Consider the following 57,671-nt stretch of genomic DNA (forward strand, 5'->3'; position numbering starts at 1 on the left):
CCATCATCAGCGTGAACCAGTGCCGGTGCCGACAACGCGCCACAAATCGCCGCCGCGATAAGCGACCGACGAGCGGGAATATTCGTCATGGAGATCTCCTGTGTATACTGCTTTATTGTTGGTTTGCGCAGAGCGCTCGCTTGCTCTCTTTTATTATTCAGGCAAGTTAGCCAGAGATAGTCTCAACGGCGAGCGTTTACGAGTATAGTCCATTCGGCTTAGCAGAGATCAGACGACGAGAACATGTCCAACACAAGCGACTTCTTCCCCCCAGGCCCCTTACAGAACCCCCATGTGCAGTCGATACTGGCCTCTGCGGGTCCGCGCAAACTGAAGCTGATGGCACGCAGTCGGGAGCTGTCACGAGTCAGTAAATCCGTCATTCTTGATTGCGGCCACGGCACCCAATTGCTCGGCGAATATTGCCGTCAGGAAAACCAGCGCAGCCGGGGGCTGGTTACCCTGATCCACGGCTGGGAAGGCAGCTCCCGTTCAACGTACTTGCTCTCAGCCGCCTCCGCGTTTTACCGGGCGGGCTACGATGTATTCCGCCTGAACCTGCGAGATCATGGCCCCAGTCACCACCTCAACCGCGGCCTGTTCAATTCGACGCTGCTGGACGAAGTGCTGGGCGCCCTGCGCAGTATTCAAAGCAACTATCCTCACGACTGGCAGTTTCTGGCCGGGTTTTCTCTCGGAGGCAATTTCTCGCTGCGCATCGCGGCCAGAGCCAAAGAAGCCGGCATCCGCTTGAACCAGACCATTGCGGTCTGCCCGGTCGTCAATCCGATAAACACCATGGAAGCGCTGGAACAGGGCTGGTGGGTATACGAGCAGTACTTTGTAAGAAAGTGGAAGCGCTCTCTGCGACGCAAGCTGGAGCTTTACCCCGAGCTGGATTTTGGCGAGCGACTGGCTGGCATGCGCAAACTGCGCGACTTCAACAACTACTTTGTGCCAAACCACACCCCCTTCGACGAGCCCGAGGACTATTTCCGGGCCTATGCGCTCAGCCGGGACGTTCTCAGCACGCTGAGCAGCCCGGCCCATATCGTCGCCGCACAAGACGATCCAATGATCCTAGCCGAAGACTTTGAAACCCTGCGCGGCATCGACCAGCTAAGTATGGAAACGCCCCGCTACGGCGGCCATTGTGGCTTCGTCAAAAACTACCAACTGGACAGCTGGATCGACGAACGCCTGCTCGAGCTGGTTGAATTAAGCCGCCGTCAAGCCACTGCGCCCGCAACCAGTGCAGCGCGATTCGCCGATAAGGACTGATCAGCGATCGCTCAGGGCCTCGGCTATCGCCAGCACGCGCAAGGCATCTTCAACATGCAGCGCCTCAACCAGGCGCCCGTCTACCAGCACCACACCTTTACCGTCGGCCTCGGCCTGTTGCCAGGCATCGCGCACTTTTTCTGCCCGGGCAATTTGTTCAGCACTGGGCGAGAACGCCTGATTGGCGGCGGCCAACTGCTTGGGATGGATCAGGGTTTTACCGTCGAATCCCAGCTCAACGCCTTGCGCGCAGGCCAACTCCAGTCCTTCGGCATCGTCCAGGTCGAGATGAACACCATCCAGTACATCCAGGCCATGCGCTCTGGCGGCCAGCACACAAAGCCCCAAGGACGTGATCATACCCAATCGTGACGGGGTATGAGGAACACGCAAGTCTTTCGCCAGATCAGACGTTCCCAGTACAATCGCCGCCATGCGTGGATCGGCACCCGCCACCTCGTCAATCGACAAAATGCCTCGCGGCGTTTCCGCCATCGTCCACAATTTGAGTGCGGCGGGTGCCTCGTGCTGCTTGAGCAACTGCGCCACCGCACGCACCTCAGCGGCGGATTCTACTTTCGGCAAACACAGCGCCGCGATAGGCGCCTGAGCAAAAGCCGCAATGTCGTCACGCCCCCAAGGGGTATCAAAGCCGTTCACGCGAACTACCAGCTCGCGATAGCCGTAGCCGCCCTCGTTCACCGCCGCCAGCACCTGCTCACGCGCCACCGCTTTCTGCGACGGGGCCACGGCATCTTCCAAGTCGAGAATCAGTACATCCGCATCCAGTCCACGCGCTTTTTCCAAGGCGCGGGTATTGGCACCGGGCATGTACAACACTGAACGTCGAGGAGTAAAAGCCATGTCTGTGCTCCGCAGGAAAAAGGTAGCAGTCTAGCACAACACTGCCGCCCCGATTTGGCAGGGCGCGTCGACGCAGGCCGATGCCTGACCGCAATTTGAATGACGGAATCGCGGCCGCACAATTGCGAATCATTTTCAATTAGAGATAGAATGGCGACCCTTGTTGACCGTCTACAGGCCTTGTTGAGGAGCCGTCATGATCAAACGCTTGCTGAGCGCACTGCTGTCCTGCTCTCTGTTGCTGCCCACCGTTACCCTCGCAGCGCCCAACGCCCCCGACAAGAAAGCCATTGTGGCGCACTACAGTGACATGGCCTACGCGATATACAGCGATGCAGCCACCGCTGCCGAGACGCTGAAACAACGTGTCGACGCCCTGCTCTCCGCCCCGTCTGCGACCACTCTGAAGGCCGCTCGCGATGCCTGGCTGGCCGCTCGAGTGCCGTATCAACAGAGCGAAGTGTTCCGATTCGGCAATGCCATTGTCGATGACTGGGAAGGCAAGGTGAACAACTGGCCCCTGGACGAAGGACTGATCGACTATGTGGCTGACGACTACGTATACGCGCTGGGCAATATCGCCGCCGAACTGAATATCATTGCCAACCCGAGCATTGATCTCGGTGGCGCACACATTGACGCGACCCGCATCACCCCCGAACTGCTGGAAGAACTGAACGAGCTCGGTGGCAACGCTGCGAATGTCACCAGCGGCTATCACGCTGTGGAGTTTCTGCTGTGGGGCCAGGACCTGAACGGCCATAAACCCGGCGCAGGCCAGCGTCCCTACACGGACTATGTCAGCGGCGAGGGCTGCACTCACGGCCACTGCGATCGCCGCGCTGATTTCCTGCGAGCCGCCACACAATTGCTCGCCAGCGACCTGCATGACATGGCCGCGCAGTGGGCGCCCGGTAAGGACAACTACCGCAAAGAACTGCTGGCTCTGCCCGCCGAACGCGGCATAGCCCGGATTTTCTACGGTATGGGCTCACTGAGTCTCGGCGAACTGGGCGGCGAGCGCATCAAGGTCGCACTGGAGGCAAACTCCACGGAAGACGAGCACGACTGCTTCAGTGACAACACACACAACTCCCACTATTACGACGGACTGGGTATTCGCAATGTCTATCTGGGCGAATACCAGCGACTGGACGGCAGCAAACTGACGGGGCCTTCACTGCACGATGCCGTGGCGGCTGCCAATGCCGATGCAGACACCAAGATGCGCGGCGCACTGGACCACACCATGGCGGAGCTGAGTAAACTGAAAGCCCTCGCCGAAGGCGCTCAACAGCAGCCCTTCGACGTATTGATTGCCCCCGGCAACGAACAGGGACGCAAACTGCTGGTCAGCATTCTTGAGGCGCTCAGTCAGCAGACTCGACTCCTGGAAGATGCCGCCGCCAGCCTCGACATCAATCCCAACGCGATCTAATTGATGCGGCGCCCTGCGCTTGTTGCCCTGCTGCTGGCGGCATTGTGCAGTGCCCTGCAGGCGTCTGAGCGCTCGGCGGACCCGCAACTGCTCCGCCCCGGCTCATCACTGACGAATGAACAACGCCTGGACTGGGCCGTCGGGCGCAGCTTCACCCATAAACCCTGGGTATCCGCCCCCGCCACCACAACGGCGCGCGACGGGCTTGGCCCTTGGTTCAACGCCAATAGCTGCCTTGCCTGTCATCCGGGCAATGGCCAGGGGCAGCTTCCCGAAAACGGCCCTGGACTGGTTCTCCGCCTGCCCATCGACAGCCCATTGGGCAGCCAACTGCAAGACCGTGCACTGCCGGGTTTTTCAGCAGAGGGACGCATTCATTGGCAAGAAACGCTGAACGGGGCGTTGCGCGCTCGACGCTACACGGTTCTTGATCAACCCACATTGGCGGTGTCAGCAAGACTGGCCCCGGAACTGCGCGGCGTCGCGGCACTGGACCAAGTCCGCGATGCCGATATTGTGGCGTGGGCAGATCCCGACGACCTCAATGGTGATGGCATCTCAGGTCGCCCCGCCTTGCTGCCCGCTAACGAGGAATCGGGAAAAGCGCGACAGCTTGGCCGTTTTGGCTGGAAGGCGGCGCAGCCAAGTCTGGCCGAACAGATTGCTCAGGCCTTTGCAGAAGATATGGGCATCGATTCCTCTCTGCGCCACAGTCGCCGCTGCGACGATCCGTCGCTGCCGCCCCTCCAGCAGCAGCGTTGCCAACGTGCATCGGGCGCCGCGCCGGGAGAGGACGTGGAAATCAGTGAGAAACTTTTCAATGCTGTACTGCTCTACTTCCGGGGGCTGAGCATACCGACGGCAACAGCGACGCCGCACCCGGCTGGCAAGCGACTGCTCCATGCGCTGGACTGCGCCGCCTGCCACCGGCCCTCTCTGCCACTCGGCGACGACGCCATTCAGCCTTACAGCGATTTGCTGTTGCACGATATGGGCGAGGGCCTGGCCGATACTGTTGCCGAAGGTGGCGCCGAAGGGCATGAATGGCGAACGGCGCCGCTATGGGGGCTTGGCTTTCGCAGCCGTGACCCAGACAATACACGATTACTGCACGATGGCCGCGCAGGCACTATCCACGAAGCCATTCTATGGCACGGCGGCGAAGCCACAGCCAGTGTCCAGCGCTACCGCCAATTGTCAGCGCAAGACCTTAACGATCTCATCCGCTTTTTACAGGAGCTGTAAATGTACCAGACTGCGACAACGCGTTTTTTCTCTGGTCGATTCATCAACGGACTCGCCGTGACGGCCATAGCCAGCACACTCGCAGCCTGTAGCCCTGCACCTGAAGAACGGCTGCTGGAAAGCACGGCCAACGCCAGCCTGCTTCCCGCGTATATGGGGTTTGCCGATACGGCAACCCAGCTCGCCTCGGCCACGCAGCGTTTTTGCGAGGCACCGAGTGAAGAGACGCTGGACGCCAGCCGGGAACTCTGGCGCAACAGTGCCGTGGCGTGGTCAGGTTTGCAGGTCAAGCACTTCGGCCCGGTCACCGTGGATAATGTCAGCTGGAAAATCCAGTTCTGGCCCGATCGTAAAAATCTGGTTGCCCGAAAAATGGAAGCGTTTCTGCAGAACGGTGAAGCCATCACCACGCAGAGTATTGCCGATGCCAGCGTCGTGATTCAGGGCTTGAATGCGCTGGAGTATCTGCTTTTTGATGAAAAAGCCGGACAACTGGCAAGGTATCAGCAAGATGATCATCGCCGTTGTGACGCTCTGCAAGCCATCGCAGCACACCAGCAGAATGTCAGCCGGGCATTGTATGAGAGCTGGCTGCCGGACCATGGGGATTACCTGAAAACCTTCACCCACCCCGGCAAAGATAATATCAGCTTCCCCGACACCCAACTGGCCGTCGCCACCTTGATAGAAAGTCTGGTGGAAGGCGCCGAGCTGGTCGGCCGTGACAAGCTGTCGCGCCCTATGGGCAGTGACCGCAAACCGGCAATCCCCCAACCCTACATGCTCGAATGGTGGCGGAGCGGATTCTCCGCCCAGAGTATTCTCAGCAGTTTGAATGCCATGCAGCGGCTTTTCCTCGCCGACAAACTATACGGGCTGGACGACTACCTCCGCGACCAGGGTCAAACTGCCTTGGCGGATGAAATCAGTGCCGCCTTTGAGCGCTGCATTGCCGCTGCACAGAATCTGGATGGCAGCCTGTTCGAGCAACTCAGCAGCGGTGCCGACACCCGCAAGGAACAGGCACTGCTCAGTGAAGTACAAGCCCTCCTTCTGCTGCTGAAAGACGAACTGCCCGCCGCATTAAATATCACTTTGAGCTTCAACGGCGCCGACGGAGACTGAGATGAAACGACGCGAGGTACTGCTTTCATCTCTTGCGTTGCCCCTCGGGGCCGCGCTGTTGTGGCAGGGGCGTGGCATCATTTCACCGAATTCAGACGGCCGTGCTTACACGCCACTATGCAGCGCTGCCTACGATGGCCATGGCGGCTGCCAGTTTGGCGCGACCCAATCCGGCAAACTCGCGTTTAGTCTGAGCAGCCATGAACGCGGACACGACAGCTGTGTTCACCCCGCGCGTAAGGAAGCCCTGTTCTTTGCTCGCCGCCCCGGTACCCATGTGTATATCACCGACCTGCACAGTGGAGAGCTTAAACAAACGATTCAGGCCCAAGATGGCTTTCACTTCTACGGGCATGGCTGCCTCGGAGCCGATGACCGCACGCTCTACACTACCGAAAATCACGTAGCTGGAGACGGCCGTGGCGCCATTGGTTGTTACGACAGCCATGACGGCTACCGCTATCTCGGCCATATCGACTGCGGCGGTATCGGCCCCCATGAGTTGGCATTGATGCCCGATGGTGAACACCTGGTGGTTGCCGTCGGCGGACTGAAAACACTGCCAGACTCAGGCCGTAAAACCCTCAACCCCGAGGCTCTGGAGCCGGGGCTGAGCTATATCCACCTACCCAGCGGGGCCGTTGCGGAATTCGTCCCGTCACCGCACCCGCAGCTCAGCCTGCGGCACCTGGATGTCAATGCCCACGGTGATGTGGTTGTCGGCGCGCAATTCCAGGGCCCCCGCCCCTCAACCCAGCCATTGCTTTACCACCACCGCCGCGGCAGCTCGCTGCGCGCGCTGGACCGTCAGCGTCCACTGCCTATGCGGCACGACTATGTCGCCAGCGTTGCACTCGATGACAGTGGCCAGGCGCTGTGCAGTTTTCCTTTGGATAACCAGTTTGCACTGTGGTCGATTGCCGAACAGCGTCTGATTCAAAGCTGGCAGCTCAGAGACTGTGCTGGCGCCGTCTACGACCCCCAGTACCGGCAATTTGTGATCAGCAGCAGCACTGGACAACTGGTAGCGGTTCGCGCCGGCGAACGCACGCCGAGACAACTTGCTTATCTCCCCGAGTTTCACTGGGATAATCACCTCAGCCTGATTGGCGCCGAACTGGCAAGCCAACTGCCCACGAGCTGACCCCACACGCCGAGAGCAACCATGAAACGACGCAGTATATTGAAACACAGCCTCGCCCTGGCCACGGCAGCCAGCCTGCCACGCATGAGTCTGGCTATGGCGTCGCCCGCCGATGACTTCGACTATATTTTGACCGCCGAGACGGGCCGGGAAAATCTGCTTGGCGATGCGCCCACGGATATCCTCGGTTTTAACGGGCAGTTTCCCGCGCCAGTGCTTCGCGTAAAGCAGGGTAAGCGGCTGCGCCTGCGCTTTGATAATAAACTGGAACAGGCCAGTACCATTCACTGGCATGGCATCCGTATCGACAATGCGATGGATGGCGTGCCCATGCTCAGTCAGAAGCCGGTCGAACCCGGCGAGAGCTTTGTTTACGACTTTGTCTGCCCGGACGCCGGCACATTCTGGTACCACCCGCATATACACAGCATCCGCCAGCTGGGGATGGGAATGGTCGGCGCCCTGATCGTCGAGGAGCCCGATGCCCCGCCCTACCACGAGGTCATCATTGGTCTGAAAGACTGGCGCCTGAAGCCGGATGGCAGCTATCTGCCGCTGTCGATTCCCCGGGAAGCCTTCCGGGATGGCACCCTGGGGACGGTAAACACGGTGAACGGCCAGCAGCGCCCTATCATCGACGTCCCCGCGGGCGCCGCCTTGCGACTGCGTATTCTAAATATGGACAACACGCGGGTATTTCGCCCGGAAGTCAGTGGACATGAGACGCGAATCCTTTCGCTGGACGGCAGCCCGGTCATTCCCCATCGCCCCTTTGAATTGACACCACTGGGCGCAGGAATGCGCATGGATCTCGCCATGTATGCCCCCGACCGTGTAGGAGAAGAAATCCCCGTTTACGATAAAAAAGGCCGGTTTGGCGTTGAGCTTTGCCGACTGAGGGTTGTCGAGAATGCCCGACATACGGCACCGACAACCCTGCCCAATCTACCCGCCAATCCGATTGCGACACCTGATCTCGACAAGGCAGAAATCCTGCGTTTTGTATTTGAGTGGCAGGGAGCGCTGTCACCCACCCGCGCAGACGGCGCAGTCGATCACAGCTTCTGGCTCATCAATCGCCGCGCCTGGGACGGCGGCGAGGGCCACCACAGCCTGCCGGAACCGCTGGCGAAGCTGACACTGGGCCGCAGCTACATTGCCGAACTACACAATGCGACGCCGCATCAGCATCCGATCCACCTGCACGGTTTAATCTTTACCGTATTGTCATCTAACAAGCGCAGCATTATCCCCTACCATAGCGATACAATTCTGTTAGAGAAGAACGAGCGCGCACGCATCGCTTTTGTGGCCGACAATCCCGGCGACTGGATGTTTCACTGCCATGTGATTGAACATATGAAAACAGGCTTGATGGGCTACATCTCCATCAGCTGATCCTGCCCAACACTGACAGGATGGCGCGTCTCCCTTGTACTCGTGACCCGCATCGCGATATGGTTTCTACTACTGTCACAGGAATACTTGGCGCGCATGAGACTCGTCACCAAAGCCGGACTACTTGTCGCCTGCACCATGCTGGTCACCTTGCTGTCCGGTTTGCTCGCCCGAAACTATATTCTTAATCCACACCTGCTCAGTATTGAACGTGAAGCAGACCAACGTGATATAGAACGCTTCACTCACGCCATTGACCATTATCGCGAAAACCTTGAAAGCCGCATAAAACGCATCTACGCAGCGGCCGGTGTGCTGCAGAATCTCGGCGGCACAATAAACTGGTCCCCGATTGTTCTCGACCTCGCCCACATCGGCGGTTACGAAGAGCTGGACTATTTCATTCTCGCCGACAAAAGCGGTGACAATGCCGTGATGCGAGTCGGCGAACTGGTCGATAAGGCAGACACACCGCCCTCTCCCCGCGCCTTGAGCGAAGTGCTGAAGAAAATTATCGCCCAGCTCGACAGTACGGATGGCGCTACGACCTCGGGATTGATGGTCAGCCAGGCCGATGGCCCGCTGGTTTATGCGGCGGGACGGGCAAGCTGGAACACCGATAAATTACCCGCAATCTATGCCGCCGTCCGGCGATTAAGCCCAGCGATGATCGAAGAGCTAGGGGAACACCTGGGCTTGTCTGTGGAGGCCCTGAGTCTTGCCGACAGTAAGAACCAGAGAAAGCACTACGGTGTGGGGCTGGGACAACGCAGTGATGCCGATACGCTTTACGCTGAACTGCATGATCGCAATGACAATCACATTCTCTCTCTTAAATTCAACACGGCTCCCCGGGCTTTTGACGAAAGAACATTCAGCCCCACCATTGTCGCCGCATTGAGTTTCTCGATTCTGGCTTGGGGTCTGATCTTGCTGGTCATGCGCCACAGCATCGTCAAGCCCATTCAACAACTCACCGCGACTATGCGACGTGTGCGACAGACCAGTAATTACGGAGAACGCTTTGAATACCGGCACCGGGATGAACTGGGCAAGCTGGTGGACGAATGTAATGAACTGCTCAACCACGTTGGCGGACATACCCAGCAGTTGGAAAACTACTCGTATAAAGACTCGCTGACCGGTATTGGTAATCGACGTCTGTTCCAGGAGCGTCTGGATTATCAGTGGCGGCTCTCACAGCGCAAACACATGCCGCTCAGCGCAATTGTTTTCGATCTGGACTACTTCAAGCAATACAATGATCTGTATGGGCATGAGGGCGGCGACACCGTGCTCAAGGTATTTGCCTCGCTGTTGCAAGAGGTCTTCACACGCGACACCGACGTCGTCGCTCGGACGGGCGGAGAGGAATTTATCGTGCTGCTGCTCGACGCCGATTACCACTGTGCAGAGTTGATGGCAGAGCGTACGCTGAATGCGCTTCGTCAGCGCCATATTCCGCATGCCGGGGCAGCTCACCGCGGCCAGGTCTCCGCCAGTGCCGGCGTTTCCAGCCTGACGCCTGACGAGAGCAACAGCCAGGAGCAGCTTATCCGACAGGCTGACAAAGCGTTGTACCGCGCCAAGCAATTGGGACGTGACAATGTCGCCGTGTACGAGTCCTCATCGCTGCAACTGATCAATAACACGCACAAATCCCAGCCGTAAAAAAACCGCTACCCCCAACGGGGATAGCGGTTCTCTTTTACTCCAATCACGGCTTATTTTTCAGCGCTGAGTGCCACGACATTGCTGGCTGCGGCGTCGCTGCCGCCAAACAGTGAGCTGACTTTGTCGCCATCCGCTTTAGCGGCTGTTGCCTTGGCCGCGCTGCTCCGCTTGCCGCTCGACGCCGCCTTCTTGGCTGTGGCACGCTTGGGCGCTGCGGCTTCGCTGCTCTTGCTCGACGATGCCTTACTTGAACGCGCTTTGCGAACGGGGGCCTTAGCTTTGCCAGCGGCCCGCTTTGGTGCCGGTTTCTTCTTGGCAGCCTCCGCAGCCTCTGCATCCGCCTTCTCTGCCGCTTTCACCGCCGCCAGCAAGTCTGCAAACGCTTCTTCAGCACACTGGCGATAGAAGGCGGGGTCTGGCATGGAGTCGCGATCGCCGAGAATCGACATCGTCACAACACCACAGGCACTGTAGATCAGATGGAACAAACCAACGCCCGGTGTCAGCAGGCCCAAGCCGTAGTAGCGAACCATTTTTGCGCCCGCCGAGTACAGCGGGAACGGCGGCCCCGCCACATTCGACACCACCGAGCTGATACCCAGCGGCAGGTGCTGTGTCAGCTCGTTGTTAACATAGGTGTTGACCAGCGGGCGGGTCAGCGCGGGAGCCATCACGCCAGCAAGACACAAAACGTCAACCAGCGGCGAGTTCTCTCCGTAGACCTTGGCATCCTGCGAGCCCTTGTGGACCGCCTTCAAACGCTCCAGCGGATCATCAAGCTCGGTGTGCACTTCAACAAATACCGAGCCGATCTGGTTGTTCTCATCAGACACGCCGCGGCGAGTCCGCATATTCAAGGGGATAGATACCGCCAGGCTGTCATCAGGCAGCTCCTCGTGATGCTTGAGGTACTTGCGCATTGCGCCACCCACCACCGCCAACACCACGTCATTGATTTTTACGTCGGCGTAATTCTTGATGATTTTAAAATCATCCAGCGGAAACTCGGCGGCCTCAAAAACGCGATACGGCCCTACCGGTTTGTTGAAGCGGGTTCTGGGCGAGGCAATCGGCGGCATGGGAATCTGTTTGCGGGCCACACCCCACGCCATCTTGCCGAGGTCTCTCAATGTGCTCGCCGCGCTACCGACCATTTTGACGGTATTCTTGACCTGATTGATCGCCGTCGCCGTGCCCAGGTACAAGGAACTGGGCGCCACATCGACCATGACGGTATCCGGTCCTTCCGGCACCGCCGCGGGGTCCGCTTCCAAATCGTGAATCACCGACATGATTGACGAACCACCGGCGCCATCAACCAGCGAGTGGTGCATCTTGGTATAGATGGCAAAACCACCCTTGGGGACACCCGGAATATTATCCAGCCCCTCGATGATATAGGCCTCCCACAGCGGACGTGACATATCCAGTGGACGGGCATGCAGACGGGCAATCAAAATACAGAGCTGGCGCCAGTCACCGGGCTGAGGAAGCGCGAGGTGCCGAATGTGGAATTCCACGTCGAAATTGGCATCTTGCACCCAATAGGGGCGATCAAGATTCCCCGGCACCTTGACGAGGCGCGAGCGAAAGATCGAGTGCTTCTTGAGTCGACGTTCGAAATTGGCAATCACACCCTTGAAGCGCACGAAGCCACCCGGCGCCGTCGAAGGGTCGTAAATCCCCATACCGCCCACATGCTGAGGCGTGTTGGGGTGCTCCAGATTGACAAATGCCGAGTCGAGTATACCTAGTTGCTTCATGCCTGATCACACCTCGTTAATTATTATCCCTGACTGCCTGACCACCTGCGCGGCAGGGAAAATCCATTTTCCAACAGCGCGGTGTTGCTTATCGGCCCTAAGGCCAGCCAAGCACCGGGAATGCACATATCATTCCAAAAGTGTAACAGCGCTGCACAAACTAACGGTAGCACACATACCCGTTAACGCGACATAGTGCCCAAAAAGGTGCACTCACTGCGACCGTCGCTGTCGCTCCGGCGGCGGTGCACCGACATGAGGAACCTGACGCTGACGCGCCAGCTCCACCTGTTTCTGACGATCGCGGAAGCGCTTGCGCTGCTCCTCGGTCAATGTTTCGTAACAGGACGGACAGCTTACCCCTTCCTCAAATTGCGGGTGCCGGCGGTCCTCGTCACTGATCGGGTGACGACAGCCATGGCACAGTGCATAACTGCCCACTTCCAGTCCCTGCTTTACGGAGACGCGGTTGTCGAAAACAAAACACTCGCCTTCCCACAGGCTGGACTGCGCATCCACCTCTTCGAGGTACTTCAGGATGCCACCCTCAAGGTGGTAGACCTCGTCGAAACCTTCCTGTTTCATAAATGCCGAGGCTTTTTCGCAACGAATGCCGCCTGTGCAAAACATCGCGACTTTCTTGTGCTTTTCAGGATCGTAATGCTCGCGCACATACTCGGGAAACTCACGGAAGGTCGCCGTTTTGGGATCAACGGCGCCCTTGAACGTACCGATTTCCACCTCGTAATCATTGCGCGTATCAATCAACAGCACTTCGGGGTCAGAGATCAGGGCATTCCAGTCGCGGGGTTTCACATAGGTTCCAACCACATGGTTGGGATCAATACCCTCGATACCCATGGTCACAATCTCTTTTTTGAGCTTGACCTTCATGCGGTAGAAAGGCTGCGCCTCGTCGTAGGACTCTTTATGAACAAGATCCACCAGACGCGGATCGCTGCGCAGCTCACTTAACAGGCTGTCGATAGCGTCTCTGGAGCCCGCTACGGTGCCGTTGATCCCCTCTTCGGCCAGCAGCAAGGTGCCACGAACCCCCAAATCCAGGCAGCGCTGCAACAGCGGTTCGCGCTTCTCCCGGTAATCGGGCAAGGTCACAAATTTATACAGGGCAGCAACAACTATCTGACTCATTTGGCAGCGGCCTCGCGCTTGCTGCCACCCAGACACTGCGGCGAGTCCGGCACCGTGGACTGCGCCTGCCATTCATCCGGAGAGAAGAGGTGCAAAGCCAGTGCGTGCACCGGCCCGGCCAGTTCGTCGGCCAGCGCGGCGTACACGGCTTGATGACGGGCTACGCGTCGTTTGCCATCAAAAGCCGCGGAAACCAGTACGACCTTGAAATGGGTCTCTGAATTGGCGGGCACACTGTGCATGTGGCTTTCGTTGATGAGTTCGAGGTGAGACGGGTCAAACCCGGCAAGCAGTTTTTCGCGAATCGCCTGCTCAATCTGCATGGTGGTCAACTCCTGTGAATACACCGGGTATTATACACCCGATTCACAGTGTAGGCCGCGTCGAATTGACTCAGCTCGGCGCGATCACCGCCCCCAGCCTCGCCTTCAGCAGGCCAGCATCTTCCGCCAGCCCCAAACGCAGATACCCCCATTCACCGCAGCGATATACGCGGCTCAGAATGCCCTGTGCAAGCAGTGCCGAGGCCCAGTCGTCCGCACGTCTCAGCGGCAGTCGATAACTGTTAAACAGCGCTTGAGACTGGCAGGCAACAGCCTCCCCACCGAACAGCGCCGCCCACAGGGCGGCCTGTTCACCGGACGCCCGCAGCAGTCGCCGCTGGTTTGTCTGCTGCCAGTCGCTGTCAGCAAACAATTGCGCGCCTAGGTATTGGGCCGCCCGGTTAATGGGCCAGGGCCCCAGCAAACGCGCCAGGCGATCGAGACATTCAGGCGCGGCGAGTGCCGCCCCGAGACGCAGGCCAGGCAAGCCAAAGAATTTCCCGACCGAGCGCAGCAACACTACCCTGCCACTGTCCAGCAAGGCATTGGCCTGATAGTCCGGGTAACCGTCCACATAGGCCTGATCCACCACCATCAGTCCGTTGTCCGGTAATAAGGCCAACCATTCCCGAAGCTGGGCAACGGGAATGCAATGTCCATCCGGATTATTCGGGCTGACCAGCACCAGATAGCGAATCGGTTTTTCTATCAGCAGTGCGGCCACGTCGCCGTCATTGTCAAAGCGATGCAGCCGATGTCCGGCCTGCTGCCAACGGTAGGCATGTTCTTCGTAAGCGACGCTGGGGAGCAACACCTCGCCCAAGGGATACAGCTCTGGCAGCAACTGAATAATCGGTTGGCTGCCGCTGCTCAGCAATAGCTGCTCAGGAGCAAGCTGATAGTAGCTCGCCGCAGCACTCTGTAGCACGGGACAGTCATAGGGCAGCTCCTGCCAGACGTCCTCGGGAATCGGGGGTACAGGCCAGGGCCAGGGATTCACGCCAGTAGCCAGATTCAACAGCGGCTGCGGCATTGCCGCCGGGTATCTCACATAGCGCGGATCACCACCGTGAACGGGCTGCAAGCCATCACTCACAGCTGAATATTCCACAACAGGATCACCAGCAGCCACAGCAGGCAGAGCTGATCCACCAGTCGCAAACCACGGCTCAAGTCTCCGGGCGCGGCAGCACGCCCCTGCCCCAGCGTTGCACGCGGCTGCCACTCGCCGTGATAGCGGGCGCCACCACCCAGTTGAATCCCCAGTGCCGACGCGCCGCTGGCCATCACAGCACCAGCATTAAGGCTTTTCCAGCTCCAGCCCTGCATAAACTGGCGGCGAACGCTGCCGGGCGACAGGCGAAGCAATGCAAAACCCAGGGCCGTGAGCTGTGCCGGGAAGAAATTCAGCACATCATCCAGACGCGCGGCAAGGCGGCCAAAATATAAAAAGCGGGTACTGCGATACCCCCACATGGCGTCCAGAGTGTTCGCCAGACGATGCATAATCACCATCACCGGCCCGCCAAGGGCATACCAGAACAGCGAGGCAAACAGCGCATCGCTGCTGTTTTCCAACAGCGACTCACAGGCCGCCGTCGCGACCTGCTGCTGATCCAGCTCAGCGGTATCGCGGCTGACAATCAGCGAAAGCGCCTGTCGGGCGCGCGGCTCATCACTGGCAAGAAGCGCCCGTTCAATAGGCCAGATATGCTCGCGCATACTTTGCCAGCCAATTGCCAGATACAGCAGCGCCGCATCCAGCAAAACACCCAGCACCGGCCAATGTGCCGACACCCAGCGCGTAAGCAGATAGACCAGTGCCAATAACGGCAACACCGCCACAAGCCAGGCCAGCGCGCCGCGCCAAATCTGTCGTGACGGAGTCTGCCGCTCGGATGCCGGAGAATTCAAACGCGCTTCCAGCCACTGGGCGATACGCCCAAACCACACCAGTGGGTGCGCGCGCGCGGGTTCGCCAAGAAAGCGGTCCAGCAGAACCGCAAGCAATACAGCCGCAGCGGTGGCAGAGATGGATACAGTCATGAGGAGGGATCAACTAACACAACAATCAGGCCGGGACTTTAATCGTCCGCCCAAGCAGGGGTCAAGGCAAAAACATGGCGGCGGTCACCGCAGCTCAATTCGGCAAGCGGTAAAACTCGGCGGCATTTTCCCAGAGCACCCGCCTTGCACCGTCGTCTCCTAAGGTGTTGCCAATGATTTCGATATCCACAGGGTTGAACGGTCTCGGCGAGCGAGTCGACGGCAGGTCTGTACCGAACATCAACGCCTGAGGATTGATGTCGTAGAGTCGCCTCAGCACTTGGCTCACAGCAAAATCCACCCGTCCGAACCCGGTGGCCTTCACCCGCACGCCCTTCTCTACCAGACGATACAGCAGCGGCAGGCCTTTTTTGCTCAGCCCGAGATGGTCAATGCTCACCGCAGGTAATCGATACAAGGCGGTTTCAAGCTCGCCCAAGTGACGACTGTCGCAATAAATCTCGGCGTGCCAACCGAGCATTTCGTGCACGCGCTCGGCAAAATAGCTCAGGTGTTCAACGGCCTCCCGACCGCCGCGCCGTACATTAAAACGCAGAGCCCGAACCCGGCAGGCATCGAGAGCCATCAGCGATTCGTCGGAGACATCGAGAGGCAACTGGGTAACGCCGACAAAGTGCGGGCCAAGATTGGCCAACGCGGCCTGCAGGTAAGACTGATCAAAACTCTGGAAAGAACCGGAGACCACGGCTCCACCACCAATCCCCAGCTCGACCGTCTGACCGACGTAGTCATCGACGGTATAGGGATCGGGAAGATAGCCTTCGTTACTGACCAATGGGTACGCCGGGTCAATAATGTGCAGGTGCGCATCGAAAATCATGTGATCCATGACGCCGTCCTCTTTGCGGGGCAGCACTATTTATTTGATCAAAAAACAGCCAGACACAACAAAATGGCAGAATTCCAAAGGCAATGCAAACCGCAACACTCTGCTACTCAGCAGCGGGAAAACGGTTCTTAGCGGCAATCCATTGGGACATATAGCGGTGGCTGCGCAGGCTGTGGTGACGCAGCATGGCGCCGATGAAATTGGCCTTTCTGCCGGCATCACGCTCGACCGAAAGCGTACTTAAACGCTCTCTAAGCTGCCGTAAATGGGATTGTCGATCAAAGCGCGTCAGCAGCGCATCACCGCGCTGCTGGGCCTGCTGCCAAGCAGTAGCGTCTCGATACAGGGCGACGCAGGCGTCAACAAACGCCTCCGGCGTATCGGCAAGGTAACCGCCCCAGGTCTCTGAGTTCCCCATCCCCTCCGCACCCACCGCAGAGGTCACCGAGGGCGTCCCGCACTCCATCGCCTCCAGCAGCTTACCTTTCTGTCCTGCGCCAAAGCGCAGCGGCGCCAGGCAGAGTTTGGCGTCTCGCATCACTGCTCTGGCATCGGGCGCCCAGCCCTTAATCAGAAACCCCAGCTTGTCATTGTGTAGTTGCATCGCTTTGGGCGGTGGGTAAGCGCCGTAGACATGGCATTCCGCCTCCGGCAGGCGCTTGCGCAGCGCGGGCCAGATTTCCCGCCGCAGATACTGCAGGGCATCCCAATTGGGCGCGTGGCGGTAATTGCCAATACACAGACAGTGCTGACGCTCGTCAAAGTCCGAGGCGGGCTGACGCCCCTCGCTGAGCAAAGGGTAGTAATGAAGCAGCGACGCCGACACGCCGTAGTGCTGTTGCAGCAGTGTCATTTCGTAGTCGGAAATGATCAGGCTCAGATCACTGCGCCAGATCGCCGCCAGTTCCCGCTGCGCCAGCTCGCTGTGCAGCTCCGGTTCGCCGCCGCGCTTGATGGCCTGCTGGCGGGCTTCACGCAGGCTGTGTAAATCCTGAGTATCGAGCACGCGCAACGCTTCTGGACAGACCTCTTCTACCCGCCAGGAAAATTGCTCTTCACTCAGAAAGCGATCAAAGATCACCAGCTCCGGTTGCAGCTTAGCGAGCTGGGCATTGAAGCTGTCGCAGTTCAGGCGAATTTCCAGCTCGTCGATACCCAGTGCAGACAGGTCTGCCCGATGCGGCGACAACTGTGCCGCGCTGGACACCGTCACCTGCCAACCCCAGGCCTGCAGCGCCTGAATCAAATCCATGCTGCGCGACCCCGCCGCCGATGAGCGGGGTTCGGGCCAGACATGGCCGATAAACAAGGCGCGCTTCACTGGGGACATCAATCAAAATCACTGTAGGGAATCGGCGCCTCGGGCGGCGTTTCAATCAACTGCCAGCGCTCATCGAACTGATACTTGAGATACAGGGCGATGTGATTCGGCTCGTAAAAGTCGGCGCGGTGAATATCCGCAGCAACGCCGACAAACCACCGCCGTGTCACGCGTTTTTCAATCGCCGCTTCCAGATAATAACCGGCACCGCCGCCATCACCGTCGCTGCCGCCCAGACGGTACGGAGCATCGGTTTGCGTCCAGGAATGCGACAGCGACGCCCCCAACAGATACGACCAACTGTCAGCCACACGGCCGTAATACCGCACCGGCAGTGACAGCGACAGATACTGTTGCGGGCTGTAGTAGGCGCCATGCCCCAGACTGTATTCGCTCAGGTTCTTGTCATAGCGCAGATGCATCACATTCACGCCGACGCGCAGCGTGCGATCCGGCTCATTCAGCAGTCGGCGATAGACGCCCCCCAGCAAACCCATGCGGGTATTGTCTTCAACATCATCGCCCTTCAACAGGTGATACTGAAGACTGCTCCAGAAGCCGTATTTGCCACCAAGATCGTGACTGAAACCCAGTTTGGCACCACTGAGCATCACGCCGCCCCAGTCGCGGTCGGCGCCCGTTGCCGCCGCTCCAGGTACGGTCATGCCAGCATAAGACAGGGCCGTGCCGGTCTCAGGTCGACGCGACAATGTCGCCCGCCAGCCAAACTGGCCGACATCACCGTTCACCGTCACGCCGCCTACCCAGTCGGCAACCTTGAAACCCAGCGGACTGCTGCCGATATCGGCCTGCCAGTTTGCCGCTTGCCAACCCACACCGATGGCCGTGCCACTGGCCTTTTCAGAAAACGGAATGCGGGTTATTGACGGCGGCACAGCACCATCGCTGTCTAGGTAATCCTCTCTGCCGGAATCGATCGTGACGCGGTCCACTCTGACCAGCAGATGACCGTCGTGGCGGGGCACAGGCCAGCGAAGCTCCACGGGAATCTGCTGCACTCGCGTACCCGAGCGACGGTCATTCAGGTCGAAGCCGACTTTCAGATGCCCTTGACGACGCGCACGGTAGCGGTCGATGCTGCCGAGCACATTGCTGCTCAACCAGTAATCTCGGTCCGCCTGACTATACAGCGCGCGCTGCTCGCGCTTGCTGAGTTGGAGATTGAGTTGCGGCGACCCCGCCGCTTTTTGCAGTGCCGCATACGCAAAGTTTTCCGCTGCCGTCCAGTCGCCACTGGCCTCAGCCTGTTGCATGGCGCTGCGCAGGCTCTGATCCGACACCTCCGGCCGTCGCAACAGCGTCACCAACAGTTGCCGCTGCGCCTGCGGCTGCCCGGCTGTGCCCATCGCCTCGGCCAGCGCCAGCAGTTGGCCGTCAGTCAGCGTCTGCTGATGCGCCATCAAATACGCTGACTGACTGTCGAATTCAGACGGATTATCCAGTTCCGCGCTCAAACGCAGCAAGGCAATGCGCGCATCAAGCTGATGTTCTCCCGGTTGCGCGGCCGCACGCCGATAATGCGACCAGGCCAGCACGGCCTTGCCGCGCTGCTCCTCATGACGCCCCAGCGCCAGCTCATACTCACCGCTCAAGGCGTTCAACGTCTGGCGCTGCTCTGGCGTAAGCGGCTGCCCCAATGCCTGTCGATGCCAGTCTGAAAAGGTCTGAAAATCGTCCAGCGCCAACCAGAGCCGAGCGATTTCCAACTGCCGGTAAAACGGCTGTGTGGCGACGGGCTCCAAGCCTTTAACAATCCGACGCGCGCGCTCAGGCTCACCGAGGTCGATCCAGCGGCCGGCCAGATTCAGCAGCACATCGGGCTGATCGGCAAAGTCCTGCTCCAACTGCCGCAATTGCTGACCGCGCTCGGCATCACTGAGCGTATCGCCACCCGCCAGCGCAAGGCTTCCGCGCCAACGCGCCAAATTGCGCTGCATGGCCGCACTTCGCTTGGCACTCGGTACGGCTTCCAGACGCGCCACCGCAGCATCGATGCGATTTTGGGAGGCCAGATACAAGGCGTAGGAGAATTGCATATCCGGGCTGCGATCATCGTCAGCCCACCGCGCCATCAGGCGGTCGGCGCGCTCCGGCTGCCCCAGTACGCGCAGGCGTGAGGCGATGTCATTGCGCAACCAGGGCGATGACGGCGCCAGCGCCAGTAAACGCTCGATGGCAGCAAGCTGATCATCAACGCGCTCTGCGGCAGCCAACTCGCGCTCCGCTCGGGCGAGTTGCCAATCCTGCCAAGGCTCCGCGACATTTTGTTGCTGAGCCGTGCTCAACTGACGGTAGTAGCGAACTGCCGCCGCGTCACCATCACGTGCTTCAATGACGGAAAACCGCCCCCACAGTGCCGCAGTATTGCCTGGGTCACGACGGAGAACATCATCGTAATAGCGCTCTGCACTGGCCCAGTCACCCTGACGCAGAGACAACTGTGCCAGTGCCAGCCGGGCCTCCTCGGCGTCCGGCTTTAAGGCCAGCGCCTGAAGCAGACTCTGTCTCGCCGCTTCGTAACGGCCGTCGTCCATTTCGGCCTCGCCGCGTCGCAGCGCCTGCCAATACCGGGTCGTCGTGATTAACGACTCCCAGCGGCTCACCTGATCCGGGTCCTTGTTGTAGCGGGCGGCCAGTTGAAAATAGTTGAGCGCCGGAGAGTGCTCTCCACGACGCAGGGCCAGCAAGCCGAGTCCGCCCAGTATTTCCGCATCTTGAGGTCGACCTTTCAGGGCATAGTTCAGGCGTTGTTGGGCCGCCGTATTCCGCTCCTGATCCAGCAAAGCCAAACCCTGAAGTTTTGCTCGGTAATACGGGTCTCGAAGGCGCTGGCGTTCAGCCTGCCAGTCGTCCTGCGCCAGTTCAAAGGCCTGCTGAAATTGCAGCGTGTCGGGGAAGCGCTCTGCCAGCAGGCGCTGATTCTCCACACGCCGGGCAGTAATCGGCTGGCGCTGCATGGCTGACGACCAGCGGTAGGCTGCCTGCAAGGCCATGGACGGGTTGTCCAGCAGCGCCCGCAGCATGGTTTGTCCACGCAGACTGGACACATTGACGGACATCAGCTGGTCGGCCAATGCATATTGCAGCGGGCCATTGTCCGGGTACTGACGATTCAGGCTTTCCAGGCGACGGATGACTTCCGGGCGCCGGCCATCCAACTGCGCCAGAACTCTCAGGTATTCAAGCTCAGTGGAGATCAGTGCGAAACCATTGGGAAACAACTCGGCATAATGCCGCAGCGCTTCGCGAGAGCGCCCTGCCAGCGCCATCACCCTCGCCTGCTGGAGCGCGCCGCGCTTGCGGGTTTGGGCAGTAATCAAATCATCGAGTTGCACGACCAGCGGCGATTCGCCCTCCTGACGCTGCAAATGTGCGAGTGCGGCCCGCGCAACATCCTCGCGGTTTTCGCGCAGCGCGAGCCAGATTTCATACACGGGCAGCAATGTCGATTCGGGCGCCAGCGCCCGGAAGCGCTTGAGACGGTTGGCCAGCAGATCTTCCCGCTCCAGCAATTCAGCTTCCAGCAACTGCGCCCGAAAGCGCGCTGTCAGGCCCTCGTCCAGGCGCTCCGCTTTCGGCGCCAGCTCTCGCTCCCCCAGCTCGATGGCATAGTCATTTTTCATTGTTGACGGCAGCGGCCGCAGCGTTTGCCAGATCAGCAAGGCCACAACAACCAGCAGGCTCCCCCACAGCAGCCGCCTCATGAACAGACTCCCGTTAGCTGACCCTGTGCGTCAAACCGGTAGCGCCCCTGCCACCAGCCGAGGCCAAACAGACTGAGAACCTGACTGTAATAGGCCTGTCTCCCCTTGCTCTCGCTCTGTGCCTGAACGACGTCCGCAGCAAATCGCGACGCGGCGAGTTCCTGCTCCGCCATTTTGAGCAGTGGCAGCATGGCCGCTTTAAACCCGAAGGGGCCCCGGCCCCGATACTCACCGGACACCGCATTCCAGCGTTCAGGCACCGCATTTTGTGCCAGCACAGCATCGATCATCGGTGTATAGCCTGCCAGCAGCGCATCGCGTCCCTCAGCGTCGGCATGCATCATGCCCAACCACAGGTAAACGCGAATCGCATCGTAACTCCCTTGGCTGCCGTGTTTGGGGTCGGGCAGAATTTGACCGTCACGCCAGCGCAGCCAGTCCGGAGCAAAGCCCTTGGGCGACGCGGCCAGCAACCACCGCTGACTGCTCGCTGCCATGGCGGGCCAAGCTGAGTGGGGGTAATTGTGCGCAAAAGACTGAAGCAATTGCGGGGGCACATAGCTGGGATTGAGCCGGTAGTCGCCATCCGCCAGAACAAAGCCTTCCGGCCCGGGCAACAGGAGACGGTCATGCTCGGCTACCACACGGCTCTCGTCGGCCACTATGCGTTTTGCCAGCCAGTAGGCTTTGCTGCGGTAGCGGTGTTCACGCCAAAGTCGTCCCGCCTCATTCAAGGCATACACCATCCACAGATCGGCATCCGATGCCGCATTTTGATCGAGCACCCGCCAGCCGCCGTCGGCATCTTGCCCCCACAGCCAGGCGGGCAAATGACGGCTGAGATCCCCGGCCGCCAAATGGGTCTCCGTCCAGTTCAGTAACTGATCAAACCGGGCGCGATCACCGGCTATCAGCGCAAAGAACAAACCATAGGCCTGACCTTCCGAGGTGGTGATCTGCCGGGGATCACTGCCATCTACGACACGCCCCTTGTCGATGTACTGCGCGGCAAAGGTCTCCCACTGCGGCCAGCGGCAATCGTCGGCTTGCGCTGACACCGCTCCGAGCAAAAAGACACCAAAGACGAGCAGTCGCCTCACGGCCCCTCCCGGTACAGGCGACGGCGCGCAACGCCACTGAGAATTCGCCACAGCACAACGGCCAGCATCAGGCAGATGACCGCGCTGATCAGCCCGAGGATGACGGGATGGCGGGAGAAGTGGAACCAGATCAGGTCCCATACCCGCAGCTTGCCCACAAAATACTTGTCGCCCACATTAAAGCTGGCTACCTGTTCGCCGCGCACGGTGACTACGGTGCCATACATAAAGGGCACCTTGCCGCTGTCGGCCAGACTGTCACGCAGATCGGCAAAGTCGCCGGGCGCCGAGGCCAAAAGGGATACCACGCTGCGGTCGCGATCAAACGGCGAGCGCATTCCCACCATGGCAGAGAACGGCCCATTTGCCCGCACCTGAACCTGAGACACGCTCTTCGCCAGATCGGGTCCCGAGCCCCCCTCTGGCGCAAACTCGATACGGCGGTTGGAGCGCGGCTGCAACAGGCTGCGATTGGCCTCTTTGATCAGTAGTGGCAACTCATCGTCGGCAATGTCATCCAGACTGGGGTTGGCGGCGATCAACAGCACGTCTTTGTCCTGCAACTGGCTCTTGTCCCAATCACTGAGCAGCGACACGCCCAGTGCGGGGTAGCCCGCGCTGGAACCCGCAAAACCCATCATTTGCAGATACGTTTCCACGACTTGTGCATTCTGCGGCTGCGGCAACAGCACCGCCGTCTCCGACAGGTCTGCCATGCGGGTAAACGGATAGGCGGCATTGCTGAAGGCGCGCAGATTGGGCATTTCTATGTAATGAGGAAAGCCGGTGAAATCCAGCGTCGAGTCCGCATCGACCACCGCATAGCGACGCGCCGGCGGGATGCTCTTGCACTCGCCATTGGCAATACCGGCAAAGTCGAACTCAAACAACAGCTGGTTGCGGCTGCCCACTTTAAATGCGGGAATACGCAGCAACTGGCTGTTACCCAGCAGGCTGTCGTCCAGCAACGGCACACGCAAACTGTTCAACTCGCCCGACACGCCACTGCGCGTCAAGTGATAAGCCTCCACAAACTGGCCGTTGACCAGCATGCTCAACTGCGAGCCATTGTCGTCTTCGATTGGCGGGGAATAGTGATATTGCAAATCCACCGGGATACCGCGGCTGCGCCAAGTGAAGAGGTCCGGCGGTAGCTGGAACGATAAGCTAACCGGCGCCGGAGTACGTCCCGACACCTGCAGTTGAGAGGGATCGTTGACCAACTCGCCGAAACGCACCGGCCGATCCGTCGGCAGCCAGTTGGGCGCATCATAGGGTTTGCGGGGTTTGAGTTGTTTGACGTTGCGGATTTCTGCCACTGAGCCCGACAGCAGCGCGCTGCCAATAGCCAACCCCTTCATGGCCTCAACAAGATCGGCATCGTCGCGCCCCTGTACTAACAGGTATTTCACTTCAGGACGGTCCGGCAGCGCCATCACTTCCAGCGTCGGCCCCTCTACCGGCGGATAATCCTGCAGCGCTTCAGGCCGCTGACTATTGGTCATCAGCACCAGCGCATGCTGCTCCGGCAGTGTATCCGTTACCGGAAAACTCGCGCCTCGCCAGGCTGCCTGGGCACCAAACCACGAGGCACCAATACCCGCCGCCCGCAGACGTTCCAGACTGTTTTCGCCGCTCATGACAACGGGCAGTTCCAACGGACGATAGTCGTTGCCATCGAAAAACGGCGCGGGCAGCAGTGCCAAATCATTCGCCAGCGGCAGTGCCCGGCTGAACAGTCGCAACTCTGTGGACGCCCCCAGCTCACTCCAGATACTGACGTCGTCCGGGCTCCAGCAGTCCTTGTCCAGATGACCGATCAGCTCTACGCGCAGTTGGTTGAAGTCAGATAGATAACGCGGTTGCAGGGGAATCACCGTGTTGCGTTGCAGGCGCGACTCGTCGTCGATAGCCGTCACCCCCATCAATTCGCCATTCAGGTAAACCTTCAGGTGTGACAGTTTGGCCATCAACGCCGGTGACGCAGAATAGTTCAGATGCAACTCAGCGGCCTCGACCAGCTCGTCAAGGCGCGACCCGAAATTCAGCGAGACGCTGCTTTCGCTGCCTCGCAATTTAGCACTGCGTCCATAGCCCAGGTCCTGAAGGCTGTAGCGACTTTCCTCCAGAGGAGGCTGCTCAACATCCACGCCCTGTGCCTGAGCCGGGGAAAAACCGCTCAGCACCAGCAGGGCTGCCAGCGTTTGTAATGGCCGCAAATAAGCGCTTTGGCGTTTCGTCGTCATCCATCTGTCCTTATCGACACAGGCTGGGGGCGCAGACTGACCACCCAGTGAATCATTGAGAGTAATGCATCTAACATGCGGGGAATCGGCTGAGGGGCTGCACGCAGCAGACGGCGATAACCCATCAGGCTCACGTCCATCACGGCACGCATGCTCTCTAACGGTCGGTCAGAACGCATGCTGCGCTTCCAGCGCACCCAGTTATCGGCGCGAGCAAAGGTGCACTGCACGTAATTGATCATGCTGGCGGGCGAACGGTCTCGCAGTTGCAGCCCCAAGGTCTCTCGCCCTTTGTAAACCACCGAAACGGGAAAACTGTATTCGCGCCCAGCGCGATCCAGAACCACGGTGGCGTGGTGACCAATGCCCTCGCAGGCACGGGGAGAAAGTTGCACCCGCAATCCGCTGAGAGAGAAATCCCGCAACCGCGCCTGCAGCACATGGCCATCTTCCAGACGCAGACTGATTGGCAGGGACAGCTCCACGCGATGATCTCGACGCTGCTGCTTGGCCTCAGCGGCAACCGCAACAGCGCCGCCGAGAATCAGCAAATTGTAAAAAGTCCAAGATAGATTGAGCAGCACCGCGCCGGTTTCCTCACCGGCACCACGGAGCAGCCAGCCGATGCCCACCGCCAATCCGATCACATTGGCGACAACCAGCAGTATGTAGGGCCGGGACATCACCCAATCAAAATACTTTTCATAAATCAGCCCGCCTTTGGCCGTGACATTAAAACTGCCCTTATTCGGCGCAAACAGCGCCACTGCTGTCGGCCGGGCGATATACCAGGACAATACCGTTTCGTAGACCTCACCCCAGAACGAGTGCCGGTATCGCCCTTGAATGCGCGCGTTCACCACCGAGGCATACACCATGTGTGGCAGCACATACAGGAACAGCATGGCCGCGGGTGCATAGATGATGTAAGTATGCAGCAATAGAAATGCCAGCGGCGCCACCAGAAAAATCAGGCGCGGAATTCCCGACAGGAAGTGCAGCATGGCATTGAAATAGCACAGCCGCTGCGGCCACTGCAGGCCCTTGCCCTTCAGCGGATTGTCGATACGCAGAATCTGGCTCATACCGCGCGCCCAGCGAATGCGCTGGCCGATATGGGCCGACAAGGTTTCGGTAGCCAGCCCCGCTGCGACCGGTGCGCGCACATACGAGGAACGGTAGCCACGCCGATGCAAGCGCAACGAGGTGTGGGCATCTTCGGTCACCGTCTCGACGGCGATACCGCCGATTTCATCCAAGGGTGCGCGACGGATAATCGCGCAGGAACCACAGAAAAAGGTGCCATTCCAGAGGTCGTTCCCGTTCTGAATCAGACCGTAAAACAGTCCGCCCTCATTGGGGACCTTGCGGAAATTACTCAGGTTACGCTCGAAGGGATCGGGCGAAAAAAAGTGGTGCGGCGTCTGCACCAGCGCCAGCTTTGAATCCTGCAGAAAGCCGCCCATCGCCACCTGCAGAAACGCTCGAGTGGGAATGTGGTCGCAATCAAAAATAGCCACAAACTCGCCGTCTATCTGCTTGAGGGCGTGATTGATATTCCCCGCCTTGGCATGACGGTTGTCAGTACGGGTTATATATTTCACCCCGACGTCACTGGCGAACGCCCGAAAGCTCTCGCGGCGACCATCGTCCAGAATGTAAATATTCAATTTGTCCGCCGGCCAATCCAACCCCAGACAGGCGTAAATGGTTGCCCGAACAACATCCAACTCTTCGTTGTAGGTCGGCACCAGAATATCAACCGTGGGCCACTTCTGGCGGTCCTCAGGCAAGGCGGCCAGCGGACGGTTAAGTGGCCAGATATTCTGAAAATACCCCAGCACCAGTACCACCCAGGCATACAGTTCAGCCAACAGCAGTAGAATACCCAGCGCCAAACCCAGGGGGTCATCGAAATTAAGCGTATTGGTGCAACGCCACCAGATGTAGCGACAGGACGCCAGCAGCGACAGCACAATCATCAGCATGCGGGGAAAGCGTCCCGGCAGACGATTACAGATCAACAAAACGACAAACAGCGACGCGCCCAGTGCAAATTGTCCGGCCAGTTCCAGAGGCACGGTAATACAGAGCAGCGCAAGACAAACGATCAGCAGCGCCTTTAGTCCCTTGGACCGGCCACTGCCGGGCTTTTGCCACGGCGGAACATCCAGCCCCCTGCGCGCCAACTCCTCACTGAATTGCGCGCGATAGGCCGCAATCGCACGCAAGGACAGCCGCCTCATGTTTAAACGCAGCCAGCGCCTCAGCCGGGAAATAGCTCCCCATAGATCGATGTAACCGGGCGCAGCCTGCCGACGAACAAACAGCAACCACCCCACCTGAACCAATGCACGGAGAGGGTCACTCCAGCGCGGCTGTAACAAATCCACTTGCGGAAAAAGGTAACGCGGCAACTGCCAGCTCGGCAGTCCGCCGATGCGATTTTGCAAAAACAGCGCCGACAGCCATAACCAGCTCCACAGCAGGAGCTTGCCCGCCGCGCTGGGTCGACGTCCCGCGCAGTAGGCCTCGTACCGCTCTCGCAACAAGCCTCTCAAACTCACGCTGGGCGCCCTCGCGCCACCGTCAGATAAAATCGCGCCAATGCCTGAAAATCCTTCGTCGCCTGACTGTCTACGGCGGTTTCCAATACGGTGGCGAACAGCGCCTGCGCTTCGGCTACAGCGAGGTCTTCGTGTATGCCGTTGGGCGTCAACGCGGTCGCAAAATCCTGTTTAAGCAGACCGGCAATATCCTGCTCCAGAGGAATATGAGGAGACAGGCGATTGATCAGTAGATGGCTTTTGCTGTCCAGGCTGTCGCCCAACCACGACTCTCCATAGCGCTTCAACATGGCGTAGGCGCCAGCAGATGGCGTTGTCACCCACAGGCGGTTGCTGACTTGGGCCACCTCTGCAAACTGAAACGCAGCCGGACCATCAATCAATACGCAGTCGTAGGCCATATCGCGCAGCGCCGCGAGCATCACCTCGAGTCGTTCAACAATAGCGCTGGCATCTAAGTGGTATTCACGCACTTCCGCCGCCGACAACTCGCCAAAGGGCAGAACTGTCACGCCGTGGTGCGCGGCATAGGCCGCCTCTTGCCAGGGCTTACCGTCAACGCTGGCGCGCGCCCAGCCAGCCTTTTCATCATGACGAATCGCAAAGCTGTAGCGGAGTACATTTGCCGGATTGAGATCCAGTACCAGGCAGCGCATACCCTGCAGCTGCATCGCCGCGGCCAGATTCGCGGTCACGGACGTTACCCCCGCTCCGCCACAGACTCCGGTAATCAGCAGGGTATACAAGGCACTGCCCCCAAGCGATCAGATAACATGTGGAAGTCCTGCACAGTCACTTAACCTGCTTCCGAGGAATTGGCAGCGCCATCGATGTCCGCCAGCAGCGGCCAGCGGGCCAGAACGTCATCCCGTTCGGAAATGCGGCGACTCTCAAAATAGGCGAAGTCATCACCGGCATCCAGCGCGCGAACCACGCGCTGAATATCGCGACTGATCGCCGGCTTTGCGTTCGCGCTTTCGGCAATAGCGTCCTGCTGATTGGGTGGTGACGGCGTTTGCGAAGTCATGCGTCCAATTCTCCTGAAACCGCACCCTTTTCCCCGACATACTGCACATTGAAGTGAGGAATATTCACTAGGAAAAAAGGGGCTTAGCGGGTATTGCTACTACAATGCCATAAAAGTGTGATGCTAGTCATTGATATAACGCATGGGCTATAGTTGACGCCAGTTTACGCGAAACCGTTTCTCTCCAGCCATATCGTCACGGAGCCAATGCGCTGATGCCGACAGCCCCGCCGCAGGAAATCTTACAACGCACCCTGTTGCAGCCTGGCCTCTATTGCGTGCTGGCAAACGAGCGTAAAGATTTTATCGGCACGCTGAATCTGGTTAAAGACAGCCATCACTGTCTGGTCTTTCAGGAAAAGCAGGCCGAGGTGTTTGGCGACCTCTCCGAGGGGGAGTCCGAGCGACTCGACACCCTGTGCAACAGCCGACGACTTGGCAGTTTTTTTGGCGATCGCTCCGCCTTTGAACCGGCCCTGCAGCTACGTAGCCTGTTGCGCGACTGCCGGCGCCTGAAACTGCCAAAAGCATCAGGACTGTGCCTGGTGATCAATGAAACCAGTCTTGGGCACAGTGGTCCTGCCCGGCTGGGGGACATACTCGCGGCATGGCGCCGCTTTTGTGATCAGCGACAATTGCGCCTGCTGCTGCTGATACATGGCTCCTGTCATACCCTGCGTCCCATGTTGCGTTTGCACAGCCGCGTGCTGTCCGGACTTGCCAGTCAAACCCCTGTGGGCGACTACCAATACTCACTGCTGGTGGAACACTGGCAACTCCCCGACGCACTGTTCACCCGTCAGGAATTGTTTCTTGAGCTGGACAAGCACTTTCAAGCCAGACAACTCAGTCGACTGCACCCTCCCCGGCAGCACCTCGAGGCCATGCCCGCCGATGTGGACGTCATTTATACGCTCAAGGGCCTGGGCGAAGAACTGCACAGCCGGGTGGAAACACTTGCGGAATATGGCAGCAACAGCGAACTGGCCGCGCATCTCAACGAGGCGGTCGCAGCAACGGTGGTATTCGGTCTGCGCAGTGCCGGGGAGATCGATGCCCTTGCTGCAATCGTCTACCAACTGCGTTGCGCCCGGGGGGAGCAGCTGAAAATCGTCATCAGAGAGACCCGGCGCTGTCTTCGCTCCGCTGACGAAGGTTACCTGCTGCGCGCGGGCTGCAATCTGCTGATTCCCCACACCTTGCGGGGGCACAATCTGCGCAGCATGATCAGCGCCGTACAGGGACAGGTTTTTCGTCGGCCACTCCCTCCCAGCATGGCCCAGCTTATGGAGAGCCGGCCGGATGCTCAGCACCAGGGCTATGCCGAGCCCAGCACCTTCTCACGTATTGCACGGCGCGCCTTTGACAGCAGCCACTTCAGCGAGCTGCAACACCTGATTGTCGAATTGGAACCGCTCCCCGATCTAGGACTTCAGCAAGCTCTGGGCCTGTGTCGCCTGAGACGGGGCGGCGACCTCCTCACCGTTGCCAACGGCCGTATTCTGCTGTTTTTCTACGCCTGCAACCCCGATGACGTGGATATCGCATTGCGTAACAGCATGGACTTACCGGTCAACGACATCTTTGCCCGACGGCAACTCCATTACGATGCCGCCACGGTGGATGAATTGCTTATTCGCTTGGAGACCACAAAGCCGGAGATCGACAGCCACTACATGGAAACGCTGAACCACAGAATGGCCGCCGCCAGCCCACAACAAAGTATGCCGCGAAGCAACATCCATTTTGCGCAGCGAATCACGCTGAACCGCGGACCGGAGCACTCGGCATGAATCTGGAAGACTTCCTGATTACGCTTGGCGGCGGCTTGCTGGCAGGCGCCTTGGCCGGCTACTTTTTTCGAGAGCTGTTAAGCCGCGGACAACACTGGCTGCTAAGCCGCCTCAAGCCACGATCTCTGAAGCCCTACAAACCCCGTCGTGGCGCGTTACCGGCGCAGGAGTCCCAGTCAAAATGATGGAACGCACCCAAGCCACCGACATCAGTAACGTTAAGTTGCCGGAACTTGCTGCCTGGAATCTCTATTTTCTTGCCAAACTCGGCTTCCACTTTACCGGCAGACTGGATTTCCTGCCGCTGGAGAATCTGGCACTGGCGTTATTTCTTGTCCTGCCGATGTCTGCGCCACTACTCAGGATCGCCAAGCACAGCATTGGCATTGTTGCCGCTGTTTATCTCCTGCAACTTGAGAGCAATTTGCCCCCCATCTCTCGCCTGTTCGCACAACTGGATCAACTGCTGACATTCGATGCAGGCTATCTGTTCGAACTGACCCTGCGGCTGATTCCCCAGGACACTCTGCTGCCATTAGCGGTAGGGCTGGCGATCTACCTCTTTGTGAGTCGCTTCCTGCGGATAAGCTCCTTCGTACTGCTCACCCTGCTCGGGATTACGATCGCCAATATCACGCCCACCGAGGTCGATATTCCGCGCCCCGTTGCAGCAACCTCGCAGATGCCGAGGTCCGCCATCCCCGAATCGACCTCGCTGAGTGGCGATGCCTCACTCAACGCCTACCTGGAAAATTTCTTCAGCAAGGAACAGCAACGTCGCGTTGCCCTTCCTGCAGTGGATCCCGAGCAAGCGGCCTTCGATATCATTTTTCTCAGTGTTTGTTCACTGGGTTGGGACGATCTGGAAGCGGTGAATCAACAACGCCATCCGCTGCTGCAGCGCTTCGATATGGTGTTCGAACAATTTAACTCTGCCACCTCTTACAGCGGCCCGGCCGTTTTGAGACTCAGCCACGCCAGCTGTGGCCAGCTTCCCCATAGTGACCTCTATCAGGAAAGCCCTGCCGAATGTCAGCTGTTTTCCCAGTTGTCGGAACGCGGCTACGAGCATGCGCTGCTGATGAACCACGACGGGCGGTTCGACAGCTTTCTCGAGCGCACCCGCCGATACGGCCATATTCAGTCTGAACTTCTCCCTCACACCGGTGCGCCTCAAAGCCAGAAAGCCTTCAATGGCGACCCGATATACCGGGATCGGGATGTGCTGACCCAGTGGTGGCAACAGCGACAGCTTAGTGGCAGCGAGCGGACCATGGCGCTGTACAACACCATCAGTTTGCACGATGGCAACCGGCTGCTGAGCGACAGCTCACTGCGCGATGAAGCCAGCTACCGTCGGCGCCTGAATATTCTGTTTGAGGATATCGGCGCCTTTATCGATCAGTTGGAAAAGAGCGGCCGCAACGTTGTTGTCGTGATGATTCCTGAGCACGGCGCCGCCCTGCGCGGTGACGCCATGCAAATTTCAGGTATGCGGGAAATCCCCAGTCCTGCTCTGACTCGCGTTCCCACTGCGGTGAAGTTAATCGGACCGGATACCCGGCGCGAGGGCGACACGGTGTATACCGATAAGCCTGTCAGTTTCCTGGCCTTAGCCAGCATCCTCGCCCGAGTTTTTGATGAGCAGTTATTCTCACAAGCCAGTTTCGCCCCCGGCGATTGGCTGTCCGGCATGCCGGAAACCGAGCGGGTATCCCAGAATGAAGGCAGCACCGTCATACAGGTGAAAGGCCAAACCTATTTATCGCTGGATGAGAAAACCTGGAGCGAGTACTGAATCGGTACTCGCTCGCTAACTGAATAACATCGCATTTCTTTCGCTGATTTGGCGGTTCAATGTCCAGTAATCGTAGATCACGCCGAGCAGGAAAAAGCCGCCCGTAAACAGATAAATTACCCCCGTAACCCACTTGCCCATATAAAAACGGTGCAGGCCGAATACCCCTAAAAACGTCAGCAGCACCCAGGCGACCGTGTAACTGGTCGCTCCTGAGCGATAGCGAAAGTCCGCATCGCGCTCCATCATCGGCATCAGGAACAGGTCGACAATCCAACCGATGAGGAACAGCCCAAGGGTAAAGAAATACAGGGTCCCACTGATGGGGCGCCCCAGATAAAAGCGGTGCGCCCCCATAAAGCCGAACAACCACAGCACGTAGGCAACCGCCAGACTGTGCGTGTCATCAACACGGGCGGGGCTGTTATGGGCGCTGGACATGATCAGGCTCCTCTTTCTCAGGGGGTTGGTAGCAATTGAAAAATGATGGATACCGCTGGATCGCCCGGCTGACTGGACGGCTCAACACAACGTTCAATCAACAGACCGGATTCACAGAATAGCTCGCTCCAGGCAGACAGTGGGCGAAAGAACCACGGTGCCGCTGATTTGAACTGCTTTTGCAGTGCGGGTTCCAGTCCCTGCCAACTTCCCGCCTGCCAGGCAGACTGATAGCGCTCGGGACGACTGAATACCGGATGTAAGGTTTGCACCAGAACGCGCCCGCCGGGGGCGAGCCGTCCCACCAGCGCCGCCAGCAGCGATTGCAGCGACTCGCCTAATAACGAGAAGTTACAGACGATAACATCGTAATCTGGCGATGCGGGGCGACGAGCCAATGCCTCGTAGCTCACACACTCACATTGCGCGCCTCGACGCCGGGCTGCGTCGATCAGCTCCGGCACCACGTCCACGCCCTCAGCAGAAATGCCCTGCTCTGCCAGTGCTTGCAATAACCAGCCCTCACCACAACCAATATCCAACACGCGGCGGGGCCGCAGTCGGCAAATCGCATCAATAATGGCCTGATTGGTGATCGCTTCGCGGCTTTTGATCGCCCCGCTCGCCAAGGCCGCACACCAGGGTTCAGCGTTCTCTTGCCACGCCTCAATAATGGCCTGCTCAGAAAATTCCGACACGGCGCTCTCCTCCACAGTCATGCCCCAGTATACCGACGTAGCGGTTTGGCCGCTTGCTCAGTACCATAACAAGCTCAACCCTGCGATGAACGAGTCCATGCCTATCCTCACCTTCAAAGGCCAGACCTATAGCTGCGAGCCGGGCGAAACCGTGCTCGGCTGCCTGCTTCGCCACCAGCAAGCCATTCCGCATGGCTGCCTGGCCGGGGTATGCCAGAGCTGTTGCCTGCAAAGTCACCGGGTCCCAACAGACAGGCTTGTCGAAGCCCAACAAGGACTGAGTGAAGCGCAATGTCACAACGGCGAGTTTCTCGCCTGTCAGTTACCGGCAGACCACTCGCTGGAGGTCAGCCTGCCCGCTCAAAAGCCCTGGCACACAGCAACACTTGCTCGCTCAGAGCAACTCAGCGACACCGTCTGGCGGCTTGAGTTTGACAGCAGCCTGCGCTGGCAACCGGGACAATATTTCAGCCTGTCATTGAATGGCATCGACACGCGCTGCTACTCGGCAGCACTGCCCGCCAGCCAAGGCCCATTGGTTTTTCATATCCAGCGCCACCCTGAGGGCAGACTCAGTGACGCCCTTTGCCGATTGAGCGCAGGTGATACGCTGCAGCTTCAGGGGCCATTCGGCGACTTCCGGCTGCGCGAGGACAGCACACCGCGACGCCTGTTGCTGATCGGCAGCGGCACGGGCCTCGCACCGCTGCTGGCCATCGCCGGCGCAGCGACCGAGGACGATCAGTACGACAATATCGTGCTGCTGCGCTGCGCTCGCGGCAACACCGGCCTGTATGAGTCACCGGAACTATCCAGGCTCATCAATAAAGGCATTCATGTTGAAACGGCGCTGTGGGACGACAACGATAGCCTTGAATCCACCCTGCGAGCACTGGCACCACTGCGCGGCGACCATGTCTATCTCAGCGGCAGTGCGCGTTTTGTTCAGCAGTTTGAACGACGTTGCTTTATGCACGGCGCGTCGCGCAGCGATATCCACAAGGAAATGTTTCTGGACTTCAGTCAGACAAAGGCTTAAGCACTTGAGCGGGCCCAGCCCTCTGATATGAGCGAGAAAAAATAACCATAAAAAAAGGGCCGGCAATGCCGACCCTTGATCGCTAAAACGCTGTCGCTCAGACGAAGGTCTGTCCCTGCTCGGCACGCTGTGCCAGCAATGCCGGTACCGCAAAGACCTCACCGTAGCGCGCTTCCAGTTCACGGGCACGCTCAACAAAGGCTTTCAGGCCGTAGGCATTGATCGCCTGGAATGCACCGCCGGTCTGTGCCGGGAAGCCAATGCCCATGATCGAGCCAATATTGCCATCGCCGACGATTTCAATAACGCCCTCTTCCATGGCGCGAACCGCTTCCAGACACTGGCTGAATACCAGACGGTCCTTGATATCCTGATACGGAATTTCGGTATAGCCATTCGGCGCAAAGGCTTCTTTCAGGCCGGGCCAAATGTGCTTCTGACCACCCTGCGGGTACTCGTAGTAACCACCACCGTGGATCTTACCGCGACGCCCGAATTCATTAACCATGCGATCCAGTACCCGAGACGCCGCATTGGCCGCGACCGGTTTGCCCTGCGCTTCCGCATCGGCTTTGGCCTGTTGACCGTTTTTATAAGCCGTTTCCTGACTGATCTCATCAATGGCCGCCAAGGGACCAACCGGAGAACCGTTATCGCGGGCTGCCGACTCGATCAGTACGGGGTTAATGCCTTCTTCCAGCATCGCCGCACCCTGAGTCACCGTTTGCGCAATCACACGAGTAGTGAAGAAGCCGGGCGCATCATTAACCACAATCGGGGTTTTACCCAGCTGCTGGGCCAGATCAAAGGCTTTAGCCAGCGATTCATCGCTGGTTTTTTCACCGCGGATAATTTCCACCAGCGGCATTTTCTCGGCAGGCGAGAAGAAGTGCATGCCAATAAAGTTATCCGCGCGACTGCTTGCCACAGCCAGTTCGGTAATCGGCAGTGCCGACGTATTCGATGCAAACACGGCTGAGTCATCCAGCACCGCTTCTGCCTCCTGAGTCACCGCCGCTTTGATCTTGCGATCCTCGAAAACCGCTTCAATCACCAGTTCACAGCCCGCCAGATCGGCGTAATCGGCAGTGGCTTTGATACGACCGAGGTATTCCGCCTTCTGCTCCTCACTCATTTTTCCCTTGCTGATGCCCTTATCGTAAAAGGCTTCGGCATAGGCTTTCCCGCGATCGGCGTTTTCCTGGCTGATGTCTTTCAACACCACTTCGATACCCTTCTGAGCAGCCGTGGTGGCAATGCCTGCGCCCATCTGACCTGCGCCAAGAATACCCAACTTGCGGCACTGGAATTTCTCCGGGCCCTGGGGGCGGCTGGCGCCGCGGTTGAGCGCTTCCATCTGCACGAAGAAGGTGGTCATCATATTGCGCGCGACCTGATCCAGCAGCAGGCTGAGGAAATAGCGGCCTTCGATTTTTTGTGCGGTGTCGAAGTCGACACGCGCCGCATCGACCACACAGGCAAAAATCGCGTTCTGCGCAGGCATCAGGTTCTTGGTCTGGACCATGACATTGGCCGGGCCAAAGAAGGTCAAGCCCTGGTTGGCGGCATCCTCTGGACCACCGCCGGGCATTTGATAACCCTCGCTGTCCCAAGGCTGCTTCACACCGCCTTCTTTGTTGGTATTTTCCTTAATCCAGGCCTTGGCCTGGGCATGCATATCAGCCTCGTCCTCTGCCAGCGCGTTCAGCAGCCCTTTCTTCAAGGCCTGATCCGCTTTCAGACGGCGCCCTTGGCTGATCAAGCCGATGGCTTCCTGCATTCCCAACAGATAGGTCATGCGCACTACACCGCCCGCGCCGGGCATCAGGCCGATCATGGCCTCCGGCAGGCCCATTTGAATGCCTTTCACCGCCACGCGGTAGTGGCAGGCCAGAGCAATTTCAAAACCGCCGCCCAGCGCCGGGCCGTTCATTCCGACCGCAACCGGCACGCCCAGTGTCTCCAGAATACGCAGCGGCGCTTTGGTCGCCATCACGCCTTCGTACATGCGGGCTTTTTCTTCTGCCGGAGGGTTCAGATCCATTTCCAGCATTTCTTTAATATCGCCACCAGCAAAAAACTGGTTTGGCTTGCCACTGCGAAGGTAGATACCGGTAACGCCGCCCTCGGCCACCATCGCCTGCAGCTCGGCCACCGCCGCGCGCATGGCCTCATCGTATTCCTGACCCATGGTATTTACGGTTTTGCCGGGCTGGTCAAAAATCAGCTCGACGATGCCATCAGCGTCTTTTTCTAAACGAATATATCCCATTGTTCTGTACTCTCTTTGTGGCTGACAGCCGCGCCGCCAGCCCTTGTTCAGTTCAGTGCTTGCTTACACGCGCTCGATGATGGTGGCGATACCGATGCCGCCGCCGGCACACAGGGTGACCAGCCCGCGCTGCAGATCGCGACGCTCCAGCTCATCCAAAACCGTGCCGAGAATCATCGCGCCTGTGGCACCGATGGGATGCCCCATGGCGATGGCGCCGCCGTTGACGTTCAGCTTGTCATCGGGAATTGATAGACGGCGCTGATAGCGCAGCACTACCGAGGCAAAGGCTTCGTTGAGTTCGAACAGATCAATATCGTCCAGCGTCATGCCGGCCTTTTTCAGGGCTTTCTGGGTGGCGGGTACCGGACCATCGAGCATGATCGTCGGCTCGCTGCCGACCAGCGCACAGCTCACAATACGGGCGCGGGGTTTGAGGCCCTGAGCCTTGCCAGCGGACTCATTGCCGATCAGCACCAGCCCGGCACCATCGACGATGCCGGAGGAGTTACCGGGAGTGTGCACGCAGTTGATATTTTCCAGATCCGGGTATCTCAACTTGGCAACGCCGCCGTGGCCGAAATCGTTAAACATCTGGAAGGCGGGTTTCAGTTTTGCCAGCCCCTCGGCGCTGGTATCCGCACGGATAAATTCATCGTGATCCAGAATGGCCACACCATTCATGTCGCAAACCGGCACCAGTGATTTGAAATAGCCGTTGTCGCGGGCATGTGCGGCGCGTTGCTGAGAGCGCAGCGCGTAGGCGTCCACTTCTTCGCGAGTGATACCATCTTGCGTAGCAATAATATCAGCGCCCAAACCCTGAGAAATGAAGTAGGACTTCATCGCCACCCAAGGGTCGCCGGTCGCGCCACCACTGGCGCCAATTCCCAGACGGGACATGGACTCCACACCCCCTGCGGCGACCATGTCTTCAAAACCCGCGGCCACTTTGGCGGCGGCCATATTTACGGCGTCCAGACCACCGGCACAGAAACGATGAAGCTGTGCGCCGGTAGTGATGTCATCCCAGCTTGAGTAGACCAGTGCAGCTTTGGCGATGTTCTGACCCTGCTCTTTGACCGGCTCGCCGCAAGCCAGAATCAGATCTTCTACCTGGGTAGTGTCCAGGTCCAGGCGCTCTTTCATCGCCTCGAGAAGATTGGTCACCAGATCGATGGGTTTAACTTCATAGAGCGAACCACCCTGTTTACCCTTTCCACGGGGGGTGCGAATCGCATCGTAAATAAACGCGTCTGCCATGCTGTGTCCTGCCAATTAATGGGGTTGCTTCAAATTGGCAAAGCATGGCGCCTGAGCAGTTGTTCCGGCAATAACATATCCGGTCAACCCACTGACATATCTGTTATTTCGTTTTGTGTGTCAACGACTTAGCAAGAGGCGCGATTAATCGGTCTCGCGCTCACGCAGGCGGAATTCACCGGGCGTCATCCCCGTCCACTTTTTGAAGCAGCGGTGAAACGCGGAAGGGTCGGTAAAGCCCATCAGAGCGGCGACTGCATTGATCGACAGCTCGGAGCTGCTGAGGTACGCCATTGCGGCGTCGCGGCGGCATTCGTCCTTGAGTTGCTGGAAGGTCGTCCCCTCCTTTTTCAGCCGTCGACGCAGAGTGGGCGCCGACATATTCAGCGCCTCGGTAATGCGCTCGAAACTCGGGAAACCCTGACTGAAATCCTGACCGATCATGGCCCGCACCCGCGCCACAAGGCTGCTGTCATCGCGTCCGTTGTTGAGCACCATCAGCGGATAAGGCGCATTTTTGAGGAAGTCTTTCAGCGTGCGCTCATTCTGGACAAGCGGAAAATTGAGGTAGCGCGTGTCAAAGACAAACTCGTCACGCAGTTGACCGTAGTAGACGGGGCATTCAAACATCTGCTGGTAACGGGCCACTCGGCGACGTTCTTTCGGAGCCTGACCGGCGAATCGCACCTCTTTCAATTCGATATTACTGCCCACCAGCCAGCAGAAAAAGCGGTGCCAGATCGACAGACCGTAGAGATCAGAGGCATCCACATGATCGCCCGCGAAGCCTTTTTTAATGCTGCCATATCCCACAATGGCGCTATCGACACGCGTATCCAGATGAATATGGGTGTCGGCGTCATAGAAAGTGCGGAAAAATTCACAGGCGCGACTGATCGCCTTGCCCAGGTTTTCGCAACCCAGCAGGCAGTAACACATCATTCGGAAGGCGCCGGGGGTGACCTCGTGTCCCAGCATCAGACCAAATGCCTCATCCTGTATCAGGCTCATCACCTGCTGATACAGACGGGTGTACTGCATCGCCGTCACATGAGCCTGATAGCCCTGACTGCGGCTGTCGGCGGGGTTAAAGGGGATTTGCGCGGCACGAAGGAGTTTATCCTGATCGTAACCACGTTCGATTGCCAGGTTCATCAGCGAGCGGGCAAAGCGGCTTGGAACAGCTTCGAGGTCCATATATGTCGCCGTGGTCTCCGATCACATCACACATTCGAGCCGGAATCTTAACACTCCTGCGCTCAGTCTGCTAAGTTGCGTAAAGAAGCCTCAGCGAGTAGAAAAGAACTCGGCAGGCGCGGGGATGCATGTGGCAAAAAACATGGCAGATGAACACTACGATTTATTTTTGACCGGGCAGTTGGCGGTGGGCGCCGACCGCGAGCGCGCGGTTAAACAACTGGCCGCCCTGTTTAAACGTCCCCCCGAGCAGATGGCAAAACTGCTGCAGGGGAGAACCAGTCGCATCCGCAAAAACCTCGATGTCGAGCAGCTGCAGCGCTTACAGCGCGGCTTCGACAAGCTCGGCATTCTCACTGAATCCCGACCGTCCTCCACCACAAGCCCGCAAAAACAGGCGATTGAGCAACACGCCGAGGCGGGCGAACAGGCGCTCAGCCTGAGCCCCGTCGGCAGCCCGGTATTGAGAGAGCAGGAACGACGGAGAATTGATCCCGTGAACGTCGATATCAGCGGCCTGCGACTGGATGCATTGGGCGCCCCCCTCCAGTCGCCGTCCAAGCCGGCGGCTCACAGCCCAGACACCAGCCACCTGCAGATCGCCCCGCAAGACGACGGCACGCCATTGAGCCCGTCTCGCGCCGCGCCTAAGCTGGACCTGGACGAGCTCTGCGGTCACCTCAGCCTGGCTGAGCGTCCCGCATCCTGATCAGGCCTTGGCCTGCGCAGCATCCCGAGGCAAACGAATCACCACGCGCAAGCCGGGGTGATTATCTTCGAGAGAAATACTGCCATCGTGAAGGCGAACAACCGCCTGTACCAGACTCAATCCCAAGCCATTGCCGGGGTGACAACCGCGGCTGCTTTCCACCCTAAAAAAGCGCTGGAATACTTTTTCGCGATCCGCTTCTGGAACCCCCATTCCCGTGTCGGCCACGTAGATACGGTAAGCGTCCGGCTCGATGGAGACGCCAACCATGACCTCTCCCCCTTCCGGGGTGTATTTGATCGCGTTATCCACCAGGTTCGCCACCGCCTGAAACAGCAGGTTCCGATCGCCGATGACCTTACCCACACGAGCCAGCGCCGTTTTGAAGTGCTGTTCCTTGTCACTGGCAAGCGGCTCATACAATTCGATCACGTCCGAAACCACGGTACAGAGATCGACCTCGGCGAATCCTGAGCGTCGGTTGCCGGACTCCACCTGAGCAATGCGCAACAAAGCACTGAAAGTGCCCAACAGGCCGTCAGCCTCGTCGATCAGCGCTTCCACCTGTTCACGGGTGGCCGAATCATCACAGTTGTCATGAAGATCACTGAGCTTGTTTCGCAATCGCGTCAGCGGGGTACGCAAGTCGTGGGCGATGTTATCCGAGACCTGCCTCACCCCGGTCATCAACACCTCGATCCTGTCCAACATCTGGTTAACGTTTTCCGACAGTCGCCGGAAGTCGCCGCTGCTGTGACTGACTTCAATCCGCTCGGAAAAATCACCCGACATGATGCGCCGCAGTGAGGTGTTGATCCCCTCTATTCGACGCATACTCAAGGCGGCAGTAATCGCACCGCCGATAGTGCCCAGAACAATCGTCGCCACCATCGAGCGGGTCAGCGCACCGGCCACCAGCTTGGTGCTATTGAGGACATCGGCATAGTGCCGGGCAACCAGAATATGTTCGCCGCTGGGCAGTTGCATGGAACGGGCGATAAATTCGTTGCCCACCGGATCGACAATACTGCCGGCCAAGGATTCGAAGTCAAAACCCAGCCAGCCGTTGCGATATTCCTTGGTACTCGGCCACTCGTGAAGATTGCCCGCGATCTTGTTGTAGCTGTCATCGCCGACAAAGTAGAAAAAACGTATCAACCGCGACGGTCCGCTGTGTTCTTCCACGAAGGCATCCACTGCGGCAACACCACCGTCTTCATAGGCCTCGCTCAAATCCTGCAGCTCGGCCTTTACCGAACGGTGTACTTCACTGAAAAAATCGTAGGCAATAACGGCGTAAATCAGCGCCAGTACCATAAACACCGCCACGCTGAGCCAGGCGACGTAGCTGACCAGGAAGCGGAACGTGAAACTGGTGAAAATTCTACTCAGAATCATCCAACATATACCCGGCACCGCGAACGGTATTCAGAAGCTGACGATCAAAGCCCTTGTCGATTTTCTGACGCAGGCGACTGATATGCACATCGATCACATTGGTCTGCGGATCAAAGTGATAGTCCCACACGTTTTCAAGCAGCATGGTGCGCGTCACGACCTGTCCGGCATGGCGCATCAGGTATTCGAGCAGCTTGTACTCGCGGGGCTGCAGGTTAAAAACCTGACCGCCGCGGGTCACCTTGTGCGCCAGCAGGTCCATCTCCAGATCGCCAACTTTCAACCGCGTCACCGCCGAGCTGGACTCGTGACGCCGCAGTATGACTTCTATACGGGCCAGCAACTCGGCAAAGGCAAAGGGCTTCACCAGGTAGTCATCCCCGCCGGCCTTCAGCCCCTTCACGCGGTCATCCACCTCGCCCAACGCACTCAGTATCAATGCCGGGGTGCTATCGTTCGATGCCCGCAGTGTTTTGATAATGGTCAGGCCATCCACATTGGGCAGCATGCGATCGACGATAAGAGCATCGAACTCTTCGGTCGTTGCCTTTACCAGCCCGGATTTGCCATCGGCAACATGTTCAACCTGATAGCCGCTCTCCTTGAGTCCCTTGACGATGTACTCCGCGACGCTCAGATCATCTTCAATCAGTAATATGCGCATTGCAGACTGCTTCCTTCCCCTATTTTATTATCGCGAAAACCCAATGGCCGTCACTTAACGCCAAGCATTGTAGACGAGTGACTGACCAACACCATGCTCTATATGGCATATCCCCGATCGTATATCTACTGATTATCAATCATCCAGCTCATCGCTAGCCTGTTAAGCATCCTCAGCAAAAGAATAATTTCAGGCGAGGCAACGGTATGACAGCTCGGCACAGAGATACAACAAGCAGAACAATATCGCGCTGCGCGCTGTTCGCCTTGTTCAGCGTAGCGATGTCGTCGGCCGTCCATGCCCAGCAGGGCGGCCATTGGCTTACCTTGCCCTCAGACCATGAGCCCGGCTATCGCCCCACTCTGCGCTACTGTGTTGAATTGGATGAAGTCTCCGGCAACTTCGTTGCTTACAATGCCAACGAAGCCCGCTTTAACCGCATCTGGATGGATCAGCACCAGGCAAAAACGGGCTCCGCGGCCCAGAAAGAGTTGCTGAAACTCGGCGCAAAAGCGCTCTACCGAATGATTCACCGCCGCATGTCGCTCAGCTATCTGCCAGACGAAGAGGGCCGTGTGCAACTGGCACAGCAACGGCAGTCAGTAGATATCGACTACCGCGTACACCTCCGCAGCAGCTCACTCGCATTGGGCTTCGAGCTGAACTTCTAAAGGCGGCGACCTCTGCTACAATAGGCGCCGTTTTCCGACGGATCGCCCGAAGCATGAAAAACAGCACGAAAAAACCCTCTCCCGACGCCACCGAAAACTACCCGACAGCAGGCGCCTGGCGCCGCATTGCCGCGGCTATCTACGATGGCTTTTTGCTGTTTGCCGTGCTGTTTGTTGCCTCACTGATCCCCACCCTGATTGTCAGTCGCGATGCGCTGGGCGCGTCACCCGGCACCAATTCAGTGGTTCACGAACTCAATACGCCCCTGCAAGGCTGGCCGTATACGATCTACCTGCTGGCAATCACGGTGGCATTTTACGGTTGGTTCTGGCGCAAAACCGGACAAACACTGGGCATGCAGGCCTGGCGATTGAAACTGGAGTCCAATGACGGACAGCGTGTTGGCTGGACACAGGTGCTTCGTCGCCTGCCCGTGGCCGCCGCAGCGTTTTTTATGGGCGGCTTGGGCTACTGGTGGATATGGCTGGACCGCGAGGGGCGTAGCTGGCAGGACATCGCCTCCAACACCCGCGTATTGCAGCTTCCCAAACAGAAAAAGTAGGCCCGGCTCAACTGCGCCGCAACATGAGCAGCAGCCCCGCAACAAAGCAGATCGCGATTGGTCCCACGCTGGCATAGATGGGATCGAAGCCGTAAACGAGGCTGGACGGCCCGAGGATATCCTGCAAGGTACGGAAGATAATCCCCACCATCACCCCGACAAAAATACGGTAACCCATCGTCACGTCTCGCAACGGACCGAAGATAAACGAGATCGCGACAAACACCATGCCCATAATGGTTAGGGGCTGCAAAATCTTATTCCAGAACGCGAGTTCATAGTCTCCCGCATTCAGCCCCTGCTGTTTCAAATAGCTGGCATAGCGCCACAGCCCGGAGATCGACAGGTCATCGGGGTCCAACACCAGAATATTCAGCAATTCCGGCGACAAGCCCGAGTCCCACTCCTTCTGAGAAGCCGAGCTTGATGTCGCCTTGTCGTCGGCAAACTGCACCTGTCGCACATCTTCCAGCGACCAGCGCCCATCACTGTAATTGGCTCGGTTCGCGTAGGTGCTTTGCAGCAGGTTACGATCATCATCAAAGCGGTAAATACTTACGCCATACAACACGCCGTTCGGTTGTACCGCGTTGAAGTGCATGAAGTCATTGCCCTCTCGATGCCACATGCCGTGGCGAGAGTGACTGCTTTCGGATTTCTGCAGGGCGATTGCCCGCTGACTCTCGGCGATCTGCATCGCGGCGGGCGCCACGTATTCAGCAACCAGCAATCCCATCAGGGTGATGAACAGTGTCGGCTTGACCACTGCCATCACCAGGCGGTAAGTCGAGACTCCTGCCGCACGCATGACGACCAGCTCGCTGGAACTGGCCAGCGACCCCAGTCCCGCCAGGCAGCCGACGAGGGCCGCGAAGGGCAGGTATTTGTAGATGGCATCAGGGGCGATCAGCCCCACATATTTGAGAACCCCGACGAAGTCGTAATCTCCGCGAATCTCTTTGAGTTCGTCAATCAACGCCGACAGTAGATCAATACCCACAATGACAAGCAGCACCATAAACACCGCCGCAGCCACAGTTCGCCCGATATAGCGATTGAGCTTACGCATCGCCATCAGTTACGCCCACGCCGCCAAGACAGCCACCAATGCCGGTGAACGCTGTCGGAATAGAGCAAAATCAGCCCCAGTATCAGGAAGATGGCATGGATGACCCACATGCCGGGAAACACCGGCCACTCCCCTTTCGCCATGGCGTCGCGCACGGCATTGAGACCAACCAGATAAAACATATACAGCATAAACGCCGGAAACATTTTGCCGTAGCGGCCGCGACGATGATCCGTTTTGCTCATCGACACGGCCAGCAAGGCAGCAATGGGCACCAGCACACTGAGCGAGATCCGCCACTGCACGGCGGCAATGTCCTCCAGTGAATCGCTGCCCCACAACTCGGCGGTGGACTTACCGTCCAGTTCCTGACGATAGGTTTTCACCTCCGGATCACGCAGTAACTGACTCAGCCGGTCAAAGCTGGTTACTTGATAGTCGGCCATTCCGGGCTCGCCCACGTAGCGCACGCCCTTATCCAGTACCAGGTGACGCTCACCCGTCTCCTCGTCAATGCGGAAGCGTCCACTGTCTGCGGTGACCAGAGAAACCAGCGAGCGCTCCGGCCTGTCCGTCGCTTCTGCCTGCGCGAGAAACACGCTGTACATGGTTTGCTCGTTGCGATCCGTTCTTTCTATATAGGTCACTCGACCACTGCTTTTATCGATGCGAAACCGTCCCTCTACCGCTGCTTTCACCCCGATCTCCGCCCGGCTCTCGGCCAGCTTGTCAGCATAGGCCTGAATACCGGCGGGCGTAATTACCATGCTGAGATACGCCACGATCGCGGCCACAAATAGTGCGGGAATCTGTGTGTAGAGAAGCAGACGACGGCGACTCATGCCACAGGCACTCATCACCGTCATCTCGCTGTCGACATAGAGGCGACCATAAGAAAGCAGGATGCTGATAAACAAGCCGAGGGGTAATACCACTTCCAGAAAACCGGGAAGGCGGTACAGCATGATCAGAAACAGCACGTCGGGAGAGAAGTCACCCGCGGCAACCTGCGCCAGGTATTTGACAAAGCGACCGCTCATGATGATCGCCAGCAACACCAGGGTCACGGCGAACACCGACTTCAGCACTTCACCGGCGAGGTAACGAAATAGAATCACAGCTCCCCGCTCTCCTGTCTGGCAAATAGTTTCACGCGCAGATAATACCCTTTACACTAGCCATTGATAAAATGACAGATACGTCTGTTACAGCACCGCCATGGTCGACTGATCAGTGCGTCGTCCAGTCAGTGTCCACAGCACTGGCGCGCATTATTACTTATCATGGCGTCCTCTGCGAATAGTTGTCAGCGAGATTATCCATGCAAATCAGCCTCAAGCCCTGTAAAGACCCCAGCACCCTGGCCAGCGACTGTCTGGTCGTCGTCTGTAACACCCATTTTGGCGATGTCGCCAAAGCCGTAGACCAGGCCACGGAAGGCACGCTGTCGGCGCTGATTGAAAGGGGGGATTTCAAAGGCAAGGTAGGCAGCGCACTGCTGCTGCCAGTGGTCAACGGGCTTCGCGCCAAACGCCTGCTGCTCATCGGTCGCGGCAGTAAAGACAGCATCAGCGACGCCGATTTCGACAAGCTGTTGACGACCATGATCAATACCCTCGACAAGCAGCAGGGTAAAGACGCCTGCGTGTTGTTCGATAACCTGCAGGTTGACGGCCGAAAACCGACGCAGCTTCTGCAGCGCTGCGCGCAACTGCTGGTTGCTGCACAGTATCGCTACACCGAAACACTGAGCAAACCCAAACCGGCCAGTACCCTGCGCCGGGTCACCCTGCAGGGCAGTAATACCGAAGCCAACCGTCAGGCGGTCGATCGCGGCCTTGCCGAAGGCTTGGGGGTGAATGTGGCCAAGCGCTTGGGCGACCTGCCGGGCAATATCTGCACCCCCGACTTCCTCGCCAAGGAGGCCCGCAAGCTGGGCCGCAAATATGAAGCGGTCAAAGTCAGCGTTCTCGATGAAAAGAAAATGCAGCAACTGGGCATGGGATCACTACTGTCGGTATCGGCGGGCAGCGACCAGCCCGCACGCCTGATTGTGGTGGAGTACCAGGGCGGCAAAAAAGGCGATCAACCCCATGTGTTGGTAGGCAAGGGCATCACTTTCGACACCGGCGGCATCAGCCTTAAGCCCGGTGCCAAAATGGATGAAATGAAATATGACATGTGCGGCGCTTCCAGCGTGATGGGCACCATGAACGCCGTCGCCGAAATGGGACTCAACCTGAATGTGGTCGGCATTATCGCCGCTGCAGAGAACATGCCCAGCGGCCGCGCCACGAAGCCCGGTGACATTGTCACCAGCATGTCTGGCCAGACAATTGAAATCCTGAACACCGACGCGGAAGGGCGACTGGTGCTGTGCGACGCCCTCACCTATGCCGGTCGTTTCAAACCCGCTTCGGTCATCGATATTGCCACCCTGACCGGCGCCTGCATCGTCGCACTGGGTAGCAAGGCCATTGGCCTGTACAGCAATCAGGATGATTTCGCTCAGGAACTGCGCGACTGTGGCGAAGCCGCCCGAGACCGCGCCTGGCATATGCCACTGTGGGATGAGTACCAGTCCCAGCTCGACAGCAATTTTGCCGACATGGCCAATATCGGTGGTCCGGAAGCAGGCAGCGTCACAGCCGCCTGCTTCCTGTCTCGCTTCTGCAAAGACTACCGCTGGGCGCACCTCGACATTGCCGGTGTCGCCTGGCGGATGAGTGGCTCCAAAGGCGCCACCGGTCGCCCGGTCGGCCTGCTGTGCCATTACCTGGAAAGCAAGGCGGCGAACTGAGCACTGTGACCAGGATCGACTTCTATATTCTCAACAGCCCCTCACCGGAGGAGGCCCTGCTGTTCTGCTGTCGCCTGGCCGAAAAGGCCTGGCGCAGCGGTCACCGGGTGCTGATCCACAGCGACAACAGCGCCGCCACCGAGCAGCTCGACAAGCTGCTCTGGGACAGTCGCCCCAGCGCCTTTGTGCCCCACTCTACCGACACCGGCGACGCAATCACCCTCTGCCATCCCGGTAACGGCAATACCCCGGCGGAGATGGGCGAGCACTGCGATGTGCTGATTAATACCTCCGCGCATCTGCCCGAGGCATTCAGCCGTTTCCGGCGAATGGCAGAAGTGGTGGTACAACAGGACAAGGCGCTGACCGCATCGCGGGAACGCTATCGTTTTTACAAACAGCGCGGCTACCCGCTGCACAATCACCAGATTGCCTTCTGAGGGCCGACCATGCCGGATCCAGACAACCCCAATGTACCGCTGCTCAGCGAACTGGAAGCCCTGCAAACCCTGTTGAAGGAACAATCTGATCACGACGACATTCCGGTTCTGGATGATATTCTCGAGCCCTCTCCCCGGCTCGCCGAGCGCTTCGGAGAGTCGCTGGACGATGAGTTTGAAACCGAGGAATCGCCTGCCGACTGGGACGAGAATGACCACAGCCGCGAAGTGTTTCTTCAGGCGTTGATCGATGATTTGCTGCCACAAATCGAAGCCGAGCTCCGGCAACGTCTGCTGAAGCTCGACCAGCAACTTCTCGAGCAGTGGTACCAACAGAGCCGCCGCCCCTAAGGCTTTGCCCCGACAAGCAAAAACTCAGTATACTTAGCCCCTTTTCTCGACGCTGCCGCCCTGGCGGTGTCGCGCTCAGCCAGTGCCAATTCAGCCAGTGCCAATACGGAAACCCATGGATAAGACATTTCAGCCCAGCGATATCGAAACTAAGTGGTACCAAACCTGGGAGCAAAACGGCTATTTTGCTCCCGGCGGCACAGGGCCGTCCTACAGCATCATGATTCCGCCGCCCAATGTCACGGGCAGCTTGCACATGGGCCACGCCTTTCAAGATTCCATCATGGACGCACTGATCCGCTACCAGCGGATGAAAGGCAGCAACACACTCTGGCAAGTAGGCACCGACCACGCCGGCATCGCCACCCAAATGGTTGTGGAGCGAAAACTGGCTGCGAAGGGCCAGACCCGCCACGATCTCGGCCGTGAGGCGTTTCTGAACAAAGTCTGGGAATGGAAAGAAGAATCCGGTGGCACCATCACCCGCCAGCTTCGCCGTCTGGGCGCCTCCGTGGACTGGGACCACGAGCGCTTCACCATGGACGAGGGCTTCTACAAAGCCGTTCAGGAAGTCTTCGTTCGCCTGTATGACGACAAACTGATTTATCGCGGTAAGCGTCTGGTCAACTGGGACCCGAAATTGCACACCGCCATTTCAGATCTGGAAGTGGAAAATAAAGACGAAAACGGCCACCTCTGGCACTTCCGTTACCCACTGGCCGATGGCGCGCAAACTGCCGAAGGTAAACATTACCTCGTCGTCGCCACTACCCGTCCGGAAACCATGCTGGGGGATACCGCCGTCGCCGTGAATCCGGCCGATGAGCGCTACGCCTCTCTGGTTGGCAAGTTTATCGAGCTGCCGCTGGTCGGTCGCCGCATCCCCATCGTGGCCGACGACTACGTCGATCGCGAATTCGGCACCGGCTGCGTAAAAATTACTCCCGCGCACGATTTCAATGACTACGCGCTGGGCCAGCGTCACAAACTGCCCATGATCAACATCATGGACAAAGACGCCGCCATCCGCGCCGAAGCCGAGGTCTTCAACAGCGACAGCAGCCCCAATACCGAACTCGACGCCAAGCTGCCAGAAGCCTATGCCGGCCTCGATCGCTATGCTGCCCGCAAAGCCATCGTGGCTGATTTCGACAGTGCGGGACTACTGGAAAAGATCGATGATCACGCGCTGAAAGTGCCTCGTGGAGACCGTTCCGGACTGGTCATTGAGCCGCTGCTGACCGACCAGTGGTTTGTTGCCACGCAAAAACTGGCCGAGCCCGCCATTGCCGCCGTCGAAGATGGCCGCATCCAGTTTGTGCCCAAACAGTACGAGAACATGTATTTCAGCTGGATGCGCGACATTCAGGACTGGTGTATTTCCCGCCAACTGTGGTGGGGGCACCGCGTGCCGGCCTGGTACGATGCCGACGGCAATATCTATGTAGCACGCACCGAGGAAGAGGCTCGAAGCAAATACAATCTCGCTGCCGACCTGCCGCTGAATCAGGACGAAGATGTCCTCGACACCTGGTTCAGCTCCGCGCTGTGGACCTTCGGCACACTGGGCTGGCCAGAAGCCACCGAGCGCCTGAAAACCTTTCACCCCACCGATGTACTCGTAACCGGCTTCGACATTATCTTCTTCTGGGTGGCGCGCATGATCATGATGACCATGCACTTCATGAAAGACGAAGACGGCCAACCACAAGTGCCCTTCAAAACGGTTTACGTGACCGGTCTGATTCGCGACGAGCAGGGTCAGAAAATGTCCAAGTCCAAGGGCAATGTACTCGACCCGCTGGATATGATCGACGGCATCGAGCTGGACAGCCTGCTGGAAAAACGCACCGGCAATATGATGCAGCCGCAACTGGCGGAGAAAATCGGCAAGGCCACCCGCAAAGCCTTTCCAGAAGGCATTGGTGCCCACGGCACTGACGCCCTGCGTTTTACCCTGTATTCACTGGCCTCCACCGGACGCGATATCAACTGGGATATGAAGCGCCTGGAGGGCTACCGCAACTTCTGCAATAAAATCTGGAACGCGGCGCGCTATGTGCTGATGAATACCGAAGGCGAAGACTGCGGCGTCAACGATGAGGCAGTGGAACTGAGCCTGGCCGACCGCTGGATCATCGCCCGCCTGCAGCAGGCCGAGCAGCGCGTGGCCGATGCCATGACGAGCTACCGCCTCGACCACGCCTCGCAGGAAATCTATGAATTCGTCTGGAACGAATACTGCGATTGGTACCTGGAGCTGTCCAAACCCGTTCTCTGGGACGACAATGCCTCGGCCGAGGCCAAACGCGGTACTCGCCGAACACTGATTCGTGTGCTCGAAGCCACGCTGCGGCTGGCTCACCCTTTTATGCCGTTTATCACCGAAGAGATCTGGCAACGTGTGGCGCCGATTGCCGGTACCGTCTCGGGCGAAGGTCCTCACAGCATCATGCTGCAGGCGTATCCGCTCGCCAACGTGAACGCGATTGACGAACAGGCACTGTCAGATGCCGAATGGCTGAAAGCGGTGATCACCGCCATTCGCAATATTCGCGGTGAAATGAATGTTCCGCCATCCAAGGCATTGAATATCATTCTGAAAAATCTGGGTTCTGATGATCAGCGGCGTCTGGACGATAACCGGCAGTTCCTCACCAAACTGGCCAAGCTCGAGAGCATCCAGGTCTTGGGCAGCGGCGAGGAAGCCCCCATGGCGGCCACGCAGTTGATTGGCGACATGGAGCTGCTGGTTCCCATGGCCGGGTTAATCGACAAGGATGCCGAACTGGGTCGATTGGACAAAGAGCTGGCGAAGCTTGAAAAGGATATCCAGCGCCTGGCTGGCAAGTTGGGCAATCCGGGCTTTGTCGACAAGGCACCGGCGGCTGTTGTAGAAAAAGAGCAGGACAAGCTGCAGGCGCAACAGCACCAGCGCGACCGCCTGCAGGCCCAGCGCCAGGCCATCGCCGAACTGTAATGCGACCCTGTTCACGCCTTTTCGCCGCCATTTCGCGCGAAAAGGCGTAGACAAGCCTCGCGCAATCGTTATAGTAAACAGCAGTCTGGCACAACAATCCGATTTAGCGTGATGTTTGCATCGCTTTGCACAGCCCACCCAGCGTGGTTCCCGAAGCAGGCGGGCAGTTTAAAACTGTCGGCATCACCCTCCTATCCTTTCCCCCTTTTCACCCAAACTGCCTCAGTGATTGGCGCCAAACCGGCCGCCCCACTGAAGCTACTGCCCCACCCCGCCCATCATCAAGAGGATCTGTAATGAGCGAACGTGTAACCGGGACTGTGAAATGGTTTAACAACGCCAAGGGTTTTGGCTTTATCACGCGCAATGAGGGAGATGATGTATTCGTACATTTCCGCTCAATTCGCGGCGATGGCTACCGGACGCTGGACGAAGGCCAGAGTGTCGAATTCAATCTGGTTGAAGGCCCGAAAGGCCTGCAGGCTGAAGACGTTCTGAAAGTCTGATCAGCCAGCATTCAGCAAGCGCTGCACCTCACCGCAAAGCCGTGAGGGCAACAAGGGATTGATGTACACCACGCCAGGTGGCGCGGTAACCGGTCCACCAGCGGGGCAAAGCTGCAGACTGATCAATTTAACGGACTCCTGCTCCAGCGCTTCTGGCAAGGCATTGACGGCATCGCTGACAATCAGCGTTTTTGCCGCCGGGTTCAGTTTGACGGTGTCGATATGAGTCGCGTACCGGGCCCGCCACCCCTTCCGGCCCAATGCCGCCGACACCGCCAAGCGCAGGGTGTCGTTATTGATGACCACCCATAGGTGGCTGGCATCATGGTCTGGCAAGGCGGTCTCTGAATCCTCGCGCTCCTCGAAGCCGTCAATGGGGAGCAAAACCTTGAAGCAGCTTCCCTGCTGCTCAGCAGCATCAACGCTGATCTCGCCCTCCATCAGCGACACCAGTTTTTCTGCGACCGCCAGCCCCAGACCGACGCCACCAAAGCGTCGACTATGCGAGCTCTCCGCCTGAACGAAAGGACGGAACATATCCCTGCCAATTTCCTCGGGAATGCCGACGCCGTTGTCGCGAATCTCAAACGCGACAGCAGCCCAGCCATGCTGATGTTTCTCCGACTCATTAACAGGGCGGGCAAGCAGTTCTATCTCCCCCCTGGGTTTGCTCTGAGCGGAAAATTTGATGGCATTTTCGAGCAGGGCAATCAGTAGCTGCCGCACACGCAAAGGGTCCAAACAAATACGCTCAGGCATGCAGGGATCGAGATTCAATATCAGTTGCTGACCATTGCTCATTACCTCATCCGCAAGCCCCAGCAAAACCCCTTCCAGATAATCTTGCAGCATAATCTGCTCGACCTGCAGGGTGACACTGCCAGTCTCGAGCATTGAGTAATCGAGCACCCGGTCCAATATGGCCAGCAGCGACTGGGATGAACGACCAATGGTATCGAGCATCAATTTTTGCTCGCTGTTCAGCGGCGATCGCTGTAGCAGATCCGTCATTCCCACAACGGCGTTCATCGGCGTTCTGAATTCGTGCCCGACTACCGACAGAAACGCCGACCTGGCTTTATTCGCCTGTTCCGCTTCAGCTTCCGCTGCTTCCAGCTTCATGCTCATCAGCCGCAGCCGATCTTCGACGCTGTGCTTATCTGCCGCCAGCTGCCGTGTGGTCGTTTTGGCAGCGGTAATATCGCCATGCACGCCGACCATCCTGATCGCACGGCCATCGGCGTCACGCTTCACCGCCGCGCGGCAGCTGACGTCAACAATCGCGCCATCGCGGCGCTGTAATTGGTGTTCACAGGTAAAAAGCAGACTCTTGCTGCGCAGAAAATCTTTCATGATTTTCTTCAGCTTCCGCTGTTCTGGCTCGGGGATACAACTGAGCAGCACGCGTTTGGTATCGGACTCCGCGACATTGCCGCCGATCCCCACCATCGCCAGCCAGCCCGGACTGAGATACAGCTTGTCAGCGCGCATATCCCAGTCCCAAATACCGTCGCGCGATGCCATCACCGCCAGGTCAAAGCGCTGTTGGCTATACAGAAACTGTTCGTGAAGCAGGTATTGGTCACCAACGTCCCGCAGTGTCACCAGCAGCCTTGGCCCCATGGGCCCGGCATCAAACCAGCTAAGCATCAGCTCCACCGGCACATCGCTGCCGGAATGGCTGACCATCATCAACTCCTGACCTTCCGCTTTCCCTTCAGCATCGCGCACATTGCGCAACAGGCGCTGGTATTGGGGTTGGAAGCGAGGGGAAATCAGACTCTCGATATCCCGCTGAGTAAGTTCTTCACGATCAAAGCCCAACAATTGTGAGGCGCTGTCGCTGACAGCACACAGCTTGCCCATATCATCGGCGATCAATACCGCGCCAGGAATCGCGGCCAGCATGCGCTGACATCGCTGTCGCTCCTCGTGCAGGGCCTTATCCAAGGCCATTACCCGGCGACGCTTGCTGATAAGTAAAGGCACGGCAACCAATCCCGCCAACGCCATGAGAACCAGCACACCCAGCAGCCAGAATTGCCGATTAAGTGCCGCCGACAAGGCGATTTCCGTATTGAGGACCGCGTCGGTATTTTGTTGCTGCAACAGCATCAGGCTATCGTTGACGGCCTGCTGGTCGAGCCTGGGATTCAATGGAAACTCGGCTGACTCGCCGATGCGATAGCCACCATACAGTGACAACAACGCTCCCAGCGTGGTGGTTGCGGCAGGATCTGCACCGGCGTCGCGCAGCGCGCCGAGAGATTGCTCCGCCTCGCGGAGCTGCTGCTGCAGACGCTGAAAATCGCCGAACTCCGGACGAGCCAGTTCTTCATGGAAATGGCCAATCACGCCCCCCCGCTCAAGCAGGCGATCAAGCTGTTGAAAATGCTCGGCAAATGCCTGTTGCTCGAGGATGCGTGCCTGTATTTCAGACTTTGCTGACTGGTTGTAAAGACCTGCGACAATAGCAAAAACAACCCCCAGTACACAGACGACAGCAAGCGTCGCCACCACCTTTCCGGCAATGCGATCAGCGAACACCCTTTCTAAACCGCCACAGCGGATTGTCATTGATACTCCCCTGTCAGCTTCCCTGCGCAACACATTGCCAAGGGCTTTTTTGATATAAAGCATCATCCCTTGGGGCGTCCAACGATAGAATGCGTAATTCCACTAACGGGTGCCTCGCAAACAGTGCGTATTAACACCGTGTATAGTCAGCATTCTGCTTAAAATAGCTGAGCAATGGCCGGAGGCAAGAAGCCGTCCTCCCTCGCCCAAAAAACCAACATATATGACGAGGATATCGCTATGTCTGCTCCCTACCGCGTGGCCCTGATTACCGGCTGCTCCAGTGGCCTCGGCGAAGCCCTGGCACGAGAATGCCTCGACCAGGGTTACCACGTTATCGCCACTGCAAGGCGCCCTGAGCATATTTCTCTCGACCACCCCCATTTGCACAAGCGAGCCCTGGACCTGAACGACGCTGAGCACCTCGCCGCCATGAGCCAACAGCTTGTCGAGGAATTTGGGGAGTTAGCACTGCTGATCAACAATGCCGGTTACGGCTTGATGGGCCCCTTGCTGGAAGTGGACCCCAGCAAGCTTGCCGCACAGCTGCAGACTAACAGCATCGCCCCGCTGGAACTGGTGCAAAACCTGCTGCCGATGTTAAAGCGCGGCAGCACGGTGGTGAATATCGGCAGCGTTTCTGCGCATCTTGTCACCCCGTTCGCGGGCAGCTATTGCGCCAGCAAAGCCGCCCTGCACGCGCTGAGCGATGCCCTGCGGCTTGAGCTGGCCCCGTTCGGCATTCGCGTCATGGTCGTCAGAGCAGGTGCAATACGCTCACGCTTCGCCGACCGGGCCGAAACTGAACTCCAGACACCAAACGCGCAAAGCCCCTACGCCAGCCTGAGTGATGCCATTGCTGAACGGGCCCGCCTCTCCCAGAAAAGTGCCAGCGATGCCTCAGAGGTCGCACGGGACATTCTGGCCGCGGCACAACGGGACAACTGCCCTGCCTACATTGGGGTCGCCAAAGGCAACCGTATGTTGTACCGCCTGAGCAAGCTGCCCGCTGAGCTGCGCGACCGCATTCTGAGCCGCCGCTTTGGCCTGAGTCGTCTCAGCGGCGACGAACTGCGCCGCTGATGCTATAATGCGCGTTTTGCGGTATTGCTCAACAGCTTTGCAATGCCCTGTTTTTATTAACGATTTGGTTTTTTATCCGCATGCTTTTAACAATTAGACTGATCACCGCTGCCTTGCTTGCCGCTCTGGCGGTGTTTTCCTTATCACAACTGAATATCGCCGTTACCAGCGCCCTGCCAGCGGCGGTTATCTTTGCGGCCATTTTAGCCGCCACGCTTGTCTCACCTCGCCTGCCCGCGCTGCTGGATGCGATGGCCAGCACTCGCGAACGCGGCACAGTCAAATGGTTTAATGTCAGCAAAGGCTACGGCTTTATCACCCGCGAGAATGGCGATGATGTCTTCGTTCACTTTCGCGCCATACGTGGAAAAGGCCGAGGACGTCGCAGCCTGATGGAAGGCCAGGTCGTGGAATTTGTGCTGACCGAAGGGGAAAAAGGCCCCCAGGCAGATGAAGTTGCGATTATCGACAAAGGCTGATTGCCAGTAGGGCATCAGTAGTGTGGCGGGCGCTCCATTTGAGCGGCCAGCCCCGGCTCGCTGATTCCCCGCTCTTCCATGGCGTCGCGCATCTGGCGACTCATACGGGCGAGCTGTTGCAGTTGCTGGCGCAGCAGCCGTATTTCGGCATCCTGCTCTGTTACCCTGATATCCAGCGCTGTCAGCAAATCTTCCTGAAAAGCGAGCTGGGTTTGAAGATCAATCATTTGTTGCTGCTCGTCAGCCGTCATCACCACTCTCTCTTTCTAAAGCTATGGAACACAGCGCTATCTGGATAATTCGGCGCTAGTATACCGATCCTGAACCTTTTTGCCCGGGAAGCTGAAGTTTATGTCACGTCTTGTCTACTCCACCGACCAGGGACGTCTCTGCCCTGAGTGCTCGCAACCCCAGTCCCAATGTCGCTGCAAGACACTGGAAAAACAAGCCGACGCGGAAGCACGTCGCGGCGACGGCATCGTGCGCATCTTTCGCGAAACCAAGGGTCGCAAAGGGAAAGGGGTCAGCCTGGTGAAAGGACTGGATCTCGACGACGCTGCGCTTAAAAAACTCGGCAAGGAGCTCAAACAGAAGCTGAGCATCGGCGGCGCGGTTAAAGATGGCTGCCTGGAGTTTCAGGGCGACCAGCGCAGCGCACTAAAAACCTTGCTCGAAGCCAAAGGCTACACGGTTAAACTCGCCGGCGGCTGACACTCTCGCGACGGAGACCACATAAATCAGTGGTCCGCAGAGACACCGCCATCCGAGGCAAACCATGCGGCTGAGGGATCGCTGAGGCAGTCTGCCCCCGTCGCCGCCCCGACAAACATTGGCCCCGTAAAATCGGTCCGGCTGGGGCGTATTTCATTCCAGTCCGCCACGATTTTACGGTAGCTGAAGCGCCACTCACCCTGTCGCTGCTCGTAGCGATCCAGATAGCGACCACCAACGACCAGCTCTTCCATCCCTTCCTCACCCGGATAACGGTGATAGGCCTGGCAATACACCTCACCCACCGCCGTGTCGCCGCTAATTTCAATCAGGTGATTGCTCACGGAATGCACCGTGGCCTCCATGGCTTCGAGCATCTCGGGTAGCCACGCAATGAAATCGCCAGCCAGCCCCTTAAACATCGCACCGTGGTCATCGATAGCATCGGGGTGGTAGAGCGCAGACAAAGCGGCGTAGTCTTTTCGGTCAATCGCCCGACAGTAACGCAGCACCAGGTCACGAATGGCCTCTCTCGCCTGGAGTTGCTGCAATACTTCACTCTCGCCTGCCATTGCTCACCTCTGCGGATCGATCAACTTTTTATACCAGCGCCCGAACATAGCACAGCACTGCCACGCGCCACACTCTTCCGGCGAGCAATCTGCTAGCCTTAGCGATCAACACAATAACGAGAGCAACTATGAGCACACAATTTGGCGAAACGGTGGAAGTCGGCATCGTCACCAACAATTTGGACGCGATGCGGCACTTCTACGGTGAATTACTGGCATTGCCGCTGGAGGGCAGACTGGAGTTTCCCGGCGGCAGCATGGAGCGCTACCGCGTTGGCGGCAACATCATCAAGCTGGTGAACTACGGCGACGACACCCCCGCCAAGGGCGTGCCCGGTGGCGGCTATGCCGCCTGCGGCTACCGTTACTTCAGTCTGGCGGCAAACGATCTGACGGCAACCGTGGCCCTGTTGAAAGCAGCCGGCACCGACATCGCATTAGACGTCACCCCGTTTGGCGGCGGCATCGGCTTTGCCTTTGTTTGCGACCCCGATGGCAATTGGATCGAGCTGTTTGGCGCCTGCTAAGCGGCAGCGATACCGTATTTGCGCATCTTCTCGATGAGTGTTGTCCGCCGCAGCCCCAACCGCTCGGCCGCGCGACTGACGACCTGTCCAGAGGCTTCCAGCGCCTGCGTGATCCGGCGCCGCTCCAGTGCAGCGAGTTCTTCCTTCAGCGATAGCCCAGAGTCAGGCGAAGGTAGCTCGCCGCCGCCAGACGGCGCGGTCCACGCTGAGAGATCTCCGCGACAATACCCCGGCAAGTCATGCACGCCAACGAGCTTGTCGGGGTAGCTCACCGCCAGTCGCTCCAACAGATTAGCCAGCTCACGTACGTTCCCCGGCCAATCATAGCCCTGCAAGGCATCCAGCGCGGCAGGCGTGAACCGGGGCAGTGGCAAGCCCTCTTCTGCCAGGCGTACCGACAGGCTGTCGATCAAGGCTGGAATATCCTCGCGGCGCTCAGAAAGTGGCGGTATAGAAAGTGGAAAAACGTTGAGGCGATAATAAAGATCTTCACGAAACTGACCGTCAGCAATCATCGAGGGAAGATCGCGGTGCGTCGCCGCAACAATCCGAACATCTGCCGTACGGCTCTCACAGGAACCGACCCGCTCAAAACTCCGCTCTTGAATAGCACGCAGAATTTTCACCTGCATATCCAGCGGCATATCCCCTATTTCATCCAGAAACAACGTACCGCCATGGGCGAGTTCAAAACGCCCCGCCCGACTGGAAATCGCGCCGGTGAATGCGCCTCGTTCATGACCGAACAGCTCTGACTCCAATAACTCTCGGGGAATAGCAC

At 58.4% G+C, this 57,671-nt stretch carries 51 protein-coding genes (2 of these 51 only partly in view); 23 read left to right on the forward strand and 28 right to left on the reverse strand.

Annotation, left to right across the window (positions count from 1 at the left end; genetic code table 11):
- On the reverse strand, window positions 1–89 hold the 5' end (the start) of the coding sequence (locus G411_RS0102115; protein WP_022957518.1) for a TonB-dependent receptor. The gene continues 2,101 nt to the left of window position 1, outside the view; the window shows 89 of its 2,190 coding nt (coding positions 1–89); it begins with the start codon at window positions 87–89; the stop codon falls past the left edge of the window.
- A 154-nt stretch (window positions 90–243) separates the two neighbouring features.
- Between G411_RS0102115 and G411_RS18990 the strand changes: the two genes are divergently transcribed.
- Window positions 244–1,281 carry a YheT family hydrolase gene (locus tag G411_RS18990; protein WP_022957519.1) on the forward strand — a complete coding sequence of 346 codons (1,038 nt, stop codon included), beginning with the start codon at window positions 244–246 and terminating at the stop codon, window positions 1,279–1,281.
- Here G411_RS18990 and G411_RS0102125 read toward each other — a convergent pair whose 3' ends face one another.
- A complete protein-coding gene (locus G411_RS0102125; RefSeq protein ID WP_022957520.1) occupies window positions 1,282–2,145 on the reverse strand; it encodes an HpcH/HpaI aldolase/citrate lyase family protein in 864 nt (287 codons plus the stop codon). It lies immediately after the preceding gene.
- Window positions 2,146–2,341: 196 nt separating this feature from the next.
- On the opposite strand from G411_RS0102125, the gene G411_RS0102130 reads away from it, so the two are divergent.
- The 6 genes from G411_RS0102130 (at window position 2,342) to G411_RS21270 (ending at window position 10,166) form a co-directional block, all read left to right on the forward strand.
- Window positions 2,342–3,583: an imelysin family protein gene (locus G411_RS0102130; RefSeq protein ID WP_022957521.1), complete on the forward strand. Its 1,242-nt coding sequence runs from the start codon at window positions 2,342–2,344 to the stop codon at window positions 3,581–3,583.
- 3 nt (window positions 3,584–3,586) lie between these two features.
- Entirely contained in the window at window positions 3,587–4,828 is a 1,242-nt protein-coding gene (locus G411_RS18995) for a di-heme oxidoredictase family protein (protein WP_022957522.1), read from the forward strand.
- Window positions 4,829–5,953 carry an imelysin family protein gene (locus G411_RS0102140; RefSeq protein ID WP_022957523.1) on the forward strand — a complete coding sequence of 375 codons (1,125 nt, stop codon included), beginning with the start codon at window positions 4,829–4,831 and terminating at the stop codon, window positions 5,951–5,953.
- A 1-nt stretch (window position 5,954) separates the two neighbouring features.
- Window positions 5,955–7,097, forward strand: coding sequence for a DUF1513 domain-containing protein (locus G411_RS21265; RefSeq protein WP_022957524.1), 1,143 nt, complete (start codon window positions 5,955–5,957; stop codon window positions 7,095–7,097).
- Between the two features lie 21 nt (window positions 7,098–7,118).
- Complete coding sequence (locus G411_RS0102150) at window positions 7,119–8,495, forward strand: multicopper oxidase family protein (protein WP_022957525.1); 1,377 nt, start codon at window positions 7,119–7,121, stop codon at window positions 8,493–8,495.
- A gap of 96 nt (window positions 8,496–8,591) precedes the next feature.
- Window positions 8,592–10,166: a sensor domain-containing diguanylate cyclase gene (locus tag G411_RS21270; protein WP_022957526.1), complete on the forward strand. Its 1,575-nt coding sequence runs from the start codon at window positions 8,592–8,594 to the stop codon at window positions 10,164–10,166.
- A 53-nt stretch (window positions 10,167–10,219) separates the two neighbouring features.
- Here G411_RS21270 and G411_RS19010 read toward each other — a convergent pair whose 3' ends face one another.
- The 13 genes from G411_RS19010 to G411_RS0102220 all read right to left on the reverse strand — a co-directional run bounded on the left by G411_RS19010 (window position 10,220) and on the right by G411_RS0102220 (window position 28,289).
- Entirely contained in the window at window positions 10,220–11,932 is a 1,713-nt protein-coding gene (locus G411_RS19010; RefSeq protein WP_022957527.1) for a WS/DGAT/MGAT family O-acyltransferase, read from the reverse strand.
- A 213-nt stretch (window positions 11,933–12,145) separates the two neighbouring features.
- On the reverse strand, window positions 12,146–13,084 hold the full coding sequence (gene trhO, locus G411_RS0102165) for an oxygen-dependent tRNA uridine(34) hydroxylase TrhO (protein ID WP_022957528.1): 939 nt from the start codon (window positions 13,082–13,084) through the stop codon (window positions 12,146–12,148).
- The gene (locus tag G411_RS0102170) at window positions 13,081–13,407 is read right to left on the reverse strand and encodes a BolA family protein (protein ID WP_022957529.1); all 327 of its coding nucleotides are present in this window, start codon (window positions 13,405–13,407) and stop codon (window positions 13,081–13,083) included. The genes trhO and G411_RS0102170 overlap by 4 nt, the downstream gene beginning before the upstream one ends.
- 70 nt (window positions 13,408–13,477) lie before the next feature.
- The gene (locus G411_RS19015) at window positions 13,478–14,518 is read right to left on the reverse strand and encodes an aminotransferase class I/II-fold pyridoxal phosphate-dependent enzyme (RefSeq protein ID WP_157581094.1); all 1,041 of its coding nucleotides are present in this window, start codon (window positions 14,516–14,518) and stop codon (window positions 13,478–13,480) included.
- A complete protein-coding gene (gene cbiB, locus G411_RS0102180) occupies window positions 14,500–15,453 on the reverse strand; it encodes an adenosylcobinamide-phosphate synthase CbiB (protein ID WP_022957531.1) in 954 nt (317 codons plus the stop codon). The genes G411_RS19015 and cbiB overlap by 19 nt, the downstream gene beginning before the upstream one ends.
- 94 nt (window positions 15,454–15,547) lie before the next feature.
- Complete coding sequence (locus G411_RS0102185) at window positions 15,548–16,303, reverse strand: amidohydrolase family protein (protein ID WP_022957532.1); 756 nt, start codon at window positions 16,301–16,303, stop codon at window positions 15,548–15,550.
- Window positions 16,304–16,406: 103 nt separating this feature from the next.
- Complete coding sequence (locus G411_RS0102190; protein WP_022957533.1) at window positions 16,407–17,633, reverse strand: glycosyltransferase; 1,227 nt, start codon at window positions 17,631–17,633, stop codon at window positions 16,407–16,409.
- Window positions 17,633–21,349 carry a cellulose synthase subunit BcsC-related outer membrane protein gene (locus tag G411_RS0102195; RefSeq protein ID WP_022957534.1) on the reverse strand — a complete coding sequence of 1,239 codons (3,717 nt, stop codon included), beginning with the start codon at window positions 21,347–21,349 and terminating at the stop codon, window positions 17,633–17,635. The genes G411_RS0102190 and G411_RS0102195 overlap by 1 nt, the downstream gene beginning before the upstream one ends.
- Window positions 21,346–22,449 carry a cellulose synthase complex periplasmic endoglucanase BcsZ gene (gene bcsZ, locus G411_RS0102200; protein ID WP_022957535.1) on the reverse strand — a complete coding sequence of 368 codons (1,104 nt, stop codon included), beginning with the start codon at window positions 22,447–22,449 and terminating at the stop codon, window positions 21,346–21,348. The genes G411_RS0102195 and bcsZ overlap by 4 nt, the downstream gene beginning before the upstream one ends.
- Window positions 22,446–24,695, reverse strand: coding sequence for a cellulose biosynthesis cyclic di-GMP-binding regulatory protein BcsB (gene bcsB / locus G411_RS22315; RefSeq protein ID WP_022957536.1), 2,250 nt, complete (start codon window positions 24,693–24,695; stop codon window positions 22,446–22,448). Before bcsB ends, bcsZ begins: the two co-directional genes overlap by 4 nt.
- Window positions 24,692–27,262, reverse strand: a complete 2,571-nt coding sequence (gene bcsA, locus G411_RS0102210; protein ID WP_022957537.1) for a UDP-forming cellulose synthase catalytic subunit — start codon at window positions 27,260–27,262, stop codon at window positions 24,692–24,694. The genes bcsB and bcsA overlap by 4 nt, the downstream gene beginning before the upstream one ends.
- Window positions 27,259–28,008, reverse strand: a complete 750-nt coding sequence (gene bcsQ / locus G411_RS0102215; RefSeq protein WP_084495207.1) for a cellulose biosynthesis protein BcsQ — start codon at window positions 28,006–28,008, stop codon at window positions 27,259–27,261. The genes bcsA and bcsQ overlap by 4 nt, the downstream gene beginning before the upstream one ends.
- A gap of 50 nt (window positions 28,009–28,058) precedes the next feature.
- On the reverse strand, window positions 28,059–28,289 hold the full coding sequence (locus G411_RS0102220; RefSeq protein WP_022957539.1) for a hypothetical protein: 231 nt from the start codon (window positions 28,287–28,289) through the stop codon (window positions 28,059–28,061).
- A 215-nt stretch (window positions 28,290–28,504) separates the two neighbouring features.
- Here G411_RS0102220 and G411_RS0102225 point away from each other — a divergent pair, with 215 nt between their 5' ends.
- The 3 genes from G411_RS0102225 to bcsG are packed head-to-tail and all read left to right on the forward strand — an operon-like array spanning window position 28,505 to window position 31,880.
- The gene (locus G411_RS0102225) at window positions 28,505–30,082 is read left to right on the forward strand and encodes a BcsE family c-di-GMP-binding protein (protein WP_022957540.1); all 1,578 of its coding nucleotides are present in this window, start codon (window positions 28,505–28,507) and stop codon (window positions 30,080–30,082) included.
- Window positions 30,079–30,267, forward strand: a complete 189-nt coding sequence (locus tag G411_RS0102230) for a hypothetical protein (RefSeq protein ID WP_022957541.1) — start codon at window positions 30,079–30,081, stop codon at window positions 30,265–30,267. The genes G411_RS0102225 and G411_RS0102230 overlap by 4 nt, the downstream gene beginning before the upstream one ends.
- Window positions 30,264–31,880 (forward strand): cellulose biosynthesis protein BcsG, encoded by a 1,617-nt coding sequence (gene bcsG / locus G411_RS0102235; protein ID WP_022957542.1) that lies wholly within the window; start codon window positions 30,264–30,266, stop codon window positions 31,878–31,880. Before G411_RS0102230 ends, bcsG begins: the two co-directional genes overlap by 4 nt.
- A gap of 15 nt (window positions 31,881–31,895) precedes the next feature.
- Here the strand turns inward: bcsG and G411_RS0102240 are convergent, their stop codons facing one another.
- Together G411_RS0102240 and G411_RS0102245 are read right to left on the reverse strand one after the other, a co-directional pair.
- Window positions 31,896–32,321: an NINE protein gene (locus tag G411_RS0102240; protein ID WP_022957543.1), complete on the reverse strand. Its 426-nt coding sequence runs from the start codon at window positions 32,319–32,321 to the stop codon at window positions 31,896–31,898.
- A gap of 17 nt (window positions 32,322–32,338) precedes the next feature.
- Window positions 32,339–33,019 (reverse strand): class I SAM-dependent methyltransferase, encoded by a 681-nt coding sequence (locus tag G411_RS0102245; protein WP_022957544.1) that lies wholly within the window; start codon window positions 33,017–33,019, stop codon window positions 32,339–32,341.
- 97 nt (window positions 33,020–33,116) lie between these two features.
- On the opposite strand from G411_RS0102245, the gene G411_RS0102250 reads away from it, so the two are divergent.
- Window positions 33,117–34,058: an FAD-binding oxidoreductase gene (locus tag G411_RS0102250; protein ID WP_169530601.1), complete on the forward strand. Its 942-nt coding sequence runs from the start codon at window positions 33,117–33,119 to the stop codon at window positions 34,056–34,058.
- Window positions 34,059–34,155: 97 nt separating this feature from the next.
- On the opposite strand, the gene G411_RS0102255 is transcribed toward G411_RS0102250, so the two are convergent.
- From G411_RS0102255 to G411_RS0102265, 3 genes are all read right to left on the reverse strand, one after another.
- Window positions 34,156–36,330 carry a 3-hydroxyacyl-CoA dehydrogenase NAD-binding domain-containing protein gene (locus G411_RS0102255; protein WP_022957546.1) on the reverse strand — a complete coding sequence of 725 codons (2,175 nt, stop codon included), beginning with the start codon at window positions 36,328–36,330 and terminating at the stop codon, window positions 34,156–34,158.
- 63 nt (window positions 36,331–36,393) lie between these two features.
- Entirely contained in the window at window positions 36,394–37,593 is a 1,200-nt protein-coding gene (locus G411_RS0102260) for an acetyl-CoA C-acetyltransferase (RefSeq protein ID WP_022957547.1), read from the reverse strand.
- Window positions 37,594–37,737: 144 nt separating this feature from the next.
- Window positions 37,738–38,790, reverse strand: a complete 1,053-nt coding sequence (locus tag G411_RS0102265; protein ID WP_022957548.1) for an AraC family transcriptional regulator — start codon at window positions 38,788–38,790, stop codon at window positions 37,738–37,740.
- A 142-nt stretch (window positions 38,791–38,932) separates the two neighbouring features.
- On the opposite strand from G411_RS0102265, the gene G411_RS0102270 reads away from it, so the two are divergent.
- The gene (locus G411_RS0102270) at window positions 38,933–39,499 is read left to right on the forward strand and encodes a hypothetical protein (RefSeq protein ID WP_157581096.1); all 567 of its coding nucleotides are present in this window, start codon (window positions 38,933–38,935) and stop codon (window positions 39,497–39,499) included.
- Here the strand turns inward: G411_RS0102270 and G411_RS0102275 are convergent, their stop codons facing one another.
- Window positions 39,500–40,897: a sensor histidine kinase gene (locus tag G411_RS0102275; RefSeq protein WP_022957550.1), complete on the reverse strand. Its 1,398-nt coding sequence runs from the start codon at window positions 40,895–40,897 to the stop codon at window positions 39,500–39,502. It lies immediately after the preceding gene.
- On the reverse strand, window positions 40,884–41,561 hold the full coding sequence (locus G411_RS0102280; protein WP_022957551.1) for a winged helix-turn-helix domain-containing protein: 678 nt from the start codon (window positions 41,559–41,561) through the stop codon (window positions 40,884–40,886). The genes G411_RS0102275 and G411_RS0102280 overlap by 14 nt, the downstream gene beginning before the upstream one ends.
- A 281-nt stretch (window positions 41,562–41,842) precedes the next feature.
- Between G411_RS0102280 and G411_RS0102285 the strand changes: the two genes are divergently transcribed.
- Both G411_RS0102285 and G411_RS19020 read left to right on the forward strand, forming a co-directional pair.
- A complete protein-coding gene (locus G411_RS0102285; RefSeq protein ID WP_022957552.1) occupies window positions 41,843–42,232 on the forward strand; it encodes a hypothetical protein in 390 nt (129 codons plus the stop codon).
- 53 nt (window positions 42,233–42,285) lie between these two features.
- Window positions 42,286–42,795: an RDD family protein gene (locus G411_RS19020; RefSeq protein ID WP_022957553.1), complete on the forward strand. Its 510-nt coding sequence runs from the start codon at window positions 42,286–42,288 to the stop codon at window positions 42,793–42,795.
- A gap of 7 nt (window positions 42,796–42,802) precedes the next feature.
- On the opposite strand, the gene lptG is transcribed toward G411_RS19020, so the two are convergent.
- Together lptG and lptF are read right to left on the reverse strand one after the other, a co-directional pair.
- Window positions 42,803–43,870, reverse strand: a complete 1,068-nt coding sequence (lptG, locus tag G411_RS0102295) for an LPS export ABC transporter permease LptG (protein ID WP_022957554.1) — start codon at window positions 43,868–43,870, stop codon at window positions 42,803–42,805.
- The gene (gene lptF, locus G411_RS0102300; protein ID WP_022957555.1) at window positions 43,870–44,982 is read right to left on the reverse strand and encodes an LPS export ABC transporter permease LptF; all 1,113 of its coding nucleotides are present in this window, start codon (window positions 44,980–44,982) and stop codon (window positions 43,870–43,872) included. Before lptF ends, lptG begins: the two co-directional genes overlap by 1 nt.
- Before the next feature lie 203 nt (window positions 44,983–45,185).
- On the opposite strand from lptF, the gene G411_RS0102305 reads away from it, so the two are divergent.
- The 5 genes from G411_RS0102305 (at window position 45,186) to G411_RS0102325 (ending at window position 50,941) form a co-directional block, all read left to right on the forward strand.
- Window positions 45,186–46,664, forward strand: a complete 1,479-nt coding sequence (locus G411_RS0102305) for a leucyl aminopeptidase (protein ID WP_022957556.1) — start codon at window positions 45,186–45,188, stop codon at window positions 46,662–46,664.
- A 5-nt stretch (window positions 46,665–46,669) separates the two neighbouring features.
- The gene (locus G411_RS0102310) at window positions 46,670–47,104 is read left to right on the forward strand and encodes a DNA polymerase III subunit chi (RefSeq protein WP_022957557.1); all 435 of its coding nucleotides are present in this window, start codon (window positions 46,670–46,672) and stop codon (window positions 47,102–47,104) included.
- Between the two features lie 9 nt (window positions 47,105–47,113).
- The gene (locus G411_RS19025; protein ID WP_022957558.1) at window positions 47,114–47,455 is read left to right on the forward strand and encodes a hypothetical protein; all 342 of its coding nucleotides are present in this window, start codon (window positions 47,114–47,116) and stop codon (window positions 47,453–47,455) included.
- Between the two features lie 115 nt (window positions 47,456–47,570).
- On the forward strand, window positions 47,571–50,435 hold the full coding sequence (locus G411_RS0102320; protein ID WP_022957559.1) for a valine--tRNA ligase: 2,865 nt from the start codon (window positions 47,571–47,573) through the stop codon (window positions 50,433–50,435).
- Window positions 50,436–50,731: 296 nt separating this feature from the next.
- Window positions 50,732–50,941, forward strand: a complete 210-nt coding sequence (locus G411_RS0102325) for a cold-shock protein (RefSeq protein WP_022957560.1) — start codon at window positions 50,732–50,734, stop codon at window positions 50,939–50,941.
- On the opposite strand, the gene G411_RS0102330 is transcribed toward G411_RS0102325, so the two are convergent.
- The gene (locus tag G411_RS0102330; protein ID WP_022957561.1) at window positions 50,942–53,518 is read right to left on the reverse strand and encodes a PAS domain-containing sensor histidine kinase; all 2,577 of its coding nucleotides are present in this window, start codon (window positions 53,516–53,518) and stop codon (window positions 50,942–50,944) included.
- 240 nt (window positions 53,519–53,758) lie between these two features.
- Here G411_RS0102330 and G411_RS0102335 point away from each other — a divergent pair, with 240 nt between their 5' ends.
- Window positions 53,759–54,601, forward strand: coding sequence for an SDR family NAD(P)-dependent oxidoreductase (locus G411_RS0102335; protein WP_022957562.1), 843 nt, complete (start codon window positions 53,759–53,761; stop codon window positions 54,599–54,601).
- A gap of 251 nt (window positions 54,602–54,852) precedes the next feature.
- Window positions 54,853–55,080, forward strand: coding sequence for a cold shock domain-containing protein (locus G411_RS22320; RefSeq protein WP_037508630.1), 228 nt, complete (start codon window positions 54,853–54,855; stop codon window positions 55,078–55,080).
- Between the two features lie 14 nt (window positions 55,081–55,094).
- On the opposite strand, the gene G411_RS0102345 is transcribed toward G411_RS22320, so the two are convergent.
- A complete protein-coding gene (locus G411_RS0102345) occupies window positions 55,095–55,331 on the reverse strand; it encodes a SlyX family protein (protein ID WP_022957564.1) in 237 nt (78 codons plus the stop codon).
- A gap of 100 nt (window positions 55,332–55,431) precedes the next feature.
- Between G411_RS0102345 and G411_RS0102350 the strand changes: the two genes are divergently transcribed.
- Entirely contained in the window at window positions 55,432–55,791 is a 360-nt protein-coding gene (locus G411_RS0102350; RefSeq protein ID WP_022957565.1) for an SUI1 family translation initiation factor, read from the forward strand.
- 26 nt (window positions 55,792–55,817) lie between these two features.
- On the opposite strand, the gene G411_RS0102355 is transcribed toward G411_RS0102350, so the two are convergent.
- Window positions 55,818–56,363: a nuclear transport factor 2 family protein gene (locus G411_RS0102355; RefSeq protein ID WP_022957566.1), complete on the reverse strand. Its 546-nt coding sequence runs from the start codon at window positions 56,361–56,363 to the stop codon at window positions 55,818–55,820.
- Window positions 56,364–56,491: 128 nt separating this feature from the next.
- On the opposite strand from G411_RS0102355, the gene G411_RS0102360 reads away from it, so the two are divergent.
- A complete protein-coding gene (locus G411_RS0102360; RefSeq protein ID WP_022957567.1) occupies window positions 56,492–56,890 on the forward strand; it encodes a VOC family protein in 399 nt (132 codons plus the stop codon).
- On the opposite strand, the gene G411_RS19030 is transcribed toward G411_RS0102360, so the two are convergent.
- On the reverse strand, window positions 56,887–57,671 hold the 3' portion of the coding sequence (locus G411_RS19030) for a sigma-54 interaction domain-containing protein (RefSeq protein ID WP_084495214.1). 532 nt of this gene lie beyond the right edge of the window; only the last 785 of its 1,317 coding nucleotides appear in the window; its start codon lies beyond the right edge, outside the window — the gene reads right to left on this strand; its stop codon occupies window positions 56,887–56,889. The two genes, G411_RS0102360 and G411_RS19030, sit on opposite strands and share 4 nt — an antisense overlap.

Source organism: Spongiibacter tropicus DSM 19543 (genome assembly GCF_000420325.1).
Lineage (GTDB): Bacteria > Pseudomonadota > Gammaproteobacteria > Pseudomonadales > Spongiibacteraceae > Spongiibacter > Spongiibacter tropicus.

Bases quoted from the DNA above. Each gene is read 5' to 3' on its own strand.
- G411_RS18990 (WP_022957519.1), top strand. From the start codon at position 244: ATGTCCAACACAAGCGACTTCTTCCCCCCAGGCCCCTTACAGAACCCC.
- G411_RS0102125 (WP_022957520.1), bottom strand. From the start codon at position 2,145: ATGGCTTTTACTCCTCGACGTTCAGTGTTGTACATGCCCGGTGCCAAT.
- G411_RS0102130 (WP_022957521.1), top strand. From the start codon at position 2,342: ATGATCAAACGCTTGCTGAGCGCACTGCTGTCCTGCTCTCTGTTGCTG.
- G411_RS18995 (WP_022957522.1), top strand. From the start codon at position 3,587: ATGCGGCGCCCTGCGCTTGTTGCCCTGCTGCTGGCGGCATTGTGCAGT.
- G411_RS0102140 (WP_022957523.1), top strand. From the start codon at position 4,829: ATGTACCAGACTGCGACAACGCGTTTTTTCTCTGGTCGATTCATCAAC.
- G411_RS21265 (WP_022957524.1), top strand. From the start codon at position 5,955: ATGAAACGACGCGAGGTACTGCTTTCATCTCTTGCGTTGCCCCTCGGG.
- G411_RS0102150 (WP_022957525.1), top strand. From the start codon at position 7,119: ATGAAACGACGCAGTATATTGAAACACAGCCTCGCCCTGGCCACGGCA.
- G411_RS21270 (WP_022957526.1), top strand. From the start codon at position 8,592: ATGAGACTCGTCACCAAAGCCGGACTACTTGTCGCCTGCACCATGCTG.
- G411_RS19010 (WP_022957527.1), bottom strand. From the start codon at position 11,932: ATGAAGCAACTAGGTATACTCGACTCGGCATTTGTCAATCTGGAGCAC.
- trhO (WP_022957528.1), bottom strand. From the start codon at position 13,084: ATGAGTCAGATAGTTGTTGCTGCCCTGTATAAATTTGTGACCTTGCCC.
- G411_RS0102170 (WP_022957529.1), bottom strand. From the start codon at position 13,407: ATGCAGATTGAGCAGGCGATTCGCGAAAAACTGCTTGCCGGGTTTGAC.
- cbiB (WP_022957531.1), bottom strand. From the start codon at position 15,453: ATGACTGTATCCATCTCTGCCACCGCTGCGGCTGTATTGCTTGCGGTT.
- G411_RS0102185 (WP_022957532.1), bottom strand. From the start codon at position 16,303: ATGGATCACATGATTTTCGATGCGCACCTGCACATTATTGACCCGGCG.
- G411_RS0102190 (WP_022957533.1), bottom strand. From the start codon at position 17,633: ATGTCCCCAGTGAAGCGCGCCTTGTTTATCGGCCATGTCTGGCCCGAA.
- G411_RS0102195 (WP_022957534.1), bottom strand. From the start codon at position 21,349: ATGAGGCGGCTGCTGTGGGGGAGCCTGCTGGTTGTTGTGGCCTTGCTG.
- bcsB (WP_022957536.1), bottom strand. From the start codon at position 24,695: ATGACGACGAAACGCCAAAGCGCTTATTTGCGGCCATTACAAACGCTG.
- G411_RS0102220 (WP_022957539.1), bottom strand. From the start codon at position 28,289: ATGACTTCGCAAACGCCGTCACCACCCAATCAGCAGGACGCTATTGCC.
- G411_RS0102225 (WP_022957540.1), top strand. From the start codon at position 28,505: ATGCCGACAGCCCCGCCGCAGGAAATCTTACAACGCACCCTGTTGCAG.
- G411_RS0102230 (WP_022957541.1), top strand. From the start codon at position 30,079: ATGAATCTGGAAGACTTCCTGATTACGCTTGGCGGCGGCTTGCTGGCA.
- bcsG (WP_022957542.1), top strand. From the start codon at position 30,264: ATGATGGAACGCACCCAAGCCACCGACATCAGTAACGTTAAGTTGCCG.
- G411_RS0102240 (WP_022957543.1), bottom strand. From the start codon at position 32,321: ATGTCCAGCGCCCATAACAGCCCCGCCCGTGTTGATGACACGCACAGT.
- G411_RS0102250 (WP_169530601.1), top strand. From the start codon at position 33,117: ATGCCTATCCTCACCTTCAAAGGCCAGACCTATAGCTGCGAGCCGGGC.
- G411_RS0102255 (WP_022957546.1), bottom strand. From the start codon at position 36,330: ATGGGATATATTCGTTTAGAAAAAGACGCTGATGGCATCGTCGAGCTG.
- G411_RS0102260 (WP_022957547.1), bottom strand. From the start codon at position 37,593: ATGGCAGACGCGTTTATTTACGATGCGATTCGCACCCCCCGTGGAAAG.
- G411_RS0102265 (WP_022957548.1), bottom strand. From the start codon at position 38,790: ATGGACCTCGAAGCTGTTCCAAGCCGCTTTGCCCGCTCGCTGATGAAC.
- G411_RS0102270 (WP_157581096.1), top strand. From the start codon at position 38,933: ATGGCAGATGAACACTACGATTTATTTTTGACCGGGCAGTTGGCGGTG.
- G411_RS0102275 (WP_022957550.1), bottom strand. From the start codon at position 40,897: ATGATTCTGAGTAGAATTTTCACCAGTTTCACGTTCCGCTTCCTGGTC.
- G411_RS0102280 (WP_022957551.1), bottom strand. From the start codon at position 41,561: ATGCGCATATTACTGATTGAAGATGATCTGAGCGTCGCGGAGTACATC.
- G411_RS0102285 (WP_022957552.1), top strand. From the start codon at position 41,843: ATGTCGTCGGCCGTCCATGCCCAGCAGGGCGGCCATTGGCTTACCTTG.
- G411_RS19020 (WP_022957553.1), top strand. From the start codon at position 42,286: ATGAAAAACAGCACGAAAAAACCCTCTCCCGACGCCACCGAAAACTAC.
- lptG (WP_022957554.1), bottom strand. From the start codon at position 43,870: ATGGCGATGCGTAAGCTCAATCGCTATATCGGGCGAACTGTGGCTGCG.
- G411_RS0102305 (WP_022957556.1), top strand. From the start codon at position 45,186: ATGCAAATCAGCCTCAAGCCCTGTAAAGACCCCAGCACCCTGGCCAGC.
- G411_RS19025 (WP_022957558.1), top strand. From the start codon at position 47,114: ATGCCGGATCCAGACAACCCCAATGTACCGCTGCTCAGCGAACTGGAA.
- G411_RS0102320 (WP_022957559.1), top strand. From the start codon at position 47,571: ATGGATAAGACATTTCAGCCCAGCGATATCGAAACTAAGTGGTACCAA.
- G411_RS0102325 (WP_022957560.1), top strand. From the start codon at position 50,732: ATGAGCGAACGTGTAACCGGGACTGTGAAATGGTTTAACAACGCCAAG.
- G411_RS0102330 (WP_022957561.1), bottom strand. From the start codon at position 53,518: ATGACAATCCGCTGTGGCGGTTTAGAAAGGGTGTTCGCTGATCGCATT.
- G411_RS0102335 (WP_022957562.1), top strand. From the start codon at position 53,759: ATGTCTGCTCCCTACCGCGTGGCCCTGATTACCGGCTGCTCCAGTGGC.
- G411_RS22320 (WP_037508630.1), top strand. From the start codon at position 54,853: ATGGCCAGCACTCGCGAACGCGGCACAGTCAAATGGTTTAATGTCAGC.
- G411_RS0102345 (WP_022957564.1), bottom strand. From the start codon at position 55,331: ATGACGGCTGACGAGCAGCAACAAATGATTGATCTTCAAACCCAGCTC.
- G411_RS0102350 (WP_022957565.1), top strand. From the start codon at position 55,432: ATGTCACGTCTTGTCTACTCCACCGACCAGGGACGTCTCTGCCCTGAG.
- G411_RS0102355 (WP_022957566.1), bottom strand. From the start codon at position 56,363: ATGGCAGGCGAGAGTGAAGTATTGCAGCAACTCCAGGCGAGAGAGGCC.
- G411_RS0102360 (WP_022957567.1), top strand. From the start codon at position 56,492: ATGAGCACACAATTTGGCGAAACGGTGGAAGTCGGCATCGTCACCAAC.